This window comes from Nodosilinea sp. LEGE 06152 (genome assembly GCF_015207525.1).
Taxonomy (GTDB): Bacteria; Cyanobacteriota; Cyanobacteriia; order Phormidesmidales; family Phormidesmidaceae; genus Nodosilinea.
Genome location: NZ_JADEWR010000004.1, coordinates 114119 through 170333 on the forward strand (window position 1 = coordinate 114119; position 56215 = coordinate 170333).

General features: G+C 56.9%; 56 protein-coding genes (1 of these 56 only partly in view). 24 read left to right on the plus strand and 32 right to left on the minus strand.

Annotated features, from left to right (window positions below):
- The 7 genes from IQ265_RS07780 to glsA form a co-directional block, all read left to right on the plus strand.
- Positions 1-527: the 3' portion of an SMC family ATPase gene (locus tag IQ265_RS07780; protein WP_194052171.1), read on the plus strand. 2479 nt of this gene lie to the left of the window's left edge; only the last 527 of its 3006 coding nucleotides appear in the window; its start codon lies off the left edge, out of view; the stop codon is at positions 525-527.
- A gap of 253 nt (positions 528-780) precedes the next feature.
- Entirely contained in the window at positions 781-912 is a 132-nt protein-coding gene (locus IQ265_RS29295) for a hypothetical protein (RefSeq protein WP_255523515.1), read from the plus strand.
- Positions 913-1067: 155 nt separating this feature from the next.
- Complete coding sequence (locus IQ265_RS07785) at positions 1068-2024, plus strand: RNA polymerase sigma factor, RpoD/SigA family (RefSeq protein WP_194052173.1); 957 nt, start codon at positions 1068-1070, stop codon at positions 2022-2024.
- A 211-nt stretch (positions 2025-2235) separates the two neighbouring features.
- Positions 2236-3945 carry an urease subunit alpha gene (ureC, locus tag IQ265_RS07790; RefSeq protein ID WP_194052175.1) on the plus strand — a complete coding sequence of 570 codons (1710 nt, stop codon included), beginning with the start codon at positions 2236-2238 and terminating at the stop codon, positions 3943-3945.
- Positions 3946-4520: 575 nt separating this feature from the next.
- A complete protein-coding gene (gene trxA, locus IQ265_RS07795; RefSeq protein ID WP_194052177.1) occupies positions 4521-4841 on the plus strand; it encodes a thioredoxin in 321 nt (106 codons plus the stop codon).
- A 200-nt stretch (positions 4842-5041) separates the two neighbouring features.
- Positions 5042-6106: an LOG family protein gene (locus tag IQ265_RS07800; protein ID WP_194052178.1), complete on the plus strand. Its 1065-nt coding sequence runs from the start codon at positions 5042-5044 to the stop codon at positions 6104-6106.
- 9 nt (positions 6107-6115) lie between these two features.
- Positions 6116-7075, plus strand: a complete 960-nt coding sequence (gene glsA / locus IQ265_RS07805; protein WP_194052180.1) for a glutaminase A — start codon at positions 6116-6118, stop codon at positions 7073-7075.
- On the opposite strand, the gene IQ265_RS07810 is transcribed toward glsA, so the two are convergent.
- The 3 genes from IQ265_RS07810 to IQ265_RS07820 all read right to left on the minus strand — a co-directional run bounded on the left by IQ265_RS07810 (position 7076) and on the right by IQ265_RS07820 (position 9514).
- Positions 7076-7759: a ferritin-like domain-containing protein gene (locus IQ265_RS07810; RefSeq protein WP_194052182.1), complete on the minus strand. Its 684-nt coding sequence runs from the start codon at positions 7757-7759 to the stop codon at positions 7076-7078.
- Between the two features lie 201 nt (positions 7760-7960).
- Positions 7961-8497, minus strand: coding sequence for a hypothetical protein (locus IQ265_RS07815; RefSeq protein WP_194052184.1), 537 nt, complete (start codon positions 8495-8497; stop codon positions 7961-7963).
- A 105-nt stretch (positions 8498-8602) separates the two neighbouring features.
- Positions 8603-9514 (minus strand): glycosyltransferase family 9 protein, encoded by a 912-nt coding sequence (locus IQ265_RS07820; protein ID WP_194052186.1) that lies wholly within the window; start codon positions 9512-9514, stop codon positions 8603-8605.
- 167 nt (positions 9515-9681) lie between these two features.
- Here IQ265_RS07820 and ispD point away from each other — a divergent pair, with 167 nt between their 5' ends.
- On the plus strand, positions 9682-10374 hold the full coding sequence (gene ispD, locus IQ265_RS07825) for a 2-C-methyl-D-erythritol 4-phosphate cytidylyltransferase (protein ID WP_194052188.1): 693 nt from the start codon (positions 9682-9684) through the stop codon (positions 10372-10374).
- Between the two features lie 79 nt (positions 10375-10453).
- On the opposite strand, the gene IQ265_RS07830 is transcribed toward ispD, so the two are convergent.
- Positions 10454-10585, minus strand: a complete 132-nt coding sequence (locus IQ265_RS07830) for a photosystem II reaction center protein Ycf12 (RefSeq protein WP_194052190.1) — start codon at positions 10583-10585, stop codon at positions 10454-10456.
- A gap of 160 nt (positions 10586-10745) precedes the next feature.
- Between IQ265_RS07830 and IQ265_RS07835 the strand changes: the two genes are divergently transcribed.
- The 3 genes from IQ265_RS07835 (at position 10746) to IQ265_RS07845 (ending at position 12031) form a co-directional block, all read left to right on the plus strand.
- Positions 10746-11102 (plus strand): YkgJ family cysteine cluster protein, encoded by a 357-nt coding sequence (locus IQ265_RS07835; RefSeq protein ID WP_194052192.1) that lies wholly within the window; start codon positions 10746-10748, stop codon positions 11100-11102.
- Between the two features lie 180 nt (positions 11103-11282).
- On the plus strand, positions 11283-11684 hold the full coding sequence (locus IQ265_RS29300; RefSeq protein WP_255523516.1) for a TMEM165/GDT1 family protein: 402 nt from the start codon (positions 11283-11285) through the stop codon (positions 11682-11684).
- A gap of 65 nt (positions 11685-11749) precedes the next feature.
- Complete coding sequence (locus IQ265_RS07845; protein ID WP_194052194.1) at positions 11750-12031, plus strand: TMEM165/GDT1 family protein; 282 nt, start codon at positions 11750-11752, stop codon at positions 12029-12031.
- A 158-nt stretch (positions 12032-12189) separates the two neighbouring features.
- Here IQ265_RS07845 and IQ265_RS07850 read toward each other — a convergent pair whose 3' ends face one another.
- The 4 genes from IQ265_RS07850 to IQ265_RS07865 form a co-directional block, all read right to left on the minus strand.
- Positions 12190-13176 carry an L-lactate dehydrogenase gene (locus tag IQ265_RS07850; RefSeq protein ID WP_194052196.1) on the minus strand — a complete coding sequence of 329 codons (987 nt, stop codon included), beginning with the start codon at positions 13174-13176 and terminating at the stop codon, positions 12190-12192.
- Positions 13177-13366: 190 nt separating this feature from the next.
- The gene (locus IQ265_RS07855) at positions 13367-14158 is read right to left on the minus strand and encodes a 1-acyl-sn-glycerol-3-phosphate acyltransferase (RefSeq protein ID WP_228037699.1); all 792 of its coding nucleotides are present in this window, start codon (positions 14156-14158) and stop codon (positions 13367-13369) included.
- A gap of 197 nt (positions 14159-14355) precedes the next feature.
- Positions 14356-14880, minus strand: coding sequence for a tRNA adenosine(34) deaminase TadA (tadA, locus tag IQ265_RS07860; RefSeq protein ID WP_194052198.1), 525 nt, complete (start codon positions 14878-14880; stop codon positions 14356-14358).
- A 201-nt stretch (positions 14881-15081) separates the two neighbouring features.
- Positions 15082-15393, minus strand: a complete 312-nt coding sequence (locus IQ265_RS07865; protein ID WP_194052200.1) for a Mo-dependent nitrogenase C-terminal domain-containing protein — start codon at positions 15391-15393, stop codon at positions 15082-15084.
- Positions 15394-15894: 501 nt separating this feature from the next.
- Between IQ265_RS07865 and IQ265_RS07870 the strand changes: the two genes are divergently transcribed.
- The 3 genes from IQ265_RS07870 (at position 15895) to tatC (ending at position 18101) form a co-directional block, all read left to right on the plus strand.
- Entirely contained in the window at positions 15895-16164 is a 270-nt protein-coding gene (locus IQ265_RS07870) for a YciI family protein (protein WP_194052202.1), read from the plus strand.
- Positions 16165-16282: 118 nt separating this feature from the next.
- Positions 16283-17227 carry a helix-turn-helix domain-containing protein gene (locus tag IQ265_RS07875; protein WP_194052204.1) on the plus strand — a complete coding sequence of 315 codons (945 nt, stop codon included), beginning with the start codon at positions 16283-16285 and terminating at the stop codon, positions 17225-17227.
- 85 nt (positions 17228-17312) lie between these two features.
- On the plus strand, positions 17313-18101 hold the full coding sequence (gene tatC, locus IQ265_RS07880) for a twin-arginine translocase subunit TatC (protein ID WP_194052206.1): 789 nt from the start codon (positions 17313-17315) through the stop codon (positions 18099-18101).
- Positions 18102-18198: 97 nt separating this feature from the next.
- On the opposite strand, the gene IQ265_RS07885 is transcribed toward tatC, so the two are convergent.
- Positions 18199-21063 carry a DUF4114 domain-containing protein gene (locus tag IQ265_RS07885; protein WP_194052207.1) on the minus strand — a complete coding sequence of 955 codons (2865 nt, stop codon included), beginning with the start codon at positions 21061-21063 and terminating at the stop codon, positions 18199-18201.
- Positions 21064-21885: 822 nt separating this feature from the next.
- On the opposite strand from IQ265_RS07885, the gene IQ265_RS07890 reads away from it, so the two are divergent.
- Positions 21886-22104, plus strand: coding sequence for a hypothetical protein (locus IQ265_RS07890; protein WP_194052208.1), 219 nt, complete (start codon positions 21886-21888; stop codon positions 22102-22104).
- Between the two features lie 56 nt (positions 22105-22160).
- On the opposite strand, the gene IQ265_RS07895 is transcribed toward IQ265_RS07890, so the two are convergent.
- The 3 genes from IQ265_RS07895 to IQ265_RS07905 form a co-directional block, all read right to left on the minus strand.
- Positions 22161-22862: a tetratricopeptide repeat protein gene (locus IQ265_RS07895; protein WP_194052209.1), complete on the minus strand. Its 702-nt coding sequence runs from the start codon at positions 22860-22862 to the stop codon at positions 22161-22163.
- Between the two features lie 428 nt (positions 22863-23290).
- Entirely contained in the window at positions 23291-25642 is a 2352-nt protein-coding gene (pcrA, locus tag IQ265_RS07900; protein ID WP_194052210.1) for a DNA helicase PcrA, read from the minus strand.
- A gap of 68 nt (positions 25643-25710) precedes the next feature.
- Positions 25711-26379 carry an AIM24 family protein gene (locus IQ265_RS07905; protein ID WP_194052211.1) on the minus strand — a complete coding sequence of 223 codons (669 nt, stop codon included), beginning with the start codon at positions 26377-26379 and terminating at the stop codon, positions 25711-25713.
- Between the two features lie 280 nt (positions 26380-26659).
- Between IQ265_RS07905 and IQ265_RS07910 the strand changes: the two genes are divergently transcribed.
- The 3 genes from IQ265_RS07910 to IQ265_RS07920 are packed head-to-tail and all read left to right on the plus strand — an operon-like array spanning position 26660 to position 29213.
- A complete protein-coding gene (locus tag IQ265_RS07910) occupies positions 26660-27574 on the plus strand; it encodes a glycine betaine ABC transporter substrate-binding protein (protein WP_194052212.1) in 915 nt (304 codons plus the stop codon).
- A gap of 44 nt (positions 27575-27618) precedes the next feature.
- Positions 27619-28584, plus strand: a complete 966-nt coding sequence (locus IQ265_RS07915; RefSeq protein ID WP_194052213.1) for an ABC transporter ATP-binding protein — start codon at positions 27619-27621, stop codon at positions 28582-28584.
- Complete coding sequence (locus IQ265_RS07920; RefSeq protein ID WP_194052216.1) at positions 28581-29213, plus strand: ABC transporter permease; 633 nt, start codon at positions 28581-28583, stop codon at positions 29211-29213. The genes IQ265_RS07915 and IQ265_RS07920 overlap by 4 nt, the downstream gene beginning before the upstream one ends.
- Positions 29214-29586: 373 nt before the next feature.
- On the opposite strand, the gene IQ265_RS07925 is transcribed toward IQ265_RS07920, so the two are convergent.
- From IQ265_RS07925 to IQ265_RS07935, 3 genes are all read right to left on the minus strand, one after another.
- Positions 29587-31092: a sterol desaturase family protein gene (locus tag IQ265_RS07925; protein WP_194052218.1), complete on the minus strand. Its 1506-nt coding sequence runs from the start codon at positions 31090-31092 to the stop codon at positions 29587-29589.
- A 9-nt stretch (positions 31093-31101) separates the two neighbouring features.
- Positions 31102-31551 (minus strand): MarR family transcriptional regulator, encoded by a 450-nt coding sequence (locus IQ265_RS07930; protein WP_194052220.1) that lies wholly within the window; start codon positions 31549-31551, stop codon positions 31102-31104.
- A gap of 233 nt (positions 31552-31784) precedes the next feature.
- Positions 31785-32354 carry a TetR/AcrR family transcriptional regulator gene (locus tag IQ265_RS07935; RefSeq protein ID WP_194052222.1) on the minus strand — a complete coding sequence of 190 codons (570 nt, stop codon included), beginning with the start codon at positions 32352-32354 and terminating at the stop codon, positions 31785-31787.
- Positions 32355-32564: 210 nt separating this feature from the next.
- Here IQ265_RS07935 and IQ265_RS07940 point away from each other — a divergent pair, with 210 nt between their 5' ends.
- Positions 32565-33554 carry a Rieske 2Fe-2S domain-containing protein gene (locus IQ265_RS07940; protein ID WP_194052224.1) on the plus strand — a complete coding sequence of 330 codons (990 nt, stop codon included), beginning with the start codon at positions 32565-32567 and terminating at the stop codon, positions 33552-33554.
- Positions 33555-33781: 227 nt separating this feature from the next.
- Here IQ265_RS07940 and IQ265_RS07945 read toward each other — a convergent pair whose 3' ends face one another.
- The 13 genes from IQ265_RS07945 to purC form a co-directional block, all read right to left on the minus strand.
- The gene (locus IQ265_RS07945) at positions 33782-34435 is read right to left on the minus strand and encodes an ABC transporter permease (RefSeq protein ID WP_194052226.1); all 654 of its coding nucleotides are present in this window, start codon (positions 34433-34435) and stop codon (positions 33782-33784) included.
- A gap of 68 nt (positions 34436-34503) precedes the next feature.
- Positions 34504-35571: an ABC transporter ATP-binding protein gene (locus IQ265_RS07950; RefSeq protein WP_194052228.1), complete on the minus strand. Its 1068-nt coding sequence runs from the start codon at positions 35569-35571 to the stop codon at positions 34504-34506.
- A 165-nt stretch (positions 35572-35736) separates the two neighbouring features.
- Positions 35737-36624 (minus strand): carbohydrate ABC transporter permease, encoded by an 888-nt coding sequence (locus tag IQ265_RS07955; RefSeq protein WP_194052230.1) that lies wholly within the window; start codon positions 36622-36624, stop codon positions 35737-35739.
- A gap of 111 nt (positions 36625-36735) precedes the next feature.
- Positions 36736-37635 (minus strand): sugar ABC transporter permease, encoded by a 900-nt coding sequence (locus IQ265_RS07960; protein ID WP_194052232.1) that lies wholly within the window; start codon positions 37633-37635, stop codon positions 36736-36738.
- Positions 37636-37670: 35 nt separating this feature from the next.
- Positions 37671-38912, minus strand: a complete 1242-nt coding sequence (locus IQ265_RS07965; RefSeq protein WP_194052234.1) for an ABC transporter substrate-binding protein — start codon at positions 38910-38912, stop codon at positions 37671-37673.
- 245 nt (positions 38913-39157) lie between these two features.
- Positions 39158-39811 carry a biopolymer transporter ExbD gene (locus IQ265_RS07970; protein WP_194052236.1) on the minus strand — a complete coding sequence of 218 codons (654 nt, stop codon included), beginning with the start codon at positions 39809-39811 and terminating at the stop codon, positions 39158-39160.
- Positions 39808-40548: a MotA/TolQ/ExbB proton channel family protein gene (locus IQ265_RS07975; RefSeq protein ID WP_194052238.1), complete on the minus strand. Its 741-nt coding sequence runs from the start codon at positions 40546-40548 to the stop codon at positions 39808-39810. Before IQ265_RS07975 ends, IQ265_RS07970 begins: the two co-directional genes overlap by 4 nt.
- Before the next feature lie 104 nt (positions 40549-40652).
- Entirely contained in the window at positions 40653-41852 is a 1200-nt protein-coding gene (gene lpxB / locus IQ265_RS07980; RefSeq protein ID WP_194052240.1) for a lipid-A-disaccharide synthase, read from the minus strand.
- A 19-nt stretch (positions 41853-41871) separates the two neighbouring features.
- A complete protein-coding gene (gene lpxA / locus IQ265_RS07985; protein ID WP_194052242.1) occupies positions 41872-42696 on the minus strand; it encodes an acyl-ACP--UDP-N-acetylglucosamine O-acyltransferase in 825 nt (274 codons plus the stop codon).
- A 48-nt stretch (positions 42697-42744) separates the two neighbouring features.
- Positions 42745-43242, minus strand: a complete 498-nt coding sequence (fabZ, locus tag IQ265_RS07990; protein WP_347404936.1) for a 3-hydroxyacyl-ACP dehydratase FabZ — start codon at positions 43240-43242, stop codon at positions 42745-42747.
- Positions 43243-43347: 105 nt separating this feature from the next.
- On the minus strand, positions 43348-44280 hold the full coding sequence (gene lpxC / locus IQ265_RS07995; protein WP_194052245.1) for a UDP-3-O-acyl-N-acetylglucosamine deacetylase: 933 nt from the start codon (positions 44278-44280) through the stop codon (positions 43348-43350).
- Complete coding sequence (locus tag IQ265_RS08000) at positions 44280-46658, minus strand: BamA/TamA family outer membrane protein (protein WP_194052247.1); 2379 nt, start codon at positions 46656-46658, stop codon at positions 44280-44282. The genes lpxC and IQ265_RS08000 overlap by 1 nt, the downstream gene beginning before the upstream one ends.
- Before the next feature lie 130 nt (positions 46659-46788).
- A complete protein-coding gene (purC, locus tag IQ265_RS08005) occupies positions 46789-47544 on the minus strand; it encodes a phosphoribosylaminoimidazolesuccinocarboxamide synthase (RefSeq protein WP_194052249.1) in 756 nt (251 codons plus the stop codon).
- A gap of 188 nt (positions 47545-47732) precedes the next feature.
- Between purC and IQ265_RS08010 the strand changes: the two genes are divergently transcribed.
- A complete protein-coding gene (locus IQ265_RS08010) occupies positions 47733-48968 on the plus strand; it encodes an LL-diaminopimelate aminotransferase (RefSeq protein ID WP_194052251.1) in 1236 nt (411 codons plus the stop codon).
- A 178-nt stretch (positions 48969-49146) separates the two neighbouring features.
- Positions 49147-49797, plus strand: a complete 651-nt coding sequence (gene hisG / locus IQ265_RS08015; protein WP_194052253.1) for an ATP phosphoribosyltransferase — start codon at positions 49147-49149, stop codon at positions 49795-49797.
- A 179-nt stretch (positions 49798-49976) separates the two neighbouring features.
- Here the strand turns inward: hisG and IQ265_RS08020 are convergent, their stop codons facing one another.
- The gene (locus tag IQ265_RS08020) at positions 49977-51476 is read right to left on the minus strand and encodes a sodium:solute symporter family protein (RefSeq protein ID WP_194052255.1); all 1500 of its coding nucleotides are present in this window, start codon (positions 51474-51476) and stop codon (positions 49977-49979) included.
- A 503-nt stretch (positions 51477-51979) separates the two neighbouring features.
- Here IQ265_RS08020 and IQ265_RS08025 point away from each other — a divergent pair.
- From IQ265_RS08025 to IQ265_RS08035, 3 genes are all read left to right on the plus strand, one after another.
- Positions 51980-52564: a DUF981 domain-containing protein gene (locus tag IQ265_RS08025; protein ID WP_194052257.1), complete on the plus strand. Its 585-nt coding sequence runs from the start codon at positions 51980-51982 to the stop codon at positions 52562-52564.
- A gap of 214 nt (positions 52565-52778) precedes the next feature.
- Positions 52779-53441, plus strand: a complete 663-nt coding sequence (locus tag IQ265_RS08030; RefSeq protein WP_194052259.1) for a class I SAM-dependent methyltransferase — start codon at positions 52779-52781, stop codon at positions 53439-53441.
- Entirely contained in the window at positions 53438-53704 is a 267-nt protein-coding gene (locus tag IQ265_RS08035; RefSeq protein WP_194052261.1) for a helix-hairpin-helix domain-containing protein, read from the plus strand. Before IQ265_RS08030 ends, IQ265_RS08035 begins: the two co-directional genes overlap by 4 nt.
- 188 nt (positions 53705-53892) lie before the next feature.
- On the opposite strand, the gene IQ265_RS08040 is transcribed toward IQ265_RS08035, so the two are convergent.
- Genes IQ265_RS08040 through IQ265_RS08050 form a run of 3 tightly spaced genes read right to left on the minus strand, consistent with a single transcriptional unit; the run spans position 53893 to position 55987 of the window.
- Positions 53893-54516, minus strand: coding sequence for an SRPBCC family protein (locus tag IQ265_RS08040; RefSeq protein WP_194052263.1), 624 nt, complete (start codon positions 54514-54516; stop codon positions 53893-53895).
- 3 nt (positions 54517-54519) lie between these two features.
- Positions 54520-54660 carry a hypothetical protein gene (locus IQ265_RS08045; protein ID WP_194052265.1) on the minus strand — a complete coding sequence of 47 codons (141 nt, stop codon included), beginning with the start codon at positions 54658-54660 and terminating at the stop codon, positions 54520-54522.
- Positions 54661-54664: 4 nt separating this feature from the next.
- A complete protein-coding gene (locus IQ265_RS08050) occupies positions 54665-55987 on the minus strand; it encodes a HAMP domain-containing sensor histidine kinase (protein WP_194052267.1) in 1323 nt (440 codons plus the stop codon).
- Positions 55988-56215: the final 228 nt, after the last annotated feature.

Consider the following 56215-nt stretch of genomic DNA (forward strand, 5'->3'; position numbering starts at 1 on the left):
GGCAGCGAGTTTACCAGGAGCTGGCCCACGCCTTTGGCCGCAACGGCATTCAGGCCCTGATGATTGAAAATCTGCTGCCCCAGCTGGAGGCCGAAACCAACCACCTGCTGGGTCGCCTTAGTGCCCATCAGCTGCACGTGCAGTTTGTCACCCAGCGGGCTACTAAACGCGGTCAGGGCGTCATCGACACTTTAGATATTTTGATTGCCGATGCCCACGGCACCCGTCCCTACGAAACCTACTCCGGCGGCGAGGCGTTTCGGGTCAACTTCGCCCTGCGGCTGGCCCTGGCTCGGCTGCTGGCCCAGCGCTCTGGCTTGGCCTTACAACTACTCATCATCGACGAAGGCTTTGGTACCCAGGACCAGCAGGGCTGCGATCGCCTGATTGCCGCCATCAACGCGATCGCCTCTGACTTCGCCTGTATTCTCACCGTCACCCACATTCCCCACTTTCGGGCGGCCTTTCAAAACCGCATCGATGTTGCCAAAACTGCCCAAGGCTCCCAGCTGTCTCTCTCCGCTTAATGAGCGACGCAGCAATTCTTAAGCAAATGAGTCGATACTCAGTTTTTTATTAACATTCCTCTTAAATTTTAAGAATCCTGTTCCTGACAATCTCAAAAATATGTCTTCTGGAATGCAACACACCCACTTCAAGGGCTTTAGTCTAGGGAGTATAGCCCCAGTCACCGAGGCTAGCTTGAGTATTAATAACCATTCACGCTCTCTTTAATAAATGTTACACTTGTTTACATAAGCAGTTCACAAGCTTTTACCCATGAGTCCTGTTGAAATTCTTTTAGAAGCTGGTGCCGCCCTAGTTGTGGCCGGTGTCATTCTCAAGCGTCGCTCTGACGAGGCTGCCCTCGAAGCCGAGCCAGTTCCAGTTCCGGTGCGGTCTCGCCCTTAGATCAGGAGAAAAGGTTGCTGGCCGTAGAGGTGCCTTTAGGCTCCCAAGGCAATCCAACACGACTGGCCTCTGGCGCTGTTGTGCCTGAGCCTATTTGCAGTCTGGGTCGCCTGTTTAATTGTTTTTGCGACGCTGTTCCCTAAGGTTGTCGATTTATGAGAGCTGTGCAAAACTCCACGGATCTGGTGCGCACCTACCTGAAGGAGATTGGTAAGGTGCCTCTGCTCACCCACGAAGAAGAGATCGTGTTGGGCAAGCAGGTGCAGAAACTGACAGCCTTGGAAGCGAAACGGCTGGCCGCAGAAGAAATTGCTGGGTATGGGCTCACGCTAGAACAGTGGGCCGAGGCGGTCGAGCTTCCTGTGGCTGAGCTATCTGCGATCGTTCGCCAAGGCAATTTGGCCAAGCGCAAAATGGTGGAAGCCAACCTGCGACTGGTGGTATCGGTGGCTAAGAAGTACATCAAGCGCAACGTCGACCTGCTCGACCTGATTCAGGAGGGCACCATCGGTATGCAGCGCGGAGTTGAGAAGTTTGACCCTACCAAGGGCTATCGCTTCTCCACCTACGCCTACTGGTGGATCCGCCAGGCTATTACCCGCGCGATCGCTGAAAAAAGCCGCACTATTCGCCTGCCCATTCACATCACCGAAAAGCTCAATAAACTCAAAAAAGCCCAGCGCACCCTCTCACAGCGGCACGGGCGAGCGGCTACGGTAGCTGAGTTAGCTATCGAGTGCGACCTCACCACCAAGCAGGTGCGTGACTACCTCGAAAAGTCGCGTCAGCCCCTTTCCCTTGACCTCAAGGTGGGCGACAACCAGGATACGGAACTGGGTGAGCTGCTTGAAGATGACGGCCCTTCGCCCGAGGACTTTGCCACTCAGGTGTCTCTGCGCCAGGACCTGGAGCGCCTTATGGGCGACCTGACCCCTCAGCAGCGCGAGGTGCTCTCCCTGCGCTTTGGCCTGGCTGACGGCAAAACCATGACCCTGGCCAAAATTGGCGACCTGCTCTCAATTAGCCGTGAGCGCGTTCGCCAGATTGAGCGCGAGGCGCTGACGAAGCTCCGCAAGCGTCAGTCTGACATTCGTGAATATCTGGCTAGCTAGAGCAGCAGCGCTGCCTGCCGAAGCGCAGCGCGAATCGTACTTATGTGTGGCCCGAGGGAATTGTCCTTCGGGCTATCTTTTTAGCGAACGCAACATAAAGGCACAGAATCCCTCGCTTCAGCACCGGCAACCGTATCCCAATTGACCAAAGCCGGGAAATCCCGCATTCTAGAGTGGTTCTAGCTAAATTTGCCCCAACTGAGGAGTTCCCATGAGCTACCGCATGGACCGGCGTGCCTATGCCGAGACCTTTGGCCCGACGGTGGGCGATCGCCTTCGCTTGGCCGACACCGAACTCATCATTGAAGTCGAACAAGACTTCACCACCTATGGGGACGAGGTGAAATTTGGCGGCGGCAAGGTCATCCGCGACGGTATGGGGCAGTCGCCCATCGGGCGCGACGCGGGCGCGGTGGACATGGTGATTACCAACGCCCTGATTCTCGACTGGTGGGGCATTGTTAAAGCCGATATCGGCATCAAAGACGGCAAGATCGACACCATCGGCAAGGCGGGCAACCCCTACATTCAAGACAATGTGAATATCATTATTGGCCCCGGCACCGAGGTTGTCGCCGGGGAGGGCATGATCGTCACCGCCGGGGGCATCGACAGCCACATTCACTTCATTTGCCCCCAGCAGATCGACACTGCGATCGCCTCCGGCATTACCACCATGATCGGCGGCGGCACCGGGCCAGCGACAGGAACAAACGCCACCACCTGCACCCCAGGCGCGTGGAACATTTGGCGCATGCTGCAATCGGCAGACGCCTTCCCTATGAATCTCGGGTTTCTAGGCAAAGGCAACAGCGCCCAGCCGGAAGCCCTGGCGGAGCAGATCAAAGCGGGCGCAATGGGTCTCAAACTGCACGAAGACTGGGGCACTACCCCCGCCACCATCGACACCTGCCTGGGCGTCGCCGACGAGTACGACGTGCAGGTGGCGATCCACACCGACACCCTCAACGAGGCGGGCTTTGTAGAAGACACGATCGCCGCCTTCAAGCACCGGGTGATTCACACCTACCACACCGAGGGAGCCGGCGGCGGCCACGCGCCCGACATCATCAAAGTCTGCGGCGAGGCCAATGTGCTGCCCTCCTCGACTAACCCCACCCGCCCCTACACCCGCAACACCCTCGACGAGCACCTCGACATGCTGATGGTGTGCCACCATCTCAGCCCCAGCATTCCCGAAGACATTGCCTTTGCCGAGTCCCGCATTCGCCGCGAAACCATCGCTGCCGAAGACATTCTCCACGACCTGGGAGCCTTCAGTATGATCGCCAGCGACTCCCAGGCCATGGGTCGGGTGGGCGAAGTGGTGATTCGCACCTGGCAGACCGCCCACAAGATGAAGGTGCAGCGCGGGCCGCTGACAGAGGACAGCGATCGCAACGACAACCATCGGGCCAAGCGCTACGTGGCCAAATACACCATTAACCCCGCCATCACCCACGGCATTGCCAACCATGTGGGCTCGATCGAAGCGGGCAAGCTGGCCGATCTGTGCCTGTGGAAGCCCGCCTTCTTTGGGGTCAAGCCCGAGCTTGTGATCAAGGGCGGCGCGATCGCCTGGGCTCAGATGGGCGACCCCAACGCCAGCATTCCTACCCCGCAGCCGGTGCATATGCGACCCATGTTTGGCAGCTTTGGGGGGGCGATCGCCGCCACCTCTTTTAGCTTTGTCTCCCAGGCCGCGATCGATTGGGGCATTCCTGAGCAGATTGGTTTAGCCAAAGCTACCGCTGCGGTGGCCAACTGTCGCAGCCTCAGCAAAGCTGATATGAAGCTCAACACCTACCAGCCCCACATGGAGGTCAACGTCGAAACCTACGAGGTGCGGGCCGACGGTCAGCTGCTCACTTGCGAACCGGCAGACGTGCTGCCCATGGCCCAGCGGTACTTTTTGTTCTAGCAGCGTCCTGGGTACGTAAGCGCTCCACAACGGCACCGCTGACTGTAGCTATAATGAATCAGAGACTACCAAACGCCTGTTCAGGCGCGTTTTGGATTGGGCTCAGCACCAATTAGAGAACGTCAGGCGGTTTGACTAAGGCGTAAAGCCTAGGGATAAGCCAGGTAAAGTTCTCGGCTGGGTAGCTAGTCTGGTCGCATAGTCAAACCTAAACAGTCGCCCCTAGCAATGCGTAGGTTCCCGGAGGCGACAATAATTTGCAGCTACCATAAATTTGTTGCGAATGTCATCAAGCGGTGGCAGATTTTCAAGTGTCCACAGTACAATAGAGTAAAGCGGAGACGTAAAGTTTCCGTTCACTCCTCACACCACACCCCGCCCAGGCCATTGGTCTGGGCGGTTTCTTATTCAGGTTTTTACTTAAAGATCCAACCGGGGCTGAAAACCGCTGTCACAATGCCATTGCTCAAGCGGTAAGGTGTTTTGCTAACCAGATGTTGCCGAAGGACTGAGGTTTGCCGAGGGTTGGCTATGGTAAGATTGCGTGTGGTTAACAACGGCAAGGAACACTAGGCATGGTAGCCGCTCAGGTAACAGATTCTACTTTTAAGCAAGAAGTTCTCGAAAGCACCGTCCCCGTACTAGTCGACTTTTGGGCTCCTTGGTGTGGCCCCTGTCGTATGGTGGCTCCTGTCGTAGAAGAAATTGCTGAGCAATACGACGGCCAAATCAAGGTTGTTAAGGTCAACACCGACGAAAACCCTAGCGTGGCTAGCCAGTACGGCATCCGCAGCATTCCCACCCTAATGATTTTCAAAGAGGGGCAGCGGGTTGACATGGTCGTGGGCGCTGTACCCAAAACGACCCTAGCTAACACCCTCGAAAAGTATCTTTAAGCTCATCTGGCTAGTCCGTCTCAACTAAAGAACCCCAAAAAATGTTTTGCCGGGGCTCAAGACGCTCTAGATTGGCTGACCCACAATTAATCAACCGGAGCCCTCTAGGAAAGCATTAGTCTCTTCCTAGAGGGTTCTTGCAAGGTAAGAGGCGAAATTGTCGCTAAAATAGAGTGCTGCCTCTATGGATACAACAGCGTATGGTTGCGCTCCCCTCAGATTTGCCCTCTAGCGTTCAGGCTGACCTAGCTACGGTGCTGGAGAAATTGCCTAACCTAGAGCATGGCAGGCTTATTCGTCAGGTGATAGAGACCATCCTGCGAATGATGGGACGAGAGGCAGACCGCCTAGACTGGAAGATTTTGAACTACGCCCTGCTCGATATGGAGCAGGGATTTCAGATTTTTTACCCCTACCGCCACATCCGCAAAATTACCATTTTTGGCTCGGCCCGTACCGGCGCTATTAGCCCCGACTACAAGCTGGCTGAACAGTTTGCCAAACAGATTACCGAGCTGGGCTTCATGGTGATGACTGGAGCCGGGGGAGGCATTATGGAGGCGGGTAATGCTGGAGCAGGCTCTGAGCACTCCTTTGGGCTCAACATTCAGCTGCCCTTTGAGCAGGGGGCAAACCCGATTATGTCGGGCGACCCTAAGCTGATTAACTTTAAGTACTTCTTTACCCGCAAGCTCTTCTTTTTGCGTGAAAGCGATGCTCTGGTGCTGTTTCCAGGTGGCTTTGGCACTCAGGATGAGGCCTTTGAGTCGCTTACGCTGATTCAAACGGGTAAGGCTGACCCCATGCCCGTCGTGCTGGTTGATCACCCCGGTGGCGACTACTGGCAGGGTTGGGATAGCTATATTCGCACCCACTTGTTAAACCGTGGGTTAATTAGCCCCGACGACCCCAGCCTTTACACCATTACGGATAACGTAGATGACGCCTGCCACGCGATTAGCAGCTTTTACCGGGTATACCACTCCTGCCGTTATGCGGGCGATCGCTTGATTATCCGGCTCAAATGCGACCTGAGCGATGGCGCTGTTGCCCTGCTCAACGACGAATTTGGCGATATCTTAGCCAAGGGCAGCATTGAGAAATCTGCGGCTCTACCCGAAGAGCACAGTGACGAAACCACCCCTCTGCCCCGGCTGGTGATGCATTTTAACCATCGCGACTTTGGCAAACTGCACCAGTTTATCTGGCGGCTCAACGACCTAGGCGATCATCAACCCGAGGCCCAGCACCCGGAGCAGAAGTAATTAACCCCTATGCCTCAGGTTCAAGCTTTTCTAGAGCAGCTCTACCACGAGTTCAAAGGACTCTCCGACGGTAAGGTGGCGTCCTACATTCCTGAGCTGGCGCGGGCCAACCCCGACTGGTTTGGCATTAGCTTAGTTACCCTCGACGGGCGCAGCTTTGAGGTGGGCGACGCGGCCCAAAAGTTTACCATTCAGTCAATTTCTAAGGTGTTTGTCTACGGCATGGCCCTAGAAGACTACGGCCGCGAAAAGCTGCTCAAGAAGGTGGGGGTAGAGCCGACGGGCGACCCGTTTAACTCACTTATTCGCCTCGATGAAGACTCTAAACGCCCCGATAACCCAATGGTGAATGCAGGGGCGATCGCAACCACCGGCCTGATCACCGGCAGCGACCCCGCCGAGCGGCTCAACCGCATGCTGACCATGTTTGAGCGCTACGTGGGCAGCGAAGTGTTTGTCGATGTGTCTACCTTCATTTCAGAAAAGACAACGGGTCACCGCAATCGAGCTATGGCCCACCTGATGCTCAACTTTGGCATGATTGAGCAGCCAATTGAGGAAGCGCTCGACCTGTACTTTCAGCAGTGTGCGGTACTGGTCACGGCCCACGACTTGGCCGTAATGGCGGCGACATTGGCCAATCAGGGCGTCAACCCCGTCACGGGGCAGCGGGCAGTTGGGGCAGAACAGGTGCGCGACATTCTCAGCGTGATGTACACCTGCGGCATGTACAACTTTGCCGGAGAGTGGGCCTTCCGAGTCGGCATTCCAGCCAAGAGCGGTGTATCGGGAGGAATTATGGCGGTGGTGCCCAATCAGGCTGGCATCGCCGTGTTTTCCCCCCTGCTCGATGATCGCGGCAACAGCGTGCGCGGGCTAAAGGTATTTGAGTCGCTCTCTCAGCAGTATGGGTTTCACCTGTTTGACCTTTCCCTAGGCCGCTGTCGCTTTACCAATAGCGATTGTTAATTACACCAGCGACAGATCGGGCTTTTGCCCCGGTTGTACCAAACTAGGTCGCTCAGCAGCCGGTTTGGTCACAAATTCCACCACTTTGCCCAGATCCTTAAACATTTTGCTTTCGATGTCGCGGCGGTAGGCGTCTACTACAGCTGTAGACCGAAAGTAGTGCAGCGCGTCGGTGAGATACCGCACGTGGCGTTCCTCATCTTTGAGCACCGATTCGATCGCAGCGCGAGTTGCGGTCAGGTGGTCAGGCAGCGCCTTAAGAATGCAGCGAAACCCACGCACCCCCAATTCTTCGGCTAGCAATACGCTGGCCAGCAGGTGGGGCAGAGGGGCCGCCGCCAGGTCATCGACCTGGTGGTAACGCCGCATGGAGGCTTCACCCACGCTTGCGAGCGACTGCTGAGCGGCTTCACCGTCTAGATCGATAAAGTAGCCCTCCCGCTCGACGGCTTTGGTAAAAATCTGGGCGTGGCGCACCTCATCGCTGATGTGGCGCTGCATTTGCTCGTCAAGCCACAGCGGAATCTCCGTCGCCTTAGCCGAGCGAATGTGGGCAACGGTGCGACTGCCCTCAGCCTCTTGCAGGGCCAGTGAGGCAAACAGGTGGGGCCGCCGTTTGGGGTTAGCGGTGCTTTGGCTGTAGTAAATAGCGCTAAAACCAATGAACAGAAGGTGCTGCAGCATGGCTAGGGTAGTTGAGAGTTATGGATCCTGCTAGCTATTGTAAAACTTCTGACGGTTGGTGCCGCCTGAGCTACCCTGCAAAACTTTCAGCCGCAGCATTTAGAATGCTGCGGCTGGGCGGATACTTAGAAGAATAGGACCGCAACCAGCCCTATTTAGGCCTGAGCCTACGGGTCAAGCTGCTGGCTCAACACCTAACCCTTAAGCCAAGTCATCGTCCTCATCCTCAATATCGGCGCTCACGGTTGCCACAGGCGATGGCGGCGGTTCAGAGGCAATTAGAGGCTCAGCTGGGGCTGGCGGACCACTTGGGGTAGGAGGCTCGACTGGGGTAGGGGCGGAAGGTGCTGGTGCTGGCGCTGGCGCAGCGACAGGTGCCAGGGGTTCTGGCGCTGGAATACCCAGCTGTTGTCGGGCCTGGGCCAGCAGGTAGGAGGTACCCGACTGCACCGTATCCAGCAGAGCCTGGCCCGTGGAGGTAATTGGCTGAGCATCGGCGGTGGAGTCTTTTTCGCTGAGGCCGACGTACCAGGCGCGGGTACTGCGGCCCAGGCCAACGGCGGTGCGGTAAAACCACTCACCGCCCACAAAGGTGAGGCAGATGACTAGCCACAGCAAAATGCCGACTTCGCGCAGAATGTCCCAGGTGCGGGCGAGAGCTTTTTTATAGATTTCGCTGGTATCAGCTGAAAACAATAGCTGGCTAACGACGTTAGCCTGTTCTTTAATTTTGTCCATAGGTGTCAGTTCTCCAATAGCTGGGCGGGTAATGACGGCCTTGCACTTAGATAGTAGTCAGGGTCTATAGAACAGTCATGGGGCTATAGGTAGGAGAATGCTGAGCTAGGCGTCTTCACTCCAGATTTTTTTGAGCACCTGGTCGGGGGTGATGTCGGCCAGAGTGCCCTCAGCAGATGTTAGGGTGACCAGACGATCGCCCTCTGGACGGCTGGGCAAGGCGGTATCGCTCTCTGAAAGCAGCCCAACTGCATAGACATTGAGGGCGATCGCCAGCCCCAGCGGATAGCCCGCCACCCCGACCAGCAGATTGGCAGCGGCCACCATCGCCGCTGCCTGCCCCGGCGTTTCGGGTCGCAGAATCTTGAGATTGGGCACAGCGCTGGCGAGCTCAGCGGCCTGGGAGCCAGCCTCGTTGGTTTGCAGCAGGGCCAGGGGTAGGCCCGGCTGGCGCTGCTGAAAGTCTTTGAGAATGGCAATCCAGCTCTCGGTGGGGTAGGTATTACCGCTGGAGGTGGGGCCAGGAGAGACCAGGACATAGCCGTTCTCAAGCCCAGCCCCCTGACGCATCGACTCAACGGTGGTCAGGTCGCTACGGGGTACGTTCACCGAGAGGGCTGGGGGGTCGCCCGTGACATTAATCAGACTGAGCAGGTCACTACAGGAAGTCATTCCGGTGCGGCGCGGCACTGTAGCCGTGAGCAGCATATCGTTAGCAGCACCGCCATAGCCCAGGCGAGTGGGCACTCCACTGAGCCACAGCAGCAGAGCAATCGACCAGGATTGGGTGAGGGTGAGGGCCACATCAAACTCGCGATCGCGCACAATACCGAGCAGATTGGCCCAGTCAGCCGGGCTGTTGGGGGCCGCAAAGTTATAGGGCACAACCTCGGTAACCCCCTTAGAAAGCTGATAAATCGCCGCAGCAGCAGGAGTTGCCACCACAGAAACCTCGGCGTTTTCAAAGCTATTCTTAATCTGATTGATCACTGGAAAGAAGCTCAGCTGAGTCTCCATTTCCCCTGGAACAAGAGCCAGTACCCGCATACATTACGTCCATGCCTGTTCGCAAGCTATTGTAGTGGAACCTGGTCAAGGTTTAAGGGATATCTGGCCGACAAAATGCATTAAATTTCACCAAAGGGGATAATTTATCCTCAATTTCCCTTAGCGCCACTACCCCTATGACACCTGTTCATCTGCTCATCCCCGCCGCTGGCAGCGGTCGCCGCATGGGGGCCGATCGCAACAAGGTTTTGCTAGAGCTGCTGGGGCAACCCATTATCGCCTGGACGCTCCAGGCCGCTGACCAGGCCGAAGCCGTCGTTTGGATTGGGCTAATCTGTCAGGCGAGCGATCGCCCCGTCCTAGCCGCCATTGCTGAGGCGCTGCACCTGGCCAAACCCGTTCACCTGATTACCGGCGGCGACACCCGGCAGCAGTCGGTCTACAACGGCCTGCAAAGCCTGCCAACCGAGGCCACTCGGGTCCTCATCCACGATGGTGCGCGCTGCCTGGCTACCTCAGACCTGTTCAACCGCTGTGCTGCGGCCCTAGACACTTGCCCTGGCCTGGTAGCGGCAGTGCCGGTCAAAGACACCATCAAAGTGGTCGACGCCGACCAGCGCATTGAGGCCACCCCCGATCGCCAGCGCCTCTGGGCTGCCCAAACCCCCCAGGGCTTTGATGTCGCCCTCCTTAAGCAGTGTCACCGCCAGGGCCTTGACCTGGGCTGGAGCGTCACCGACGATGCCGCTCTGTTTGAAAAGAGTGATCTGCCGGTGCAGGTGGTACCGGGCGAGGAAACCAACTTGAAAGTAACGACGCCTGTAGATCTGGCGATCGCAGAATTTATACTAAAGCAGCGCCTGGGCTAGCCCAGGCGCTGCGGAAATAATGCTTTGAAAGCTGTAGCCGCTGATTCTTGGGTCATCAGCGGCGAGTTGACGGCAGCCCCTAGAGGTCGCCGCCGCGCAAAAATAGCAGAAACACAATCATCGGCCCGGCAATGACAATCATGCCGAGCATAGTCAACTGGGCAATTAGCTCAAAGTTAATATTGCTCAAAAAACTGCTCAGAAAGCTCATGAAACCCTCCCAACACAAGGCGACTGGACTAGAATAAAGCTTGCTTTCGGAGCTTATTTTACCCGCTAATGCGGCACCCATTTTAGATAACTTAACAAAATTCTAAGGCAGCGCTGGCTGACCTGGGCAAATTGGGCCAGAGAGGGCCAGAGGAGAACGAATGGCCACCTGGCAATGTGTCAAATCCTGCGGAGCATGCTGCTTTCTAGCTCCCGATGAGCGTCCCGACCTAGAGTCGTACCTCGACCCCGACCAGCTAGCCTTATACATCAGCATGGTGGGCGCAGACGGCTGGTGCGTCCACTACGACAAGGGCGATCGCCTGTGCACCATCTATCCCGATCGCCCTGACTTTTGCCGAGTCACCTTTAGCACCTTCGAAACCATGTTTGGCGTCGCCAGCGATGAGCTAGACGACTTCGCCATCGACTGCTGCCAAGAGCACATTGCCGATATCTACGGTGACGAGAGCCCTGAGATGGAGCGGTTTAACCAGGCGGTTGGGGTAGGTGAGTAGGTAAGTGGACGGGTGAATGGGTGGGCGAGTGGGTGGGTGGATGCGTGTATGGGTGGGTAAAGTGAAGGAAGGCCGCTTTGGTGGCTGCGGGTTGCAGTTTTGCGATCGCTTGCAGATAATGAAAGCATTATGAAATCATCCGGCGGCACTCATCGGGTCTGACCCTAGGGCTTACCTGGCTTGATCGAACCCGGCTCCATCGACGCTCTAACTGACCTGCTGCTTATTTTTATTGTGTCTATCTCTAGCCCTGCTTCCCAGCCCACCACCGAGGCTAAGCCCGCTGCAGCTCTCAGTCGAGCCGCCTTCTGGCGAATTTTTAGCTCCACGTTTATCACGATTTTTTTGGCTGAGCTGGGCGACAAAACCCAGGTCACTACCCTGCTTATGAGCGCCCAATCTCAGGCTCCCCTGGTGGTCTTTTTGGGCGCTGGCACCGCCCTGGTCACCACCAGCTTGATCGGCGTGCTGCTGGGGCAGTGGTTAGCCCGCCGCGTGTCCCCCGCCACCCTCGACACCGCCGCCGGAGCCATGCTGCTGGGCATCACCGTCTGGCTCCTCTGGGACATCGCCCACCTCTAGCCCCTCATCCACCCATCCACTCACCTGCCCGCCTACCCATCCACCCGCCCACCCACCTACTCCCTATGGACTGGAACCTCCTCGCTCTCAGCTTCACCGCCGTCTTCATCTCAGAGCTGGGGGATAAAAGTCAGCTGGCCGCGATCGCCCTCGGGGGCAGCTCCAGTTCTCCCCGCGCCGTGTTTTTGGGCACCGCTGCCGCCCTGCTGCTGGCCAGCCTGCTTGGGGTAATCATTGGGGAAGGCAGCGCCCAGATATTGCCCGAGCGCCTGGTCAAGGCTGTCGCGGCAATCGGGTTTGCCCTGCTGGCCGTCAGACTGCTGTGGCCAGAAAAAAACGCCGACTAGACTAGCTGAGTGCCCTAGGGGCTGTCATCAATTAACTGCTGGTGGCCCACAGCTTAGTAGTTGCAGCCCCTCGCCTGTTTTTTAGGTCGGGCGTGGCAATGCTGATGGGACAAGGATTGTAGCGAAATTAATGACACGCTCTAAAACTTGAGCTGACTCTAAAACTTAATTTGATCGATTACGGCTCGCAGCGTCTGAGCCGAGTTCTGCACAAGCTCCTGTTCCTGCTGATTGAGCGACAGGTTAAGTCGACGGGTCACGCCCAAACGCCCTACCACGGCAGGCACACTCAGGCACACATCGCTAACGCCAAAAATTTCGTCGGCAATACAGCTTACCGTCAGCACTCGGTTCTGGTCGCGAATAATCGACTGCACAATTTGGGTTACCGCCAGGCCCACGGCGTAGTTGGTGTAGCCCTTGCGCCGAATAATTTCGTAAGCCGCATTTTTCGTTTGCTGAAAGATCGCATCCATAGCCTCGCGCTCGTCGGCGGGCATGCCGTCATAGTAAAGCGGAGTACCGCAGACGTTGGCGTGGCTCCAAAACGGCACCTCACTGTCACCGTGCTCGCCAATAATGTAGGCGTGCAGGCTGCGCGGATCGATCCCCAACCGCCGGGATAGCAAGTAGCGAAACCGTCCCGTATCCAGCACGGTACCGGAGCCAAAAACTCGCGCCTTGGGCAATCCCGAGAGCTTCCAGGCCGCATAGGTGAGCACGTCTACGGGGTTAGACACCAGCAGCAAAATAGCGTCTGGGCAGTGGGCCACAATATCAGGGATTAGTTTTTTGAGAAGTTCGACGTTTTTTTGCACCAGATCTAGCCGAGTTTCTCCATCCTTTTGAGGTGCCCCGGCGGTAATGATCACCACATCGGCCCCGGCTCCGTCAGCCATCGTACCCGCCGTAATAACCGTCGGTTCTATAAACGACATGCCCTGCTCTAGATCCATCACCTCGCCAATCAGTTTTTCCTGATTGATGTCCACCAGCACCAGTTCGTCCAGCACGTTTTGAATCATCATGGCGTAGGCGCAGGCCAACCCCACCTGCCCCGCCCCCACAATTACCCCCTTTAGGGGCCGCAGCGGGTCAAGGCGCACATTGGGCAACGGATTGGTGGTAAAAAGGCTATCAAACATAGGACATCCTGGTCTACGGGGCCAATGCCTTTAATAAACCACGACGCTTGCAGATTGTCCTGTAGTTGACACGTCAACCGGTGGCGCAAACCAAACTGGGGCTGAGAACGAGCTGGGCAAAAGGGGTTCGCGCACTTGGGTCAACAAGGTGGGGCCAACCAAAACAGTACAGCCCAACTCCTGGTTAATTTTAGGCCGGTAGGGACGGGGCAGCGGCGGCGATCGCCTGTCGGTTGGTCACCATAGCCTCTAGCCGGGCCTGGAGATCTTTGGTCAACTGCTGCGCCCCAGCCTTGAGCGCCTCAGGAGAATCTTGCCCCTGGAGATAGCCCTGCACCAGCAGCGGTTCGCCAATGTGCACCTGGGCTGGGCAGCGCCAGCTTGGGTAGGCCTCGCCGTAGAAAATATCTACAGGCAGTACCTGCAACCCCAGGCCCGATTTAGCGGCCTCGGCCTGCACCGCCAGCCGGGCTAGACCGGGCTTGAGGCCGTGAATGCGATCGTCGCGGCGAATGCCACCCTCGGGGTAGATCACCAGCAGTTCACCTTCCAGCAGCAGTTCAATGCCGTAGCGCAAGCTGGCGATCGTAGGCCGCCGCACATTGACCGCAAAGCCGCCCAACCGACGTATAAACCAGCCCTGCAATCCCTTGACCTCATCAGCGGTGACCATGAAGCGCAAATCCCGCCCGGTGACATGCCGCCCTGTGGCAAAGGGCAGCAGAATGGAGTCCCAACGGGCGCGGTGGGTGGGGGCCAAAATCACCGGGCCGCTGGTGGGCACCCGCTGCTCACCAGTAATAGTGATAGGGCCAAAGTAAGCAGGAACCACCAGATGCTGACCCAGAAAATAGGCCAGCGGGGTTAGCACGGGCGAACAGCGCGAGCGCACAGGTGCAACGGTCAAGGATTTGCCATCCGGGGCCGTTGCGCCCCCCTTCGACTCAGCAGCAGACGATTCAGAGAACTCAGACGATTTCATAGGAAGGTGAATTGCAGGAGCCATGATCAGCTAAATCCTATAGTGCCGATACCAGGCCTTCCCAGTATGCCCGTCTTGGTGGCCTCACAGCCTACAGGCGGCAACAAAAGGGGGCTGGCCCTGGTCTATAGCTCTACCCTATAGCCCTCGTCATCAAGCGCAACCCCGGCCATGACAGTTCAGCCGGTGTCATGGCGCTATGGCGAGAGGGTTTTGCGGCGGTGCGCCTGACGACGCTGCTGAAACCACCGCTGCAGTTGCTCCCGGCAGGGGTCGGCTAGAATGCCGGTTACCACCGCCAGCCGATGGTTTGAAGAGGGGGCATCGGGCAGGTTGAGCACCGAGCGCACCGCTCCAGATTTGGGGTCGGCAGTACCGTACACCAGTAGCCCTAGGCGGCTCAAAATGATCGCCCCAGCGCACATGGGGCATGGCTCTAGGGTGACGTAGAGCGTGCAGTCGTTGAGATGCCAGTTGCCCAACTGGCGGGCTGCCTCTCGCAGGGCCAGCACCTCGGCGTGGGCGGTGGGGTCTTGATCCTGCTCCCGGCGATTACCGGCCTCAGCCAGCACTACATCACCAGGACCAACCACGACGGCACCCACCGGCACGTCGCCTGCGATCCCCGCCAAGTCCGCCAGTTCTAGCGCCCGCAGCATCCAGCGGCGGTGGCGCAGATCTGACTCATTCTGCTGGTCAACGGGCGGAATGTCGTAGGGCATAGCGGGTCATAGTTTTGTGGGGTAGCCGTCCCGGCTGTCCAGTCAAGACAGGCAGGATGTCTACCCCACAAAGCCTACAGAGATTTTGGCGACTCCGCTGTTGAAAATTCACGCAAAATTTTGCTCAGGCTCGGAAATATAGGCGACTGAAGAAGTCATCGTCAGCCCAAGAGGCTCGTTGTCTGCCCTGCCAGCGTCGGACTAGATGTAGGCCGAGATGTCTTCACCGCACTCGTCGGCCAGGTAGCACAGGGCCCGAAACCGCAGCTCGACCAGTTCGTTGTAGAGGGGGTTGAGCTTGCACAGGGGCGGAATGTGGGCAACGGAGCGACCGCACAGAACAATATCGCGTTCAAAGGGGCACTGGGCTGGGATGAGTTCGGCTACCTTGCGGGCCCGGCGGGGCGTCTCAACTCGCAGGTGGCTGACCCACTGACGTACCGGCCGAAACAGGTCTAGGGCGCGGCCTGCAGCGTGTAGCCCGTGATTGAAAGTAGATATGAAGCGTTTCATGGTTAAACCTCTCGCAAGTCCAACAGTTGAGACTGTCTGAGAAAGCATCGAGTATTGAGCTGGACTTGACATAAAAACTCAATACTTGACTAGAGGAACATAGATACAACAGACCTTGGTTAAGCCTTTTGCTTAAGCTAAAGAATTCCCTCAAACATCGGGTAAAGCATCAGCAAAGCTCGGTTGTTTTCAACTGAAGCTCCGGTAAAGAGAAGCTTCAACAGACCAAGATTAAATTCCGGAAAGATTGGTAATACATAGGTTGTAGAGCATTCGAAGCTTTGCTTGGTGCGTTCCTCTTGGCGCTATTTTCAAGTAGTTTTACTGATCTGATCTGTAGTTAATTATTTCAAACAGGTCTGTTTTTTTGAGTGAAAGCCATGACACTTTTGCAACCGGGTAAAAGCACCTGATAGTATTGCGTCAGAAGTCGGTCTTTTTGTATAGAACGCTACTCAGTCTGATACCATCAGCGGTGACTGAGTTGATGGCACTAAAACAATGGCAAAGTATGTGATGTGGGGCACCTACTGCGAGAACGTGCTCGAACAGCGCGCCCCCTACCGAGCAGAGCATTTGCAGGGGTTACAGCAGCAAAAAGACAGCGGGGTGCTGGTCGCCCTTGGCCCCACCTTTGACAACACCAAAGTCTTTGGCATCTACGAGGCCGAGAGCGAAGCGGCGGTACGGCAGCTCGTAGAGAGCGACCCCTACTGGAAAAACGGCATTTGGACAGGCTACGAAGTCTACGCCTGGAACCAGGTGTTTTGAGGGAAACAGAGGTTTTCAAGCCGCCCAGCTACGCTGGCGACCATTTCCCATTAGAATAGCTTCGTTCGGGTCCGTTGCCCAGGGCATAGTTCCCGATGGCCTAGTTCAGTGAGGTGCCGTGGCTAAATTAGCTCCTACCCAAATCGAGCAACTCCAGAGCATCGGGGCGTACCTGCGCCAGGTGCGACAAGAGCAGGGGTTGTCTATTGACATGCTGGCCAACCAGATTTTCATTCGCCCAGCCCTACTGCAGGCGTTGGAGTCGGGGCAAGACGCTGCACTACCTGAACCAGTCTTTATTCAGGGGTTTATTCGTCGCTACGCCGAAGCCCTGGGGTTAGATGGCCAAACCATTTCTAAAGAGTTTCGGGTAACACCTGTTAATGTGGTGCCCACCCCAGAGCTACTCGAACCGGCCCATAGCAACGGTGCCGTCAAACAACCCGAGCTTCAGCCACCACCTCAGCCCGAGCTGCGCCCTAGCACAGGGTTTAGGGAGAATGCTTCTCTCGCTTCTGAGGAGCGTTCGTCACAGCGATCGCCGCTGCCGCTGCTGCTAGGCCTAGGGGCGCTGGCGGTAGTTCTGGGCCTGGGGGCCTGGGGCCTGTTTGGTCGCAGTAGCGTGACCTCCCAAGCCAACAACAGCAATTTGGGGGCTGAACCTGCGACCGATGCACCTGCTCCCACCGCTGATGCCCCCGCCCTCAGTGCTGGTGCTGGCGGTACAGATACTGATGCGGCTGGTTCGTCTGACCCCTCAGAGACCTCAGACGATAGCCCCAGCGCTGCTCTGGAGGCCCCCGTGGTGGTGAGCGCTAACCTGAGCGATCGCGCCTGGCTGAGCGTGGTGGCCGACGGCAGAAACGTCTACGAGGGTATTGCCGAGAGCGGTTTTGAGGAAACCTGGACCGCCCAAACTAGCCTGGTCTTTAGAACCGGCAACGCGGGTGGGGTAGAGCTGTCGGTCAATGGCGATCGGGCGGTGGTATTGGGCAATTCTGGAGTGGTTAGAACCCTAACCCTAACCCCCGATTCTGACCTGGAGACGGTTCAGTCACCCTAAGTATTGCTTTAGCCCTCAGCCCGAATACCTCTAAATTATGGGCCTACAATAGAAGCGACCCTCCTACTGTTCACCCGCCCGACCTATGACACCGCCTACCGAGCTTGACACCACCGCGACCCAACCGGCTCCCGGTGCCGCTGCCAACCCGGCGGTTGACCTCGACGAGGTACCCTACGATGTCGAGATGTCGCTGTTTGACCATTTGGAAGAACTGCGGCTGCGCATTTTTTACAGCCTGATTGCGGTGGTGCTGGCCATTGTGGCCTGCTTTTGGCAGGTGAAGCCCATTGTGGCCCTGCTGGAGGTACCAGCTCAAGGAGTCAAATTTTTGCAGCTCTCACCGGGGGAGTACTTTTTTGTCTCGTTTAAGGTGGCAGGCTATAGCGGACTAGTGGCAGCCAGTCCGTTTATTCTCTACCAGATAGTCATGTTTGTGCTGCCGGGGCTAACTCGGCGCGAGCGGCGGCTGATCGGGCCGTTGGTGCTGGGTTCTAGCGTGCTATTTTTTGCGGGGCTGCTGTTTGCCTACGTGGCCCTGATTCCGGCAGCGCTCAATTTTTTCATCAGCTACGGGGCCGATGTGGTCGAGCAGCTGTGGTCAATCGATCGCTACTTTGAGTTTGTGCTGCTGCTGCTGTTTAGTACTGGGCTAGCCTTTCAAATTCCGATTTTGCAGATGCTGCTGGGGCTGCTGGGCATTGTCAACTCTGAGCAGATGGTGAAGGGCTGGCGCTACGTGCTGCTGGGGGCGGCGGTGCTGGGGGCGGTGCTGACCCCTTCTACCGATCCGGTTACTCAAAGCCTGCTGGCGGGGGCGGTACTGTTTCTCTACTTTGGCGGCATTGGTCTGGTCAAGGCGATCGGCCGATAGGGTTAAAGCGAGAGCAAAAACAAGCGTCAGAGTGGGGTTTGGGCTGCAACCAGGTGCTTGCAGCCCAAACCTGTGGATCTCGACCATTACAGTAGCTTTAGAGGTCAAACTTTAGACCGCCGATCACAGAAGGACTGGTTTGACCGCTAAACGCATCTTCGATGCGGAGGTAGATGCCGGGGCCAATGGCGCGTCCGGTACCGACGGTCAAAGGAATGCGATCGCCCGCTTCATCGGTAATAAACTGGTGGGTGACAATCGGCAGGCTGCCGCCGCTGGCATCGGCCACCAGAGCGATGACCGGCTCGCCAAACTCATCCACTAAGGGCTCGGTTTTGTACAGGGCGGTCAGGTTGCCGCTCGGGTCGTAGCCGTAGGCGGGGCGCTGCTCTTCGCCAAAGGGGTTAATTACTGCCTCAAGCCGCCAGCCCGTTTCCCCACCGCTGCCGCGTCCCAGCGCCAGTCCCTGGGTAAACAGTTCGGCCCGCAGGGTGTTGGCAGCTGGAGTCCAGGGGGTGTTGCCAAAGTTGAGCACGCCGCCTACTGCCAGTTCGCCCAGCAGTGGCGAAACGTTGGGATAGGTCTCGGTGCGGGTGGTCGCCTGGCGATCGACCTGGGGTGCGCGATCGCCCCCTGCCCCAGAAACAAATTCAGTTTCGGTCACTTCACCCACCAAAGACTCGACCCCGTGGCGTAGGGTAATGGCGGTGGTCGTAGCACCCTCAAAGGTAACGACCTGGCGATCGACCTGGTCAGGGGCGACGTTAATCTGCACATTGTTTAGCAAACCATTGGAGTCAATGTTAAAAGCAGCAGACCCGGAACGATTGGTGGTTTCGGTCACCCGAGTAATCGCTTCGGTGGTGCGGGTTTCAACCTCGGTCCTGGGAGTGGCAAAGAACCGAGTCGTCGTTTGCCGCTGCACATCGTCGGCCTGAATGCGCTGGGTAGCGGTCGCCGTTGTAATGACATCCTGCTGGTTGCCCAGGCCCAGAGAGAGTGACCCCCGGGCATAGAGCCCCGCCGCCACGGTGGTCGTGTAGTAGCCCGGCTGACCCGGTTCTCCCGGCACCGTGGTGTCGGCGGTGACCAAACGGTTGCCGATACGAGCATCTACTCCGGCTGGGTCGCTCAAGCTCAAGGTAGCTATCAGTTCACCGTTAGGCTCCTGGCGATAGAGACCTCGAACACCGTTAAACTGCACGGTAGCCGCGTTTTGCTGGGCCAGGGTATCTTCTACGGCATAGATTTCGGTCGCTTCCTGCAAAAAGTTGTCGCGGTGGTGGTCGGCGGCAATGACCTGCCAGCCCCCGACCTCAACACGATAGCCAGCGGTCGGATCAACCAGGAGAGGATAGGCCTGCCCAAGCTGTAGGTCTTGGTTCGCCTGCTGTGGCACCAGGGCGTAGATCACCCGGCGGGCCTCGCCCGCAGCCAGGGTAATTGACTCAGTGGCGTGGCCCTGGCGGGTCCACTGGGGCACAAACTCGGCGCTACCGTCGGTACGCTCAATTACCAGCCCGCCGACGTTGTGGGTATAGGCGGCGTTGCCGGGGCCTACCAGGTCGGGGTTGGGGGGCGCGATGATCACCGCCTCGTTCTCTGGTAGCTCAAAGATGCCGTTGATTGATATCAGGGCACGGCCTGTAACCACCTGGTCGGGGGTGCCGGGCACATAGCCCACCAGCCGAGTGTTGGCTAGCAGCCCGGCTGGCTGCACCAGGCGAGGGCCGTTGGGGTCAGGGTTCGTGACGACCTGACCGTACATGTCAACTGCTTCGCGGTGGGTAGGGTGCAAGAACTGAGTCAGGCTGACGGTACCGCTGAGCCCCGCTTGGTTAACCGCCGCACCAGGATTAAACCGCAGGGTGCCGGTCACCAGAGTAGGGGGTACCGCTGGATTGTCTACCAGGGGGGGAAGTTGACCCACTAAGCTGCCGCCGTCGCTGCCCAGGCGCACCTGGGCGGCTCCAGCGTAGCGGTTGTAGATTAGCTGCTCGTCGTTGCTGGCTCTAGCTCCTAGACCGTGGGCCAGGGCGGCGGCACTGAGGCCGGTGAGTTTGACCTGCCCGTAATCGCGCTGTTCCTCAGTGTGAGTAACAACCAGGTCTTGTCCTACCGGCGTTTCGACCACCTCCTGCTCCTGGCGCACCAGCGGATCGATGGGGGTTTCTATTACCTCGGTGCGATAGCTGATGGTTTCAGAAATAGTTTGAGTTTCATCAGTGATAACGGCGCTGCCCTCGCCACCCGAGAGCTTGAAATAGTCGCCGTCGTTGAAGTCGCGATCGCCACCGTTGGGCAAATCTTCTACCGCAAACTGACCCTCACGGGTGAAGTAAATGGCAGATTCGGAGGGTTGGCTATTGTTGGTTCGCAGGTGCAGCACACGCAGCTCTACGGTGTCTGCAACGCCATAGTTGACCTCGAGGGTGGCCTGAGTGGGAAGCGTACCCTGGGGGCCAGTCACGACGCGATCGCCGCGCACAAACGCTGTACTCCTGCTTTTTTCTGTCCCATCGGGGCCGTAAACCGTCACCTCAATCCCTTCGCCGTAGGCATGGGCATTGGGTACGTAGCGCAGATTAAACTCTGTAGAGAGTGAAACTGAACTGGGGTCAAGCTCAAAACCGGGAGCCAGGGGCTGGAGCTGCGTATTTATATTGTCAAGGTTAGTTCTAATATTGACTGTATTGGGGGCAAGTTGATTAGTAATTACGGGCTGTGCTCGACCCTCTCGGGGGTTATGAATTAACCCGTTGGGCAGCGGAATATTAGATGTATTTTCTAGTTCTCCGGTAGTTAAAGAAAATGCATTTCTCTCAACTCGAACAGCGCCACCCGTCACCTCAGGCAGAGCCTGCACTGCCGCAGGGGAGAGAAAACTGGCACCAGTAGCCAGCAGGGTTAGCGAAGCAAGGGAGTAAATTTGCTTAGAACAATTGGGGGCAAACGTAGTCATGGAGGCATCTCCTGGGGGCAATCTTTGTCTCTGAATAAAGAAACAGTGAATCCACCTAGATTTACTCCGTCAGTCCTGTGTTTACTCCCACGCCGTTGCGTGATCTCTGTCACAGGTGCCCTTTGGTTTGGCGTTTATTTGTGCGGCGCTCTTTCGGTCGGCAACATCTATTGCTCAACCGACTGGCTGCGGCAAAACCAAACAATCAAACCTATTTAGATTTAAAGAATCTAAAACTTTAAGCGCTCAAGAACTTCTACCAAGCCCGAACCACACAACCCTAATTCTCCACAGGCCAAACCGCAGGAACGAATAGCATTCGCCCTGTTGAACCGGTGGTAACCCAGAGAGCTTTGCCCTATAGATAGCCGTCCCTAGCCCCTTTGTGGCGGCTGAGTGCCCAGCACTCGCTTCGCGAACACCAACGACTCCGCTCAGGGAACGGCTACGGTTTTTCTATTGTTAGGGGTGCCGCGCTAATGACATGGACAATTGCCCTGAAAACAGCCGTCCCTTCGACTTCGCTCAGGGAACGGCTGTAGCTATTGTGATTGTTGAGGGTGCGGCGCTAGCAGCATAGCCGCTGCTCTGAAAATAGCTGTTCCCTAGCCCCTTTGGGGCGGCTGAGTGCTCAGCACTCGCTTTGCGAACACCAACGACTTCGCGCGGGGAACGACTATGGCTGTCGTTGTCGTTGAGGTGCCGTGCTAACGAATGGACAGTTACCAGCCAGTAGAGACAGATTTATCGTCACGGGCGAGGGCAGGTACCTTTTCATAAAGCTTTCAGGTTAGGATCAAACCGTTGCTACCGCCTAACCCCATGTTTCTGGACGAGCTAACCCCATTTGTACAAGAACTGACGGCCCACCCTGTGGCGTTTTTGGGCGGGCTGACATCTGGGCTACTGCGCCTCAGCCTGGCTGATGACCCCGTGAAAAGCTGGCTTCAAAACCAGGGAGTCGCCCCCACGGCTGCCGCCGATGGTTTCGATCGCGCCAGTTCCCGCAATGGTGGCCCCCAAAGTATTTCTATCGACTAGTTGCCTGAGCTGTGGCGACTCGCTGTATCGTGTCGTCACCATCTCGTCGCCGCAGCTTAGGCGCGGCTTGGCTGCGGCAGCAGTTCAGCCATCCAGCGATTGACGCGTTCGACCAGTGGCGAAGAGCAGTGAGCTGAGCCTTGGGCCGCAGCCAGCGCGCGGCGGTAGTCAGCGATCGCGCAGTTCCAGTCGCCACGCAGGTGGTAGGTGCGCCCCCGCTCAGCGTAGATAAACTCAGGCAGCTGATGAAACATCAGCGCTTCGTCGAAGCAGTCTAGGGCCAGCTCTAGGGCACCCATTTGGCGCAGCGTTGCCCCCAGATTGATGCGGGCGCGGCTGTTGAAGGGGTTGAGGTCAACGGCCTGTTCGTAATCGTCTAGGGCGGCGGCCAGGTCACCCAGGGCGGCATGGCACATGGCCCGGTTGTTGTAGGCCTGATCGAGATTGGGGCCGAGGGCAACGGCGCGATCGCAGTCGAGCAGAGCTACATAGGGCCGTCCCAGCCACAGGTAGACCAGGCCGCGATTGCTGTAGTACATCGCCCGGTCGGGATGGCGCTCAATTAGCTGGTTCAGCAGCTGCAGCGCCTGGGAATACTGCTGTCGCTTAACCGCCGCCGCCGCCAGCCGACTCAGTGTGTCGTCAGCGGTGGTGTACGCGGAGGATAGATCTGAGGCCGCCAGAGTGGCCAAGTCGGTTGGCTGTTCCCCCTGTGGAAGCGTGCAAACCAGGGGCTGCTGTGATCGGTAGATGTGCATGACTGTATTCCTGTAGTGTGCTCATAAACCGTGAAACTAACCCAGTAAGGTAAAGGAGTTAGAACCCCTGAGCCCTTACCATCTACGCAGGAACCTTGCTATACAGAGTCCCACGTCAACCGGTGCGACCTCATCCTACCTGTGGCAGTTATCGAGCCGGCTAACCTAAACTCGTTGGGCTCAAGGGAACAACCCTGGCCCTGACAGGTTGGTTAGACCACTTACCCTGCTCCAATGTCGCTATGGTCGCATCTACCCTAGGAAGGCTAAACCGCAAAACAACGGAGGTTAAACCACCTTTTCATGGGTTAACCGGGGCTAAACGCCATAACCTAAGGAAATACACGGAAGATCCCTATGTAGTTTCTTATCCTTGGGTGAGGATTCCGTAACTACCTGAGTATTTATCGGGCGTTGGTGCGGTGAGTCTACTCTGCTCGCTGCAAAGCGGAGATCTTAGGGTCGATAATTTTGCGGCCCTGGCCCTGAAAATAGATGGCTAGGCAAATTTTGTTTCCCGCACCAAAGATGTGGGTGACTTCGCCAGCCCCGTAAGATTTATGCACCACCACATCGCCCACGCTCCAGTCTGACTCGTGGGCACCGCTGCCAGGTTGGGCGGCGGCTTCGCTCTTTTTGCGGGCTTCGCGAATGGGGGTGCTCCACTTTTGGGGCAGACTCAGAGCGCTGTTGCCGCTGATCAGATCGGTGGGCAGCTCGGCTAAAAACAGCGACGGGCTAGCGGGTTCGCGGTTGCCGTAGAGGCGGCGCTCACGGGCGTGGGAGATAAACAACCGCTCTTTGGCGCGGGTGATGCCCACGTAGCAGAGACGGCGCTCTTCTTCGGTGGCGGCGGGGTCTTCCAGCGATCGGTGGTTGGGGAAGAGGCCCTGCTCTAAGCCAACCAGGAACACCACCGGGAACTCCAGCCCCTTGGAGGAGTGCAGAGTCATCAGCGACACGGCCTTGTTGCCCTCTTTGGTGTCGTCAAGGTCAGAGGCGAGGGAGGCATTGGCTAGAAAGGCCAGCAGGGAGGGGTCTTCGTTCTCTTCCTCAAACTGGAGGACGGCGTTGTAAAGCTCCTGCACGTTGCCAAAGCGATCGTCGGCCTCGTCGGTGCCCTCAGCCTTTAGGGCCGCCAGGTAGCCGCTGTCTTCCAGCACGCCCTGAATAATTTCGGAGCCTTTTTGCTCATCGAGGTTTTGGCGGTACTTTTTAATGATGTCGGCAAATTCCAGCACGCCTTTGGCAGAGCGGCCCGCCAGCGTTTTGACTGAGGTTTCGTCGGCCAGAATTTCCCAGAGGGGAATGCCGCCCAGGGTTTGGGTGGCCTGCTCCAGCTTGTCGAGGGTGCCCTTACCCACGCCGCGCCGGGGCACGTTGATGATTCGCTTCAGGCTAACGGTATCGAAGGGGTTGGCGATCGCTCGCAGGTAGGCCAGCACGTCTTTAATCTCGCGGCGATCGTAGAAGCGCAGGCCCCCTACCACCTGGTAGGGAATGCCGTAGCGGGTCAGTACGTCCTCAAAGGCGCGCGACTGGGCGTTGGTGCGGTAGAGAATGGCGAAGTGGCCCCAGTGCAGTTCCGGGTGCTGAGTTTCTAAGTTGCGAATCTGGCTGACCACAAAGTCGGCCTCGGCGGTCTCGTCGTCGGCCCGGTAGCAGTAGATGCTCTCGCCCTCGCCTCGGGTGGCCCGCAGCACCTTGTCGATGCGCTCGGTATTGTTTTCGATCAGGTGGTTGGCGACTTCGAGAATGTTTGAGGTCGAGCGATAGTTCTCCTCCAGCTTCACCATCGAGCGGGTGTCGTCGTCGGGCAGGCCGTCGCCAAAGTCATCCTGAAAGTTCATCAGAATGGTAAAATCGGCAGCTCTAAAGGAATAAATTGATTGATCTGCATCACCAACAACGAAAACAGAGCGGTGGTTCCAGTCTTTGTAGGTAGCGATTGATTCCCCATTGGTGGCCAGCAGGCGAATCAGCTCGTACTGGGTGCGGTTGGTGTCCTGGTACTCGTCGACTAGAATGTGGCGAAAGCGCTTGTGCCAGTAGGCGAGTACCTGCTCATTCTGCTGAAACAGGAACACGGGCATCAAAATCAGATCGTCAAAGTCGAGGGCGTTGTTTTCTGCCAGGGCCTTTTGATAGTGACGGTAGACATCGGCAATCACCCGACCCCGGTAGTTGGGCTGCTCTTTTTCGAGGTCGTCGGGGGTGAGCTTCTGGTTTTTGGCGTTGCTGATTGCAAAGCGCACGGAGCGGGGGTTGAACTTTTTGTCGTCCAGGTTCAGGGTCTGGGTGACGATGGTTTTGACCACGCTCTGGGCATCAGACTCGTCAAAAATTGAGAAGCTCTTGGTCCAGCGGTAACCCGCCGGGTGCTGGTACTTCTCAATGTCAAACCGCAGAATGCGGGCGCAGAGGGCGTGAAAGGTGCCAATCCACAGGTGCTTGGTGATGGTTTTGTAAACCTGAGATTTCAGCTTGGTTTGCTCGTACTGGGGCAGCGCCGAGAGCGATTTGCCGTGGCGGGCCTGGGCATCCTGCTCGGCAAACAGCACCTCAATGCGCTCCTTCATTTCCTTGGCAGCTTTGTTGGTGAAGGTCACCGCCAAAATGTTGTCAGGGTCGGTTTTGTGGGTGAGGACTAGGTTGGCAATGCGGTAGGTGAGGGCGCGCGTTTTGCCCGACCCCGCCCCCGCCACCACCAGCAGCGGCCCACAGTAGTGCTCGACGGCCTGGCGTTGGGCGGGGTTGAGGGGGGCGAGAAAGTCAGTCATTACAGCCGGGTGCGGTTTTTGCCTATCTAGTATGACACTGGCCAAGCGGAAACGATGCCGTGCCGGTTTTAGCTGGCAGTTCTCGCGGCGGCTGCCGCCACCTGACGCAGCAGCAGCACTTGCCAGTAGGGAACTGGGGCAATCAGCACGGTGCCGTTGCCCTCAAAAACATTGACCAAAAACTCGCCGGAGGTCATGGAGCCAACTACTGATTTTGTGGCTTTTTCGACTTTGTAGTTGAGCGCTCCGGTACGGGCGATCGCAAAGTTGCCGTCCACCACCAGCCGCTCCCCGCGCAGTTCCACGGCCTCTACTGGCCCCTGGGCAACCATTACCACCTGGCCTCGGCCCTTTACCTTGGTTTGAAACAGGCCCTCACCACCCGCTAAACCCGTCAACAGCTTGTTGCGCTCAATCGAAACCTCAACACTGCCATCGCTGGCCCAATAGGCCCCTCGATCTAAGATCCACTCTTCGCCCGCCAATTCTAAAATGTGATAGCCCGAGAGCGAGGGCTCTAGATACAGCTCGCCTGTACCGGTGTAGGTGGGGCGAAAAATATTTTCTCCCGTCGCCAGAGACTTCAAAAAGCCGCCCGCTGACGGGGTTTGAGTCTGCATAGTAATCGTGCCGCGCATGTAGTGAAGGGCACCCGATTCAGTACGCACAGTCTCGTTGTTTAAGACAACTTTGACCAGCCGTGAGCCTTCTCGCTCGATAATTTTGAAGTCGGCCATAGGGGTTTACCAGAGCTGGCTCAATCATAGCGCTGCGATCGCCCGTCCCCCCTATCCCCGATAATAGTCACGCTGATGGACAAAGGCGTGGGTACAGATCAAGGTAAGGATAAAACCAAGCTGTTTGGTATCACCACGTTTTTAGTGGGCGTTAGCGCACCCTGGTTCACTAACCCAGCAAAAACCTGACTGGAGGAACCGCGGCCAAAAATCCTGTGATATTCTCAGGGGAACAGCCCGGCGGCTGAGAATTGTGCCCAACGTCAGTTTTTATAACCCTATGAAGTTGTCTCGACGGTGGTTTAACCAGGCCTGCCTGGGGGTAGCGACGGCGCTGGTGGCGGCTGCCTGTGGCGGTGGTGGCAGCGGCGACGGCGGCGACGTGGTCAGCGTTGGCTCCAAAGATTTTACTGAGCAGCTGATCATCGGCGAAATGTACGCCCTGGTGCTAGAAGAAAACGGCTTTACCGTCGAGCGCAAGCTGAATTTGGGCGGCACTCCGGTGGCCCAGGCCGCGATCGAGAGCGGCGAAATTGATCTCTACCCCGAGTACACCGGCACAGCCCTGCTGACAGTGCTCAAGCTGCCCGTAAGCAGCGACCAGCAGGCTGTTTACGACACCGTAAAGCAAGCCTACCAGGAGCAATTCAACCTGGTGTGGCTCGACCCAGCACCGATGAACAATACCCAGGCGCTGGCAATGACCGAGGAGCGTGCCGAGGCGTTGAACATTCGCACCATTTCTGACTTTGCCGCCCAGGCCAGCAACCTGACGCTGATCGGCCCGCCGGAGTTTGAGGTGCGCGAAGACGGGCTGGTGGGGCTACAAGAGGCCTACGGTGGCTTTAGCCTGAAGAGCTACAAGCCCGTCGATGCGGGTTTGCGCTACAAAGGCCTAGTCGACGGCGAAGCCGACGTGGCCGTGGCTTTTGGCACTGACGGTGAAATCAGCGCCTTTAACCTGGTGGTGCTTGAAGACGACGAAGCGCTGTTTCCGCCCTACCAGGTGGCGCCGATTGTGAGTCAGGCGGCGCTAGATGCCAACCCGGGCATTGCCGAGGCTCTCAACCAGGTGTCGCCCCTGCTCAACGATGACGTAATGCGCCAGCTCAACTATGAAGTGAGCGGCAACCAGCGCGAGCCGGCGGATGTCGCCCGCGAGTTTTTGGTCGATGCAGGCCTAGTGACGGAGTAGCTTGCTTAGCCGTCCCTAATAATTCCCCCAGCCGAAAAACACCCATGGGCACCATTCAGTTTGACGATGTTTCGCTGCGGTTTGCCGGGGGTGCGCGCCCGGCGGTAAACCGAGTCACCTGCCAGGTCAACTCGGGGGAAATCGTGGTGATTTTGGGGCCATCGGGCTGCGGCAAAACCACGCTGCTCAAGATGGTCAACCGCCTCTACGAGCCGACCGGGGGCAACATCTTTCTCGATGGGGTGAATATTCGCAAGATCAAGGCCACCAAGCTGCGACAGCAGATTGGCTACGTGATTCAGCAGTCGGGCCTGTTTCCGCACATGACGGTGGCGGACAATGTGGCGGTGGTGCCCAAGCTGCTGGGCTGGGGTAAACCCCAAATTCAGGCCCGCATCGATGAGCTGCTGGAGCTGGTGAAGCTGCCGCCGGGAGAGTTTCGCGATCGCTACCCCGCCCAGCTCTCCGGCGGGCAGCAGCAGCGGGTGGGCATTGCTCGGGCACTGGCGGGCAACCCCGGCATTATGCTGATGGATGAACCGTTTGGGGCCATTGATGCAATCACCCGCACCGCCCTACAAAACGAAATTTTGCGCCTTCAAAGCCAGCTCAAGAAAACGATTCTGTTTGTCTCCCACGACGTGGAAGAGGCCCTGCGCCTGGCCGATCGCATTTTGGTGATGCGGTTGGGCGAAGTGGTGCAGTTTGACACCCCCTTTAACCTGCTGACCCAACCCGCCGATGAGTTTGTCTACAACCTGCTGGGGGCCGACGATATGGTACGCCAGCTCGGTCTGCTGCGGGTTGGCGCGGCGATGATGGCCCTGCCGCCCAACTACAGCAACGGCCACAACCCTACACTTTCGCATCTGGACAGCCTGCGGGATGCGCTGTCGCTGATTCTGAAAACCGGGGCTCCGGCGCTTACCGTACTGGAGGAAGGCAACCCGGTGGGGTTGCTCACCCTCGACCACATTCGCGAGTCGGCGGTGGCGGGGAACGGGCGATGAGCTACCTGCTGAGTAACCCTGGCGAGGTGCTGACCCTGCTGCTGCAACACCTGCGAATGACGGGAATTTCGCTGGGCATTGCGATCGCCCTCGCTGTTCCCTTGGCGCTCGTGGTCATGCGGCTGCGCTGGCTGGCGGTGCCCGTTTTGGGCGGGTTGGGCGTGCTCTACACCATTCCCAGCCTGGCGCTGATTATTTTTTTGGTGCCCCTGTTTGGCCTCAATGCCACCTCGGTGATTGTGGCAATGGTGCTCTACACCCAGGTGATTTTGGTGCGCAACCTGACGGTGGGCTTGGCGGGCATTAACCCCGCCGTGCTGGAGGCGGCGCGAGGCATGGGTATGAGCGTAAACCAGCGATGGTGGCGGGTGCAGGTGCCCCTGGTGCTGCCGGTGTTTTTGGCCGGGGTGAGAATTTCGGCAATTGTCGCCATTGCGATCGCCACGATTGGGGCCAAGTTCAACGCTGGCGGCTTGGGCAAGCTGCTGTTCGACGGCATCCAGACTAACCGCTATGACAAGATTGTGGCGGGKGCGATCGCGGTGGCCATTCTAGCCCTAGTCATCAACGGGCTGCTGCTGGCCCTAGAGCACTACGCCCAACCTCAGCGACGACTGAAGCATGAGTAGTAAGACAGCAGTTACGGCTTGCGAAGTCACTATCTCTATAATCCGCCATGGCAGGGCAGTTATAGCCATCGCCAGGACAGTTAGGACATGCCAGAGCTTCTGGAGCGATGGCTATACGCCAGTTCGCCGCCCCAGTTTTCGCCAATGGCGGTTACTGATGTCCTAAGCGAACTGGCCACCGCTATATATGGAAACTGTCGGCATAATAAATCGTTAGACCGTCTTTTGTAAGCCGTTACAGAATTGGTAAATCGCGAATATTTGAGAGCCAATTATGCAAATAGTATTCAATTTTGGTTTTCGAGAGCAGCCACATTAGAACCACATCCAGAATCAGTAAGCAGTAGAAATCAAATAGGACTTACTGAAAGGATTAGTTAAAAAATCTAACATGTCCATCAGCGAAATCTTCCTCATGGAGGCATTTTGCATCAACTCCCAAGTCTTTCAAATAGACTTTAATTGTTCTTTTGAACCCAGCAGGACCGCAGATATATACTTCTGGGCTAATCTGATTTTGAAGGGACTGAGCAAGAATATCTTGATCCAATCGTCTTTGACCACTGATAAAATATAAAGCTGAAAAATTATCATACCTATCGCTAAGATCCTTGATTTCCTGGGAGAAGATCGTTCCTTCTCTGCTTTTATTAGCATATAGTAGGACCACCCTACTGTTTTTTTCCTTTGCCAGAATCGACCTGACCATCGAATGAATAGGTGTAATGCCACTGCCCCCAGCAATCATTAAATAATTTTTACTTTCGCTAGGGTTGAGCCATACATTAAATTGTCCCCAGGGATACAAAGCCTGAATTTCATCCCCAACTTTGGCCTCATTCCTTAGGTAAGTAGTCACCACACTGTGCTGCTTCACCGTAATTCGTAAAAAATTATCTATTACAGGAGAACTGCTAAGAGAGAAAATACGCTCATATACTTTACCTCTAACTTTGATGCAGAGATTGATATGTTGCCCTGGTAGATAATTATAGAAGTTTTCGTCTTCAGGCTCAAAATAAATTGAGGTGGCTTCGTGAGTCTCAGGTATAATCTTGGAAATCTTGATTGTTCTGTATATTGAATTATCAACGATTCTTGCTGAATTTTTACGGTTTTTTACCTGACTTACAGTCCGGTCATAGTCATCAAACTCTGTGCCGAAAAAAAGATCCCAGAATCTTAGAGATAGCCCATAGTTGCCGTTGTATCTCGTATGGTGCTGATTGTGATGGGTACTGTTAACCAGGTATTTTAGGGGTGTTCTTTCAAAGAACTTTGGATAAAATTCATAGCCAAGATGAGATTTGAGATTATTTAACAAACCTACGGCCAGATTAATTCCAATGGCTAAAGTACTGACCGGAAACAAGAAAATCGAAATATAAACCCACCCCGAAAGAATTAAAGGCTCTAGGAAGTGAAACGACAGCGTGGTGTAAGGAGTGACATCCAAGCTTTGATGATGAACCGCGTGAATATACCTGTAAAGTGCTGGATGGTGAAGCCCTCTATGGGCAAAGTAAAACCAAGCATCGCCTATAATCCACAGTATTACCACGTTGAAAATTAGATATCCAAGCCCGTACTGACTGGGATCAGTATAGATTTTGGTGTAACCCATTTGCTGCAAGATAAGCACAATGGGAGTTGTGAACAGACCTGCCAGCACTACAATTGCGCTGTTTTTGATTTCTTGCCGAATCTGCACCGAGCCAGCGCGTTTAACAGGTTGAATGCGGAAACGCTTAAACTTAGAAGCAAAGACTTTCCAGACAAGGAAGTAAACAATCGTTATCACCAGCATTTGAGATACAAACGACTGAAGAAAACTCTGAACAACAGATTCAAGAAACTGATAAATTTGCTGCGGATCCATCTTAGTTATTTACAAGTGGTTTTGGTTGATTTCCTGAAGCGTAGCAATCAGTTCTCTGGTGTGATTTACACCAAAAAAGACCTCATTGGCCTTCCCGAGTACCATAGCCGTATCTTTTGCTGTGACTATGCCTGCCTCGGTTATTTCAACTTTCTTAGCTCGTGGGTCAGAAGCCGTTTGGCGCGTTATCCACTGCTTCTTTTCTAGGCTTTTCAAGATCTTGGAGGTGTTCATCATTGAACCTCCTGTCACCCGAGCTACATCAACTTGAGTAACTTCACTGAGCCTTGCGGACAATTGCAAGATTGAGATGAGGTGAAAACACTCTCCCTGGCTGGCATTAAACTCCTTGAGCTGTTGGTTGACGTACTTTTCCCATTTATTCGACAACTGCCAAATTAGAAACCCAGCAAAATCCTCCGGGTTAGGCGCGTTTACGAATAGTTGATCGATGCTCACGATTGTCTCCTCGTTTAATATAAACTAGTTTACTATAAACAGTCAAGACTTGCTTTCAAACGTAGTTGTTTGCGCTGAGATGGGGTCTAACTCTGCGCTGAAGCGGCAAATAGAACTTTTGTACTGTGTCTCTAGCGTTCCTGTCGCCGCTTATCTTTGTCGTTATGTGGCTTCCTTTCTGGAGTAGGGTAGCAACCTAAATCTTATCCGTCGGGGTTCGGTTGAGTCATTAATTAGGAGTGCCTTATACCCGCCAGAATAAATGAGGTCGCCTCTTCTATGTGTTCTTCAATCATTTCTGAACTTAGACGGTCAACATTTGGCACTAGATGTTTCCAATTTTCATGCACAGTAAAGTAGAACAGGCAAACGCTCAAGATATAAGTTAGAGCCAAAAACGGTTTAAGAGGGCGAAAACATCCTTCCGCCATGCCTTGCTCTAGAATCTTGAGTAAATACTCATGCAGGCACAAAACGTTACACTCTTTAAAGTAAATTCCTTGATTTTGGCTTGCCTCTTGAAACCACAGCATTTGCCGTTGCGGGTTTTTAGCCTCATTTGTGATCGCGATCCGAATGATTTGCTTCAAGGCTTCATCAGGAGATAAACCATCAAAATTTAACTCTCCAAGCGTGGATTGGACTTCATCGATTGGGCGTTGTAGAACGGCCTTGTACAAATTTTCCTTATTTTCAAAGTAGTAGTGAAGTGATGCAGTTGTGACTTGAGCGAGATCCGCGATCGCACTCAGCCGTGCGCCACTTAAGCCATGCCGCGAAAATTCTTGCTCTGCGGCATCCAAAATTCGCTGCTGTGTGAGTTGGGCATCACGAACAGCGTGGGTGGATTTTGCGTCTCGTTTACTGGGTCGAGTCACGACATTCTAATAAAATTTTTGCCTTTCCATCGTAGCAAGGAGTCTGCCAAGCCGAAGACATCCAATCCTCGGCTTGACGGAAGGACAAGGATTCGATAAACTTACTAATTAATTAGTAAGTAGTTACAAGCAGTCATGAATCAATTGCAAGGCGCACCGTGGCTTTTGGCGCATCGTTCCATGCTGAAGCCCAATCAACCGATGAAAATTTCACTATTGGGTAATGATTACGTTCTTTGGCAAGACAGCCATGGCAACATCAATGCCTTGCCAAATGCTTGTCCTCATATGGGTGCAATGCTATCTGAGGGTTGGTGTGTGACTCAAGCTGATGGCAGTAGTGAGATCGCTTGTCCCTTTCATGCCTTGAAATTTGACAGTTTAGGCTGCACTGTTCTACCAGGATCGAATAAACAGACCAAATCGCTTTTGCAGCCGCTGGAATTAATTATCCAGGGGGATTTTATTTGGTCATACGGCAGCTATGAGCCGAAAATCCCAATTCCTGCAATTATGAATGAGATTGCCACAGAATACGAGTTTATTGGTGTGACAGGAGAACGCAGCATTCCAACCGACCTTTTGAGCTTGCTACTCAACATGCACGACTATAATCACCAAAACGGCACTCATCGAGAATTATTTGAGATTGAAGAAGTGCAAATGAAACAGTTCATTGATGAGGGGTTGCATTCTCATGCATATTTGTCACAACCCCGCAAACAACCTACATTGCGTGACATCTTAAGAAACCCTGCTCAGCTTGCGATGCCAAAGGTGCTAGAGGCACATCTAGAAAACTTTTTTCCGTTCATGGGATTGTTGCATGGTGAAGATAAGCTATTGAGCCTTAAGGAATGTCACTTTTATCTTCCAGAAGCCGAGCGGCAATCTCGTGTATTTGTGTTGATGTATATAAAGGCACATTCCCCGATTGCACATTTGCTTAAAAGTAATCTGCTTAAGTTGATCGATGTAGTTGTGGATCAAGATGCAAGGATTTTAGAAAGGATCTATGCGAATGCACCACAGCGTATAAAGCTAAATAATGAAATAGGAATGGATTGGGTACGACGAAATTTTGAGAGCTTTCCAGCAGTCGTCGAACCCAATCTATCCCGGTAATTGCTAGCCACGTAACAACGTCTATGCACGCCGACCGTTGAGAGTTGATTGGTATGATGCAAAGGTTATCTGCGGCGGGTGATGGGCGACGTCATGCAGAAGCTTCATCAATACTGATAGCTAGACTTAATTGTGCGTTTGCTGCGTGCCTGTTTGTGTGACTGAAACAGAACGTTGTCAAAGCAGGACTGACCCATGACTACTGAATCCGTAACGCTGAGTTAACCCTACGCCGATCGCACCCCCGGAGCCTGCGCGGCTCGCTGCACTGCACTCAGACCCAGCTCCGCCAGCAGCGCCAGCAGCGCCACGGGTACCGCCCCCACCAGCAAAATCGCCGGGTCGTAGGCGGCAAAACCCAGCACAATAAAGGCCCCTAGCCCACCAGCGCCCACAAAGGCCGCCAGGGTAGCGCTGGCGATCACCTCCACCGTGGCGGTTTTGATGCCCGCAACAATCACCGGCAGCGCCAGGGGAATTTCGACGGTTTTGAGAATGTCGGCGGGGGGCATACCCATGCCCGTGGCGGCCTCGCGAATGGCGGGGCTAATGTTGCGAAACGCCACGTCAGTGCTGATTAGAATCGGCGGCATTACCAGCAGCGTGAGGGCCAGCACGGCTGACGAAAAGCTCAGGCCCAGCACCGGCACCGCCAAAAACAGCACCGCCAGGCTGGGTATCACCCGCAGTGCATTGAAGCTGTTGAGCATGACGGTAGAAACGACCCGCGATCGCGCACTCCACAGCCCCAGCGGTAGCCCCACCAGCAGCCCAATCGCCAGGGGCACCGCCACCAGCAGCAGGTGTTGTTGCAGGGCGGTGAGAATGCGATCGCTGTTGTCCAGCGCGTACTGGTAAGCATTTTGCAGAGTCGGTAGCATCGGCTAGACCTGGGGCACCATAGTCCTTACCTTATCTCGAGTTTGGTACAAGCACAGTGTCAAAGAATTCATGCGCTAAGCCGCTGTTCGGTTTCACCGTCGAACCAGTGGATAGTTTCTGGCGGCAGAGCCAGGGTTAAATTCTCTCTGCTCCAGGTGGCATCGGCGGGGAGAATGGCGCGGAGGCTGAGGCTCGGGTCGCCCTGCACCTTAAGGCTGACCAGGTCATGCATACCCAGGTTCTCGACCAGAAACACGTTGCCCGTAACAGTCAAGGCATCGCCTGGGCGGGGCAGCCGCAGGTGCTCAGGGCGAATGCCAAGAATGACTGAGGAAGAATGGACCCCAGCGGGCAGCGGTACCCGAAAATTGCCCAGCACCACATCATTGCCGGTGCGGCTTAGGGGAAACAGGTTCATTTGAGGGCTGCCGATGAAGCTGGCCACAAATCGGTTGGCGGGGGTTTTGTAGATCTCGTGGGGGTGGCCCAGCTGCTGCAAATAGCCGTTGCTCAGCACCGCCACCTTGGTCGAGAGGGTCATGGCCTCGGTCTGGTCGTGGGTGACATAGACAATGGGCGATTTTTGGTCGGCAAAAATTTGTTTCAGGTCGGCCCGCACCTGCTCACGCAGCAGGGCATCCAGGTTGCTGAGGGGTTCATCGAGCAAAAACACGTCGGGGTTGCGCACCAGGGCGCGGGCCAGGGCCACCCGCTGTCGCTGACCACCTGAGAGCTTGGCCGGCTTGCGATCAAGTAGTGGGTCGAGGCCCAGCACCCCAGACGCCTCCTGCACTCGCTTTTGAATGTCGCCCGCTGGCAGATGGCGCAGCTTCAGCCCTGAGGCGATGTTCTCGCCCACCGTCATGTGGGGGTAGAGGGCGTAGCTCTGAAATACCATGGCGATATTGCGATCGCCCGGTGCTAGGCGGCTAACATCGCGATCGCCAATCAGCACCCGGCCCTCGGTGGGCTGATCTAGCCCCGCAATCATCCGCAAAATCGTCGATTTGCCGCAGCCCGATGGCCCCACCAGCGTCAAAAACTCGTTGTCTTCTACTGTCAGATTGAGCCTCTTAACCGGCACAATGTCGCGGCTGTAGGCTTTGGTGAGGTCTTGCAGTTCGAGTTTAGCCATGATGTTAGGAGTGGATGGGTGGGCGGGTAGATGAGTGAGGGGGTGGATGGGTGGACGCGTGGGCGGGTGGGTGGGAGCGCGGGCGGGTGGGCGGGTGGTAGGGACGGCAGAGAAACTAGCAGTATTTAGTTCACCTACTCATCCACCCGCCCACCCACTACCCGCCTACCCCTTCACTGAGCCTGAGGTGAGACCCTGCACAATGCGGCGCTGGAAGAACAGCACCAGCAGCACCAGGGGCAGGGTGCCAACCACCGTGGCCGCCGCCAAAGGGCCGTAGGGCACATCAAACAGGGTGGTGCCGCCGAGCTGGGCGGCGGCGACGGGGATGGTTTTCATCTCTTCGCGGGTCATGAAGGTGAGGGCAAACAGGTACTCATTCCAGGCGAAGATAAAGGCCAGAATGCCGGTGGTGACCAGGGCGGGCAGCGTCATGGGCAGCACAATGCGCCCTAGCATTTGCAGGGTGTTGTAGCCATCTACGCGGGCCGAATCTTCTAAATCTCTGGGCAGCTGCTGAAAGAAACTGCGCATGACCAGAATGGTCAGAGGCAGGTTGATGGCGGTGTAGGGAATAATCAGCGCCAGGTAGTTGTTGGCCAGCCCAAAGGCCCGCACCACTTCGAGCAGGCCCAAAAACAGCAAAATGTAGGGAAACAGCGTGACCACCAGCACCAGGGCCAAAATCACCTGCTCTCCCGGAATCCGCAGGCGAGCCAGGGCGTAGGCCGCAGGCGACCCCAGCGCCAGACACAGCAGCGTCGAAACAATCGCCACCAGAGCGCTGTTGAACATGTAAACGTAAAACTGGTTGCGCCGAAATAGATCTAGGTAGTGATCAAAGGTGAGCTGGTTGAGGCCAGGAAGGTACACCACCGAGTCGGCGGTGATGGCGGCGTTGGTTTTAATCGAGGTCAGCACCTGCCACAGCACCGGGGCCAGGCTGAAGAGGACCGTAAAAGCGATCGCCACCCACAGCAGCACCCGCATCCAGGGAATGCCGCGATCGCGGGATTGAGAAGGAGCAGGGGTGGTTTGAGGAACGGTGGTCATGGGGATTTTAGATTGCGGATTTTTGGACTTGTAGTGAGCTTGTCGAACTATTGGGGATTTTGGACTGGGCTTGGAGGTTAAGCGGTTTCTACTCCAAAATCCAAAATAAATTCACTCAGTTCTAGCCCGCAGACGCGAGATGTAGAGCGCAGTCAGGGCCACGACCGCCACCAGTACCACAAATGTCACCGTTACCAGGGCAGCCCCATAGCCAAAGTCGAGGTAGCGCATCACGGCGGCGTAAATATAAATCGACACCATCTCCGTAGCGCCGCCGGGGCCACCGCCGGTCATCACCTGAATCAGGTCGAAAATGCCAAAGGACTGGGCAAAGCGAAACAGCAGAGCAATCACAATCTGCGGCGCAATCAGCGGCAGCGTAATCTGCCGAAAGCTTTGCCAGGGGCTAGCCCCATCCAGGGCGTGGGCCTCGTAAAGGTCTTGAGAAATTGACTGCAGCCCTGCCAGCAGCAAAATGGCCACAAACGAAGTCGTCTTCCACACGTCGGCCCCAATCACCGCCACCATGGCCCAGACAGGTTCACCCAGCCAGTTGACCGGGTTGGCAATCAGCTGTAGCCGCAGCAGCAGGTCGTTCCAAACACCAAACTCGGTGTTAAAAATCCAGCGCCAGGCCAGGGCAATCAGGGCGGTGGGCAGGGCCCAGGGCAGAATGGCGATCGTCCGTACCCAGCCCCGGCCCCGGAAGGCCTGATCGAGGCAAAGGGCAATGACCAGCCCCAAAATTAGCTCAAAAAACAGGGTAAATACGGTAAAAATAGCCGTATTTCGCATGCTTTGCCAGAACCGCCCGTCCTGCACCATCAGCGCGTAGTTGTCTAGGCCGCTAAACACGGGTTCTAGGTTGGTACTGAGGTTTTCGGTAAAAAAGCTCAGCCAAAAGGCACGCAAAATGGGGAAAGCGTAGACCAGCAGCAGCAGCAGCGCCGCCGGCAGCAGCAGCAGTAAGCCCGTTCGCTGTTCCCGCTGGCGAATATAGTCTTTAGTCATCATCCTCTCCGATTACCCATCCACTCATCCATTCCCTATCCCTCTACTCCCAACACCCGTCGACTCTCGCCTGCGGCAGCCTGCATAGCGGCTTCCGGGGTCATTTGATCGGTAATGGCGGCGCTCAGGTAGCGCTGTAGAATGTCTGAAACCTGGGCGTACTGCCCCACCGGAGGACGCGGCACGGCGGTTTCGGCCACTTCGAGCAGCTGTTCATAGTGCGGAAACACCGCCAGCACCTCGGGGTCGGTGAACAGGGCGCGGCGGCTGGGCACATAGGCGAATTCGGTGATGAAATCCCTCATTGGGCCGGGGCTGGTAAAAAACTCCACCACGCGCCAGGCTTCCTCAGGGTGCGGGGTGTTGGCAGAAATACCAAAGCCCCAGCCGCCCAGGCAGGCGGCGGGCTGCTCGCCCTCGGCATGCACCATGGGTTTAATGGCAATGTTGCCCGCCACCGGAGTACCCTCACGGTTGGCCTCGGCCCAGGCGTAGGGCCAGTTGCGCAAAAAGGCCACGTTGCCGTTCTGGAACGGGCGCAGCGAGTCCTCTTCGATGTAGTTGGTCACCCCTGGCGGAGAAATGCGTTGGTCAATTAGATTCTTCATAAATTCAACGGCCTGGATGCCAGCGGGCTGATCGAGGCCCACCTCCAGGGTGTTGGGATCGATCCAAAAGCCGCCGTAGCCCGCGATGATTTCGACAAAGTTGGTGACCAGGCCCTCGTACTGCAAGCCCTGCCATGTAAAGCCCCAGTCCACGTCGGTTTGGTCTTGAATAGTTTCTGAGGCCGCAATCAGTTCGGCAAAGGTTTCGGGGGGCTGTAGCCCCACCTGATCGAGCAGGTCGGTGCGGTAGTAGAGCATGCCCATATCAGAGCGAAAGGGCATGCGGTAAAAACCATCCTGATACACGCCAGCGGCGACATCGGCCTCTAAAAAATCGGCCAGGTCGGCTTCACTGACGCGATCGGATAAATCCCTTAGCCACCCGGCGGCGGCAAACTTAGGAATCCACACCACATCTGAGAAAAGAATGTCGTAGGGCGAGTCACCCAGTAAAAAAGAGGTGGTGTAGAGGTTTTCAACCGCATCGGCGGCATTGGGGCCGCGCACCATCTCAATACGAATGTCGGGATTTTCCGCCATAAACCGATCGGCCAATCCCCGCATCTGGTCAGCCTCTACGGCCCGCAGCAAAAAGGAAATAGTGACGGGCTGCTGCGCCCGAACATAAACCCCAAACAGGAGGGACCCGACGGCAACCACCAGTGCCAACACGAGCAGACTCAGCCGGCGTCGGCCGAGGTTTAGGAATCTCAAAAAAGATTTGTTGCGCAAAACAAAGCCTGGAAATCTAACGCTCCCAGGCTCGCCGCACAACTAATGCAATCTGCTGCAGTTTATGTACAATCTGAGCCCTGCGACTCAGTATTGGCCAACCCAGGCCCTCCCATCAAACTGGAAAGCCCAGGCGCTGGTATCTATCTTGGGATTGAGTTTTGGCCCTGTTTCAAATGGGTTTAGTTGTCTGGCTGTGGGTTTGGACTGGGGGCAGGCTGCAGCGGCGAAGTCGGTTCGCTAGGGAAAAGGGGTGACTGGGGGGCAAAGGGATCACCGCCGGGCTGCTCAAACCCTGGAGGTAACCCCTGGCCACCGGGTACATCCTGGGGAAGGCCGTTGGGAAACCCGTCCGGCAATATGGTAGGGTCCTCCAGGCCGGGTTCGGTTTCCCCAGGCCCCAGGGTGGTATCGCTGGGCAGGGTGGCCAAAGCGACGCGATCGCCCCCCACCGCCCGCAGCTGATCGAGCACCGTGACCACGTCTTCGTAGCGAGCATCGCGGGAGGCGTAGAGCACAATTAGCCCGCCGGGGTTGACCTGGTTAAACTGCAGCAGCACATCGGTGAGTAAGTCGAGGGTGACGGGCTGCTGGTCGAGATAGATCTGCCCCAGGCCATCGACGCTGACATAGAGGCGATCGGCTCCCTCCCCTACCTGGCCGGGCAGCGCCTGCCCTGTCTGAGCGGTCGGCAGATCGAGGTCAATGGCTTGCTGACGAGTCAGGCCCACGGCGGCCAGAATAAAAAAGGTCAGAATGCAGAAAATAACGTCGATCAGCGGAATGATTTCCAGGCGCACATCCTGGGACGGCGTGTCGAGCAGGTCTACTTTCATGGTGAGGGGATCTCCGTCGAAGGCGCAGCATCGACCGTGGAAGAGTTGGGTTCGACCGAGGCAATCGGGGCGACCGCAGGCAGAGGCTCAGTTACCGGAGTCAGGCCGTGGCGCTGGGCCCAGCTCTGGCGGTAGAGCAGCTCTAGCTCGCTGCCCGCCTGGCGAAACATCTTGGCCTGGCCAAAGATAAACCCCTGAAACAGCCGGTAGAAGGCGAGAGCCGTAATGGCGATGATCAGGCCTGCGGCGGTGCTAATCAGCGCCTCGCTAATGCCCAGGGAGGTGCCAGCGGTGGCATCACCGCTGCCCAGGTCGCTGAGTTGAATTGACCCCAGAGAGTTGATTAGACCCAGCACCGTACCCAGCAGACCCAGCAGAGGGGCCAGGGCGATGACGGCTTCTAAAATCTTGTCGCCTCGTCCCATAGTGGAAAGCTCTTCGTTGGCGGCGGTCTCTAGGGCCAGGCGAAAGACTTCGGGGTCGGGCGACTGTAGCCTGAGGGGGGCCGATAGGAAGCGTCCCATGGGCAGTAGGCTAGAGCGTTGGGCAATTTCGCCAGCAGCGAGCCAGTCGCGGCGGGCGGCCTCTAGCACTCGACCCGAGACTTCGCGCTCGCGGGTCAAAATGCGTGACCAAAACCAAATTCGCTCCAGAATGGTGCCCACAGCCAAAATTGACAGTATGAGCAGCGGCCACATGGCAATGCCACCACGGGCAAATAGCTCGGTTATATTCACTAGATCCTCCTATCACCACGAGCCGATCTGTCTGAATGTGACAGCCTGCCCTCTCTCCGGCAAAGCATAACAATTGTAGTGACTTTAGGAACGCTTCAACAGTTTCAGGCCAATTCTACCGGCTGACGCTCCGCCAGGGCATCTAAAATTAAATCTGCCGTGCGCTGGCAGGTACCGGGTGGCCCCAGTTCTGCGCGCATTTTGGCGTAGCCCGATCGCATGGTCTGGCGAGCCGTTTCGTCGTGTAGCAGGGTGAGGGCGGCGGCGGCGATCGCCTCTGGAGTGGCCTGCCACTGCAAAAACTCGGGCACCACCGGCTGGTTGACCACCAGGTTGACCGGCGACACGTAGGGCACGTCAAACTTGAGCAGGTAGTGGGCAATGCGGGCGCTGAGCGGATGAATTCGGTAGGCCACCACCTGGGGCACATCCATCAGGGCAATTTCGAGGTTGGCGGTGCCCGACTTGGTAATGGCGACATCGGCAGCGGCGATCGCAACCTTGCTGTCTTCAGCGATCACCTGCCCGTTCAGCCCGTAAGCGGCTACCCCCTGCTCAAAGCTGGCCTGCAGCGCCGGTATGGACACCGGCAGCAGAAAGGTGACATCGGGGCACTGGGCTTGAATGATCTGGGCCGCCTTGAGCAGGGTGGGCATCAGGTACTTGACCTCCTGGCGGCGAGAGGCGGGCAGCAGGGTAATGACCTGCGCCTTTGGGGATAGACCCAGCTGTTGGCGAGCAGCGACCTGGTCAGCGGGGGCGGGGTAGCGATCGACCAGGGGATGACCCACCCAGGTAGTCTTGGCCCCAAAGCCCTGGTAGTAGTCGGCCTCGGCTTTAAAGATGGCCAGAATGCGATCGCTGCAGTTCACCAGGCGCTGGGTGTCTTTGGCAGAAAAGGCCCACACCCACTGCTGCGGGGCAATGTAGTAGACCACCGGCACCTGGGAATGCTGGGCTTTCAGGTAGTCGCCCATCGCCAGGTTAGGGTTCATGTAATCAATCAACACAGCAATATCAGGGGGATTGTCATCCAGGGCCTGTTTGGCCTGGCGCTGAATCCGCAGGGTGGGCAGCAGGTAGGGCAGTGCCTCAAAAATACCCACCGAGCCAATGCCGGTGGTTTCGCCCACCAGCGTCGCTCCGGCCTTGGCCATGCGCGGTCCGCCCAGGGCGGTAATCTCGAGAGAGATGTGGCGATCGCGGGCGCGATCGCGCAGCGCCTCGATCAGCAGCGCCCCCTGCAAATCGCCAGACACCTCGCCAGTGCTGATAAAAACTCGCTTCCGGCTGGGCTGATCCATGGCTCGTGCTGCTCCCAGACTAGTCGTCATCGCTGTGCTTACTCAGCCGTCGGCCTGGGGTCAACCCCCGGCGATCGGGCTGGATGGCTGCCTGCAAAAACTGGCTAAAGTGGCTGACCAGCTCATTGCCACCGCCCTGGCTCAGCTTTGCAACCGCATTGCTCAACGATTCGCCCGAACGGTAGACCAGACGGTAGGCCTGTTTCAGCTCGCGGTAGGCCTGGGCATCGGCGGTCAGGCCGGCTCGCTGCAGACCGATCTGGTTGAGCCCCCGTACGTAGGCCGGATTGCCGTTGATGAGCGTAAAGGGGGGCACATCGCGATCGATGCGGCTGAGGCCGCCAATCATCGCCAGGCGACCAACGTGCACAAACTGGTGCACGCCCACCAAACCGCTAATGCGCGCGCCCGACTCGACGTACACATGCCCGGCCAGGGCTACCGAGTTGGCGATAATCACGTTGTCTTCTACTACGCAGTTGTGCGCCACGTGGGAATATGCCATTAACAAGTTGTTGCTGCCCAGCAGGGTAGCGGCCCCCGCATCGGTGGCACGGTTAATGGTGACGTACTCACGAATCAGGTTGTTGTCGCCAATCACCACCCGGCTCATCGAGCCGTCATACTTCAGGTCTTGAGATTCTAAACCAATGGCCGCCCCAGGAAAGATTCGATTTTGGGCTCCAATTGTGGTGTCACCGTCGATCACCACGTGGGCCCCAACTTCGGTACCGGGGCCAATCGTTACCTGCTCACCAATAACCGCGTAGGGGCCAACCTTAACCGTAGGGTGCAGCTGAGCGCCCCCATGAACCACTGCCGTGGGATGAATCAGGGTAGTCAACGGCCCGCCTCCAGAACCCAGGGTTTGCAACATAGACACATTATTTACCTATTTCCCCTGAGGAGCCGCTGTCGACTCCACCACCGAAAACATCAGATCGCCCTCGCAGACCAGTTGTCCATCGACTTCGGCGCGGCCGTGCATTTTACCAAACCGCAGCCGCTTCATCGCCAGGAGTTCGACAGTCATCACCAGTTGGTCACCGGGCACCACCGGACGGCGAAAGCGCACCTTGTCGATACCGGCAAAGACGCATAACCCCTCCACCCCCGGCACCTGCATCAGCACAATGCCCCCGACCTGGGCCATAGCTTCAACAATCAGCACCCCCGGCATAATCGGCCGACCGGGAAAGTGCCCCTGAAAGTGAGGCTCGTTGAAGGTGACGTTTTTAATGCCAACCGCATATTCACCCGGCACGTAGTCAGTAATGCGATCGACTAGCGCAAAGGGGTAGCGGTGGGGCAGCAGCGCGTAAATTTCTTCGGCACTGTAGCAGATCTTGGGGGGATTCGCCGCAGTGTTCTCCGCTGGGGCTGCTTCGATCGGGTCTAGGGTGGTAGTCACAGGGCTGGATGCAGTTACGTCAATCACAATAGGTGGGTCAGAACAGTAGGTAGAATCGGCAAGTTGTCTAGCTTGATTTTGCCACTAGAGGGTACCCTCGCCATAGACCAGGGCCGGTGCCAAAGCCGCCGCCAGCTCACCGTGCAGGCGATGGCTGGCTTTGTAGGCCACGATGTGGGCGATCGGCAGACTGCCCAGCAGGCTTAAATCGCCAATTAAATCCAGCATCTTGTGGCGAGCTGGCTCGTTGTCAAACCGCAGGGGCGGGTTGAGCCAGCCCTCATCACCACACACCAGCGCGTTGTCTAAACTACCGCCCTGAATTAGACCGCTGGCCCGCAGCTGATCAACCTGGTGAGCCAGGCCAAAGGTGCGAGCCGGGGCGACAACGGTGGCAAACCCCTCCGGGCCAAAGGGATCGGCCTCGTAGGCCCAGCTAAACCACTGGTTGCCAATGGCGGCCACCTCAAAATCTATGCCGTAGGTAAACCGCAGGCTCGGGGCCGGGAAAGCCGCCACAAAGGCATCGCCGTGGGTAACCGTCACAGGCCGACTCAGGCGGGCTAGGGGCCGAGGCTTAGATTGGATCTGCCGCCCAGCCTGACGCAGCGCCTCAACCCAACCCAGAGCCGACCCATCGAGCAGAGGCACCTCAGGGCCAGTAATCTCAACGCGAACATTGTCGATGCCAAGACCGACCAGGGCCGCCAGCAGGTGCTCAACAGTACGCACCGCCGCTTCCCCCTGGCGCAGTTCGGTGGACAGCATAGTTGGGTTCACCGCCTCCAGGCTGGCGGGCACAGTGGGCTGCCCTGGCAGATCGGTTCGCACAAAAGAACGCCCATAACCGGGTGCGGCTGGGTGCAGGGTAACGGTAGTGGTAGCCCCAGAGTGGAGCCCAACACCCTCGCGCTTGACAGTTTGAGCCAGGGTGGTTTGGGCCGGGGTATAGCTCCAGTTACCCTGGGGCGACACCGTAGCTCCAGGGCTGGTTTGGGCGGTGCTGGTTTGAGCCATTAGAAACGCTCCCCAAAGCCAAAGTGAATCCGTCCTTGCCCCTGATTGTTAAAGCCGTAGTCAATGCGTAGGGGACCTAGCGGGGTAGACAGGCGCACCCCAGCCCCGTAGCCAATACCACTGCCGGGTTTGCCCCGCGATGGCCCAGGGGCACCGGGCACGGCATTGCCGCTACCCAAGTCGCTACCCACATCTAAAAACAGCGCCCCGCCCAGGAAGGAAAATAGCGGAAAGCGATACTCGGCGGTGAACTGGGCGTAGCTGCGGCCGCTGCCCACCTCGCCTTCGTCGTAACCGCGGATGGAGTTGGTGCCGCCCAAAGCAAAGGCCTCGTAGGGGGGCACATCGCCCACAATGGTGCCCGCCTGAACGTTGAGAGCCAGAGCCTGAGGGCCTTCAGCAAAGTTCAGCAGGCTGAGGGGAATGTAGTAGCTATAGCTGCCCCGCAGCCGGTTCATAAAGATGCTGCCTCGCCCTAGGGGAATCGACTGCTCGGTATTGAGGCGCAGTATGCTGCCGCTGGTGGGGTTAAATGCATCATTGCGGCGATCGAGGGTAGCGCTGAGCGGAAAAGTCCACAGATCATCTACTCCGCCGCTGCTGGCAGTCAGGGGGTTGCCGGCAGCATCTACCGCATTAACCCGCCCCCCCTGATCGCGAGCCGACACGTTCTGGAACAGAGTACCCACGGCCACTGTCCAGCCATTATTGAGGGGACGGCTGAAGGTAATGCCGGTACCGAGACGGCGAATGCGCACTTGATCGCCGTTAGGTAAATCGATGGGGTTGGGGCCATCTTCAAAGTTGAGGTTGTTGGCTGAGCGGGCAAAGGCGGTGGCGGTGTAGGAGGTGCGAAAGGGATCGCCAGCAATCCAGGGATCGGTGAAGGACAGATCAAAGAGAAGCTCGCGTGTGCTGAGCTGAGCCTCGGCGCTGAATTTCTGGTTGTTACCGCCAAAGTTATCCTGACGGAAGCTAACGGTGCCAAACAGATCGCCGGTGAAGTTAAAGCCTAAACCCGCCGCTACCGAGCCGGTGTTGCGTTCAGAAACGTTGACAATGACTTTGACCTGGCGGGGGTCATCTTCAGCCGGTTCTAGCCCTGGCACCACATCCTCAAAGATGCCTAGCCCAAACACCCGCTGGAAGTCTTGCTCAATACGGGCCTGGTTGAATACCTCGCCGGGCTCGGTCTCAAATTCTCGGGTGATGATAAACGGACGAGTTCGGCCCCGGACAGGGTTGCCTTCATCGTCAACGGACTGGCCTAAATCATTGATGTAGCGTACCTCAATGCTTTCAATGACCCCTTCAGCCACCTCTAGCGTAACGACCCCCTGGGGCGAGACCTGCGGCGCTGCTACTACCTGGGCCAGCACATAACCCTGGTCTTGATACCACTGGTTTAGCTCCAGGATGCCCTCCTGAAAATCAATCAGGTTAATGATCTCACCCTTTTGCTCGTCGAAAATTTCATCGACGACGGTCTGGGGCAGCACGTCATTGCCCTGCACCCGCACGTCGGTCAGCACCGGGTTGGGCTGCACTACAAACGTCACCCGTACCCCAAGGTCGGTGTCTTCGGGGCGAGCATCGACATCGGCAAAAAAGCCGGTAGCAAAAATGCTGTTGATATCTTGCTGGAGCTGGGTGCGCGTGGTTGTGCGCCCAGCCTGGGTGTCAATGACGCTGTAGATCAGGTTTTCAAGGGATGGGTCAAGCTCCCCCTGGGTAGGCTGCACCTGCACTTCGGCCACCAGCACTCGGGGTTCTTCAGCCTCCTCAGCTGCTTCGACCGGGGCTTCGGGTTCTTCTTCTGCCGACTCGTCAGGGGCTTCGTTGTTTGGGTCTGGGTCTACAGGGGTTTCGGTTTGCCCCTGCTGATTGGGCGCAGGCTGCGGCTGACTGCGGCGCTGCACGGCCCCGTCTAAAATGCGCTGGGCTTCTTCGGGGCTAATCTCACGCGGGGTGCTGGGGGTCTGGGCCAGCTCAGTGCTCTGCGGCTGCACCGCTGCGGGGCTGTCGGTAGGCAAGGGAACGGCAACGGAATCTGCCGCAGCTTCGCCATCGATCGCGCGGTAGTCGTCAATGGCTCCTTGCAGCACCTCCGCGACAGGGCTAGAGCCCGCATCGGGCTGGGTCAGGCCAAAGTCGAGGGTATCGGTGGCTCCGGCCGGGCCGGGCTCGAGGGCGGCTTCTGGGGCAGCCAGGGATGAGGCGCTTTGGCTGAAGGCTGAATCGACGGCTTGACCAGACTCAGAGGAAGATTCTTGGCGCAGTTCTGGAACAGCTGGATTGGCCTGAGCCGGAGCTGTAATCAGCCCCACTAGCCCTGAAGTCGCCAAAACAGCCAGTAAATAATTAGGAGATACCCGCATCTAAAACACACCTGCTAAACACGTCCACACACCAATCAAAGGCCCATCTCCCGGGCTTAGAGCCAGGGAAAATAGCCCTGGGGCGGGCCGCTGCCCCCGCAATCGGACAAATTCTACCTCATTGATGGTGCTAATTCTTGGTTGATTGTGCCAGCACCCGCTCTAGCACACGCTGGTAGGCAGCTTCGACCTGGCCCAGATCTTGCCGAAATCGATCTTTGTCGAGCACCCGCTGGGTTTCATCGTCGGTGGCCTGATCCCATAGACGGCAGGTGTCGGGGCTGATTTCATCGCCCAGCAGAATTTGCCCCTGGGCGTCGAGGCCAAACTCCAGCTTGAAGTCGACTAGGGTAATGGCGCAGCCCATAAAAAAGTCGGTCAAGACTTGGTTGATGCTGAGGGCAAGACGGCGCAGGGTGGCAACCTGTTCCTCGCTGGCCAAGGCCATGGCGCGAATGCGATCGCCCGTCAGCAGCGGGTCGCCCAGCTCGTCGTTTTTGTAGTAGAACTCCACTAGGGGCGGCTCTAGGCGCTGGCCCAGGGGCAGGCCGGTCTGCTTGCAAAGGCTGCCCGCCGCCAGATTGCGCACCACCACTTCGAGCGGAATGATCTGGAGGGCTTTGACCCGCATGGTGCGATCGCCAGTTGTCTCCAACCAGTGAGTTGCAATGCCAGCCGCCTCCAGCTGCCGAAATAAATAGGTAGAAATGGCGCAGTTGATCGGCCCCTTATCGACAATCTGGCCCCGCTTTTGGGCGTTAAAGGCGGTGGCATCGTCTTTGAAGTAGGTGATCAATACCGCTGGGTCGTCGGTGGCGTAGATAATTTTGGCTTTGCCTTCGTAGAGTTTTTCACCGAAGGGGGCGCTGGGGGAAGAGCCAGACATGGTCGGAGGCGGGAGTAGGGACACCCCATAGTAGCGTTCGAGGCCGCTCCCGTAACGCACCCACCGTGACACCCCGCGACAGTGGCCCAGCCCAGGCGCGAACCCAAGGGTTTGCGCCCTAGGGCACTCAATGGTTCGCCGTGGCGCTGTAACCTTATTAAGTAACCGTAACCATTGCGCAACGCCCCATGGCCACCATCAACGACAATTATCTCAAGCTCAAAGCGGGCTACCTGTTTCCTGAAATTGCGCGTCGGGTGGCGGCCTTTGCCGAGGCCAACCCCGATGCACCAATTATCAAGCTGGGCATTGGCGATGTTACTGAGCCGCTGCCCGAGGCCTGCCGCACCGCCATGGTCAAAGCGGTAGAGGATATGGGCGATCGCGCCAATTTCAAAGGCTACGGCCCCGAGCAGGGCTACCTGTGGCTGCGCGAAAAAGTTGCGCAGCACGACTTTCAAAGCCGGGGCTGCGATATCGACGCCAGCGAAATCTTCATCTCCGACGGTTCCAAGTGCGACTGCGGCAACATCTTAGACATCTTCGGCAGCAACAACTCGATCGCTGTCACCGATCCCGTTTACCCGGTCTATGTAGACACTAACGTGATGGCAGGCCACACCGGCCCCGCTAACGACAATGGCGAATACGGCGGCCTCACCTACCTGCCAATCAGCGCTGAAAACGCGTTTACCGCCAGCATCCCCCACGAAAAAGTAGACCTGATCTACCTCTGCTTCCCCAACAACCCCACCGGGGCCGTGGCCAGCAAAGAGCACCTGCAGGCCTGGGTCAACTACGCCCGCGCCCACGGCTCGATCATCCTCTTTGATGCCGCCTACGAGGCCTTTATCACCGACCCGGCTGTCCCCCACTCTATATATGAGATTGAGGGCGCGCGGGACTGTGCCATTGAGTTTCGCTCGTTCTCTAAGAATGCAGGCTTTACCGGCACCCGCTGTGCCCTCACCGTCGTACCCAAAACGCTAATGGGCAAAGCCGCCGACGGTAGCGATGTCGCCCTCCACGGCTTGTGGAACCGTCGCCAGTCCACTAAGTTCAACGGCGTGTCGTATATCGTGCAGCGCGGGGCCGAAGCGGTCTATTCGCCCGAGGGGCAGGCCCAAACCAAGGCGCTGATTGACTTCTATATGGAGAACGCCCGCATCATTCGCGAGCAACTCACCGCCGCAGGGATTGCCGTCTACGGCGGCGTCAACGCTCCCTACGTGTGGGTTAAAACTCCCAACGACCTGACCAGCTGGGACTTTTTCGACAAACTGCTGCATAGCTGCCATGTGGTTGGCACCCCCGGCTCAGGCTTTGGGGCCGCAGGCGAAGGCTACTTCCGCATTTCGGCCTTCAACAGCCGCGACAATGTGAATGAGGCCATGCGCCGCGTCACCGAAAAGTTTCGGGTTTAGCAACATCCCCTCCCAGTCCGGCTACTTTAGTACCGGGCTGGGAGCCAAAGTCCTTTGACCAGGCTTGGCGCTGACTCAAACCGCCGTAGATTGCGAAAATATTGAACTGCCGTAGGGTGGGCGATGCCCACCAGCTAGCGATTCCTTACCCATTCAAATATTGCTCAGGGAGAATCCCATGCTCACCATTGCGCTGCCCAAGGGCGGCATGCTCAACGACAGCATTCGCCTACTTCAGGCTGTGGGCCTCGACTTTAGCCTGTTTCAAGACAGCGCCAACCGCCAGCTGCAAATTACCGACCCCACCGGTCGGGCCAAAGGGTTGCTGGTGCGAGCTCAGGATGTGCCGGTGTATGTGGAATACGGCCAGGCCCAGTTGGGCATGGTCGGCTACGACGTGCTACGCGAAAAAAAGCCTTCCGTAGCTCACCTGGCCGACCTGGGCTTTGGCGGCTGCCGTCTGTCGGTGGCGGTGAAGACCAGCAGCCCCTACCGCTCGGCGCTCGATCTGCCCGCCCACAGTCGGGTAGCTTCTAAATATGTCAACTGCGCCCGCGACTATTTTGAGAGCTTAGACTTGCCCGTAGAAATTGTGCCCCTCTACGGCTCGGTGGAGCTAGGGCCAATTACCGGCATGTCGGAGGCGATCGTCGACCTAGTCTCCACCGGCAAAACCTTAAAGGAAAACAATCTGATGGAGCTAGAGGTGCTCTACCACAGCACCGCCCGGCTAATTGCCCACCCCCTCAGCTACCGAGTCAACCCCTACGGACTGAAAGACTTGATTGATCAGATCCGAGCTGAGGCTGAGGCCGTAGCGGCTCTGTAACAGAATATTCCACAGAGTCAGCAGCCAGAAGGAATCCTTACGGTTAAAGCCCCCTCCATAACAGCAGGGGGCTTTTAAGATTGAGTGAAATTGTACCTATTGGTGCCCCCCCCCAGGTCAGCTTATGAAACCGAAGAGGGGCATGGCTACAGGCCGGTCACTTAGACCAGCAGCTTACCCTACAGCGATCGCACTTCCTCCAGCACCTCAGTCCGCTGTCGATCAGCGCTGAGCGGTTTGTAGGTCAGCAGCGACACCACCACAAAGGCCACCAGGCCCAGCAGCGGGCTAATCAGCGTGGGGAAGCCGTCAAAATCGGCGGTAAACAGACCGTTGGGAAAGTACAGCAGCGTATTGTCGACCCCAAACATTGTCGGCATCAGCGTAAACATCAGCAGGCGCGACAGCGACCCCACCCCAATACAGGCCAGCGCCCCCTGCCGCGTCGCTTTAGGCCAAAACAGGCCACCAATCAGTGGCACCACCAGACCTGCAAAGCTCATGTCAAAGGCCAGCAGCAGCAGCACCCCCGTCTGGGGCACCTTCAGGCCCAGCACCACCCCCAGCACCGTAATCACGATCGCCATCAGGCGAGTAATCAATAGCAGGCGATCGCCCCCCGCCCCGTGAGCCGTAGCGTGGCGAATGCCCATCACATTATGGGCTAGCACCGACGAGGTTCCTAAAATTGCGCCGTCAGCGGTAGATAACGAGGCTGACAAAATCGCCGCCAGCACCAGCAGACCCAGCAGCGGCGGCACCACTCCTTGGAGCATGGCAAACAGCACCGGGCCATCGGGCACTATACCCGCCTGGCTGAGAACGCTGTTGGCCCCCAACGCAACAATCGAGAACGGAATGCCGATAATCAACGTGCCAGCAGAGGCAATAAAGCAGGCTCTCTGAGCCGTTTCGGGGCTTTCAGCGGCAAAAATACGGGCCATGAAGTCGATCGCTACCATGTTGCCAAAGCCCAGGGCAATTATGCTAGCCCAGTTAACTGCCGCCCCAGAACTCACGGCAGAGAGTTGGTCTAACGCCCCTGGCCCCATGCCGGGGTCAATAGTAATACCAAAGTTGACCACCACAAATAGCAGTAGTGCCCAGGCCCCTACCAGGGCAATCAACACCTGAATAAAATCGGTATAGGCCACCGCAAACAGCCCGCCCGACACCGTGTAGGCAAACACCAGCGCCGCCAGCAGCGTAATGCCGCCCCCATAGCTGGTGCCCAAAAAATTCTCAAACATATAGCCGCCAGCCACCAAATTGCCCGCCAGCAAGAACGAAAAGCTCACCGACATAATGCAGGCGGCAATTACCTCCACCGCGCGGCCGTACTTAACCCGATAAAAATCAGGAATCGTGATCAGCCCCATGCGGTTCATGGGCTTGGCCAAAAATAGCCCTGTAAGCAGTAGACAAACCGAAAGCCCAATGGGCAGCGCTGCCCCCGCCCAAAATCCAAAGGCTGAGGAAAGATCGGTATTGCCCAGGGTGGCATTGGAGTCAACCGACTGCGCCATCAGCGTAGCAGCAGCTAGGGGCAAGGCCAGCCCGCGACCTGCCACCAAAAAATTCACGCTATCGCCCTTAATCTGTTGAGAGGCCCATACGCCAATGCCCAGCGTACCGAGCAAAAAGGCAATGATGCCGTAGGAAAACACACTATGTTCCATATCGTTGAGGCTCCTGGCCTAGAGTCATAGTTATCGAGCGGCAGATACTAAAAAGCCCAGGAATAGAACGTCAATTCCTATAGAATTGCGCCGTTCCTCCCGGGCTTTTGTCCCTCCGTGAACTAGGCTGAAGAGGTTACTGTTACCGCCTAGCTGCACCTCTGGAACCAATTACTCGGCTGGCCAAGATTGCCCTCCTGGCCAACTGAATCGGAACCCTAAATGCCTACTCTCAGGTTTTTTAGAAGCAGTTTATATCCCTATTTCTGAGGCACCCACTCTTCAGCGCCGCAGACTGTGAGGAATCGTGTACGAGAACGAGTTATTAGTTTCTAGCAACTGGGCGTGGACAAATTAGTATTCGCCATCACGTTTGTGTCAGCAATGTGTCAATGTTTGATTACCTTTAGCCTGGTTGCGAGGATCTGGGCAAGCGATCGCGCCCTCTGTACCCTTGCCCCCTCGACCGATAGGATATAAAACGTTGCGTTTAACCTGCCCCCATGTTTGTTGACTACATCTCTCTCATGCTGATCAATATGGTGGCCGGGCTGGTGTTGCTAGCCGATTTTGTCTACCGGGGGCTAGATGGGGCCAACCTGAAGCGGTGGATACCAGGCTTTGGGCTAGTGGGGGCGATCGCCCTGGTCACCGGCCTGCACATGGTACTGACCTGGCCCATCCCCGGCAGCTTCAATATTTCCTTCGGCGAAACCACGCTGCTGTTTGGCGGGCTGTACGTGGCGGCAGCGATCGCCATTGCCCAGGGGTGGGATCTACTCTCGCTGACGGTTTACGCCTTCTTTGCGGGCCTCACGGCCATTGTCGTCGGAGCCCGCATTATCAATCTGGGTCAAACTCAACAGCCGCTGGTGGCCGGGTTGGGGTTTATTTTGACTGGGCTGGGCGGGGTATTAGCCGCCCCCACCCTGGTCTACCTACGCACCAACAAAACCTGGCGCACCGTAGGGGCCGTGGTGCTGCTGGTGGCGGCGCTAATCTGGGCGTTCGTTGGCTTCCGCGCCTACTGGGGCCACCTGGAAGGCTTTAGCGATTGGCAACCCCCAGTGATGCGGGGCGAGCCTTAAGGGCTGTCCATCAATTAACTGCTGATGACTCAGAATCAGCGGTTATAGCCCCTAGCTTGTTTTTTGGGTCGGGCGTAGCACCGCTAATGGGATCAGGATTGGAGCGAAAATGGATGACACGCCCTAAAACGGGGGCGATCGCTCTAAGGAGCGTTGCCTAGCCTCTGACTTAATGTTTATTTACACTTAGAGAAGCCCCTTAGCCTGTCTCGCTATGCTGCTTCCGCCCGACCAACGCACCAAACTCGACGAATCTAGCGACACCGCCTTCTACGATGCGCCCCGCTTTGTCACCCACGTAGACGACGGCTTCATTCAGCAGCTTACTGAGCTGTACCGCGATCGCCTGACGCCCAACAGCCGCATTTTCGACATGATGAGCAGCTGGGTGTCCCACTTGCCCAAAGAACTAGCCTTTAAGTGGGTCGAGGGCCACGGCATGAACAGCGAAGAACTGGCCAAAAACCCTCGCCTCGACCACTACTTTGTACAAAACCTGAACGAAAACCCAAAGCTGCCGCTAGACGATCAATCCTTCGACGCGGTGCTGAACACGGTGTCGGTGCAGTACCTACAGCAGCCCGAGGCGGTGTTTGGCGAAATTTATCGCATTCTCAAACCAGGTGGCATTGCCATTGTCAGCTTCTCAAACCGGATGTTTTATCAGAAAGCGATCGCCGCCTGGCGCGACGGCAGCGAAACTCGACGGGTCAACCTGGTCAAGAGCTACTTTGGCTCGGTGCCAGGTTTTAGCACCCCCGAGGTCGTGACCCATACCCCCAGCGTTCCCGCCATTCTGCAAATGCTGGGTATGCCCGGCGGTGACCCCTTCTACGCTGTTATTGCCGAGCGGCTGGAGCCCCTGGCACAGCCATGACGTCTGACCTCACCGATATTCCCGGCATTGGCAAAACCTTTGCTCGCGACTTTGCCCGCTTGGGCATCTGGTCTCAGCGCGACCTAGTGGGTAAAGCTGCCGAAGATCTCTTTCAGCACTTGGTTGAGGCCAATGAGCGGGAGCGCCACAAAACCAGCAAAAATTACCTCTACGTCATTCGTATGGCGGTCTACTATGCCGAGGGCGGGCGCGACCCCGAGCGGTTAAAATGGCATGCCTGGAAAGAGCCGCCCTCGTCCTAGAGCGCCCAATCTTCGGGTTTGCTGAATACAGGTATAAACCAAAAAATAAACGCCTCTTGTAGGGGCAAACGGCCGTTTGCCCTCACCCAAGTTCATGCCTTAATTCAGCAACGTCCCTTCTTCTATCGCTATAGTTTGGCATCGCAGAAGTAGCCCAGACCATTCAGGCTCGGGCAGCAAGCCTGCAGTTAAGTACCAAAGACAACAGCGGTGCGATCGCTGATGGCTTTCAAATTACGAGTCAGGTCGTGGCGAATATGGCGCTCGATCAGCGCCACCGGCATAGCGCGGGGCGGTCGAATTGTCAGGTCATAGCCCAGGCGAACAACTTTCTTCTGGGCGTCCACCACAGGCTCCAGCGTCCAGCGCCCCTCAAACTGCCGAAAGTCGCCTTCTACCATCGAGAAGCGCAGCTCTTTGGGAAAGGCTTCGACCATATCAAGTACAACGCGGGCGCAAAACTTGATGTTGAGAAAACACTGAGAGCCAATTTGCTCTAGCCGAATCCCGCCCTCCGGGTGGTTGAGCCGCTGGCTCAAAGACAGGTTGGGAATAAAGCTCGACAGGTTGTCGTAGTCAGTCAGTACTTGCCACACCTGTTCAGCGGTAAAGGGAATATCGGTGACGGCGAGAATGCGTCGCTGCTGACCTTCCAGCTTCTCAGTCTGAATCGTCACCCCGGCAGCAGGGGTGCCAAAATCCGGCCCCAGGTCTAGCCCAGCTGCTCCAGACTCTATATCTGCTACAGCGGCATCGACAGCGCCCAGAGATAGCGCTTCAAGGTTAGTGGTGTCAGGAACGTTCGCAGTCATGGGTTAAAACCAGCCGATAACGGTGTAGTTTGGCCAGGCCACCACGCCTGTGCCCAGAATACCAGCAAATTTTGCTGATGCGGTGTTGCCCTCGTAAATTTTGGCTCGACTCAGGGCCCAACAAATTTGGCGTAAATTTGTCATGGCGCTAGAACTCGAGGGTAAAGCAGGTCTGCCAGAGCTGGGATGCGCTGGGCTGGCTCGACACCTTTATAGTGCCCTTAAGCTGCTCTACTAGCCCACGCACCAGTGCCAGTCCAGTGCCAGTGCCTGCAATGCCGTCTTTGGTGGCGCTGTGTCCCCGCCGAAACTTGTCAAATACGTGGGGCAAATCGTCCGCCTCAATGGCCACCCCCAGGTTGCTCATTTGCAGGGCTACCCGCCCATTTTGAGGCCGAGCATCTGAGAGTGAGAGGGTGACAGTCGTTTGCGGAGCCGAGTATTTGGAGGCGTTGTCCAACAGTTCGCCCAGCACTTTGCTCAGTTGTTGTGGGTCTGTAGACAGCACAACAGGCTCAGACGGCAGCTGCAAATCTAGAGCTAACTGGGCCTGCTGAAGTTTTGCTTGAGACTGCTCGGCCAGTTCGGTGAGGAGTTGCCCCAGATCAGTGGCTTGATGAGCGGCGGCCGACGCTTTAGACTCCAGCGTTTGCAGCATCAGCAGATCGTTCACCAGATTTATTTCGCGGCTGCACTGCTGCTCCAAAATATCCAGGTACATGGCGGCCCGCTCGGGCGTGAGGTCGGGGCGGCGCAGCATGCGAATGGCCAGCATCATGCTGGTGAGAGGCGTGCGCAGCTCGTGGTTGAGGGTGCTGAGAAAGTCTTCTTTGAGATAGTTGAGGTAGCGCAGCTGCTCGCTATGGCGCACCGCCTGCCCCTGCAAATAGTGCTGATGAAAGGCGATCGCCCCCAGGCTGGCCAGGTTTGCCTGCACCGTTGGCTCAATTGCTAATCCGTTAGGCCCCAGCAGCAGCATTGCCCCCTGTGACCCTGAGCCATCTACGGCGATTGCGGTGCAGGCGGCAACGGCTCGCAGCCAGGCGGGGGGGCCGTTCTCCTCGCGCAGTAGAGCCGCCAGGCCCTGCTGCCATCGCAGGCGATCGCCTCCGATCGCTGGCTCAACCGTCTGCTGAATTAACCCCAGGGCCACTCGACGCTGCCAGTCTAGCGGCGACCCGGCCTCAGCGGTGCCCAGGCAGCGACTGGTCGGAGCCGCGCCCTGGTGCCAGCAGGTATAGATCAAGTCGTTGGTACTGGGGTAGTGGCAGAGCAAGAGACAGGCTCCAGCCCCCAAATGGCTACCCAATACTTCAGCTAGGGCGGGCAGGGGGTTGGGATCGTTCAAAGTGGCCGCCAGAGCGTGAATCAGGGGCCATGTCTCCCGCCCGTCGGCAAGATTGGATGAGGTAGGCGCGCTCCCCTCGTAGGGGCGGACCTGGAACAATACGGGGGAATTTTCAGATGCCATGGGCAACCATCGAACAACGGGTTCCTGACCTCCTGAGCCGGGGGCGAGGCTAGGCTTCCCTGACCTCGCCTCCGACTATCCTTAGCCTATCTACTCCTCCACCAGGCAGTATCCGTGAATTCGCCAATTTTTCTGCCGTCATCACATTAAAGATCCGCAATCTCCGTGTCCGCGTCGACTCAGATTAAAGTTGCCTTATGTATTCTTTACAAACGAACAACGCAGCCC

Coding starts and splice junctions, on each gene's coding strand:
- IQ265_RS29295 (WP_255523515.1), top strand. CDS start 781: ATGAGTCCTGTTGAAATTCTTTTAGAAGCTGGTGCCGCCCTAGTTGTG.
- IQ265_RS07785 (WP_194052173.1), top strand. CDS start 1,068: ATGAGAGCTGTGCAAAACTCCACGGATCTGGTGCGCACCTACCTGAAG.
- ureC (WP_194052175.1), top strand. CDS start 2,236: ATGAGCTACCGCATGGACCGGCGTGCCTATGCCGAGACCTTTGGCCCG.
- trxA (WP_194052177.1), top strand. CDS start 4,521: ATGGTAGCCGCTCAGGTAACAGATTCTACTTTTAAGCAAGAAGTTCTC.
- IQ265_RS07800 (WP_194052178.1), top strand. CDS start 5,042: ATGGTTGCGCTCCCCTCAGATTTGCCCTCTAGCGTTCAGGCTGACCTA.
- glsA (WP_194052180.1), top strand. CDS start 6,116: ATGCCTCAGGTTCAAGCTTTTCTAGAGCAGCTCTACCACGAGTTCAAA.
- IQ265_RS07810 (WP_194052182.1), bottom strand. CDS start 7,759: ATGCTGCAGCACCTTCTGTTCATTGGTTTTAGCGCTATTTACTACAGC.
- IQ265_RS07815 (WP_194052184.1), bottom strand. CDS start 8,497: ATGGACAAAATTAAAGAACAGGCTAACGTCGTTAGCCAGCTATTGTTT.
- IQ265_RS07820 (WP_194052186.1), bottom strand. CDS start 9,514: ATGGAGACTCAGCTGAGCTTCTTTCCAGTGATCAATCAGATTAAGAAT.
- ispD (WP_194052188.1), top strand. CDS start 9,682: ATGACACCTGTTCATCTGCTCATCCCCGCCGCTGGCAGCGGTCGCCGC.
- IQ265_RS07830 (WP_194052190.1), bottom strand. CDS start 10,585: ATGAGCTTTCTGAGCAGTTTTTTGAGCAATATTAACTTTGAGCTAATT.
- IQ265_RS07835 (WP_194052192.1), top strand. CDS start 10,746: ATGGCCACCTGGCAATGTGTCAAATCCTGCGGAGCATGCTGCTTTCTA.
- IQ265_RS07845 (WP_194052194.1), top strand. CDS start 11,750: ATGGACTGGAACCTCCTCGCTCTCAGCTTCACCGCCGTCTTCATCTCA.
- IQ265_RS07850 (WP_194052196.1), bottom strand. CDS start 13,176: ATGTTTGATAGCCTTTTTACCACCAATCCGTTGCCCAATGTGCGCCTT.
- IQ265_RS07855 (WP_228037699.1), bottom strand. CDS start 14,158: ATGAAATCGTCTGAGTTCTCTGAATCGTCTGCTGCTGAGTCGAAGGGG.
- tadA (WP_194052198.1), bottom strand. CDS start 14,880: ATGCCCTACGACATTCCGCCCGTTGACCAGCAGAATGAGTCAGATCTG.
- IQ265_RS07865 (WP_194052200.1), bottom strand. CDS start 15,393: ATGAAACGCTTCATATCTACTTTCAATCACGGGCTACACGCTGCAGGC.
- IQ265_RS07870 (WP_194052202.1), top strand. CDS start 15,895: ATGGCAAAGTATGTGATGTGGGGCACCTACTGCGAGAACGTGCTCGAA.
- tatC (WP_194052206.1), top strand. CDS start 17,313: ATGACACCGCCTACCGAGCTTGACACCACCGCGACCCAACCGGCTCCC.
- IQ265_RS07885 (WP_194052207.1), bottom strand. CDS start 21,063: ATGACTACGTTTGCCCCCAATTGTTCTAAGCAAATTTACTCCCTTGCT.
- IQ265_RS07890 (WP_194052208.1), top strand. CDS start 21,886: ATGTTTCTGGACGAGCTAACCCCATTTGTACAAGAACTGACGGCCCAC.
- IQ265_RS07895 (WP_194052209.1), bottom strand. CDS start 22,862: ATGCACATCTACCGATCACAGCAGCCCCTGGTTTGCACGCTTCCACAG.
- pcrA (WP_194052210.1), bottom strand. CDS start 25,642: ATGACTGACTTTCTCGCCCCCCTCAACCCCGCCCAACGCCAGGCCGTC.
- IQ265_RS07905 (WP_194052211.1), bottom strand. CDS start 26,379: ATGGCCGACTTCAAAATTATCGAGCGAGAAGGCTCACGGCTGGTCAAA.
- IQ265_RS07910 (WP_194052212.1), top strand. CDS start 26,660: ATGAAGTTGTCTCGACGGTGGTTTAACCAGGCCTGCCTGGGGGTAGCG.
- IQ265_RS07915 (WP_194052213.1), top strand. CDS start 27,619: ATGGGCACCATTCAGTTTGACGATGTTTCGCTGCGGTTTGCCGGGGGT.
- IQ265_RS07925 (WP_194052218.1), bottom strand. CDS start 31,092: ATGGATCCGCAGCAAATTTATCAGTTTCTTGAATCTGTTGTTCAGAGT.
- IQ265_RS07940 (WP_194052224.1), top strand. CDS start 32,565: ATGAATCAATTGCAAGGCGCACCGTGGCTTTTGGCGCATCGTTCCATG.
- IQ265_RS07945 (WP_194052226.1), bottom strand. CDS start 34,435: ATGCTACCGACTCTGCAAAATGCTTACCAGTACGCGCTGGACAACAGC.
- IQ265_RS07950 (WP_194052228.1), bottom strand. CDS start 35,571: ATGGCTAAACTCGAACTGCAAGACCTCACCAAAGCCTACAGCCGCGAC.
- IQ265_RS07955 (WP_194052230.1), bottom strand. CDS start 36,624: ATGACCACCGTTCCTCAAACCACCCCTGCTCCTTCTCAATCCCGCGAT.
- IQ265_RS07960 (WP_194052232.1), bottom strand. CDS start 37,635: ATGACTAAAGACTATATTCGCCAGCGGGAACAGCGAACGGGCTTACTG.
- IQ265_RS07970 (WP_194052236.1), bottom strand. CDS start 39,811: ATGAAAGTAGACCTGCTCGACACGCCGTCCCAGGATGTGCGCCTGGAA.
- lpxB (WP_194052240.1), bottom strand. CDS start 41,852: ATGGATCAGCCCAGCCGGAAGCGAGTTTTTATCAGCACTGGCGAGGTG.
- lpxC (WP_194052245.1), bottom strand. CDS start 44,280: ATGGCTCAAACCAGCACCGCCCAAACCAGCCCTGGAGCTACGGTGTCG.
- IQ265_RS08000 (WP_194052247.1), bottom strand. CDS start 46,658: ATGCGGGTATCTCCTAATTATTTACTGGCTGTTTTGGCGACTTCAGGG.
- purC (WP_194052249.1), bottom strand. CDS start 47,544: ATGTCTGGCTCTTCCCCCAGCGCCCCCTTCGGTGAAAAACTCTACGAA.
- IQ265_RS08010 (WP_194052251.1), top strand. CDS start 47,733: ATGGCCACCATCAACGACAATTATCTCAAGCTCAAAGCGGGCTACCTG.
- hisG (WP_194052253.1), top strand. CDS start 49,147: ATGCTCACCATTGCGCTGCCCAAGGGCGGCATGCTCAACGACAGCATT.
- IQ265_RS08020 (WP_194052255.1), bottom strand. CDS start 51,476: ATGGAACATAGTGTGTTTTCCTACGGCATCATTGCCTTTTTGCTCGGT.
- IQ265_RS08025 (WP_194052257.1), top strand. CDS start 51,980: ATGTTTGTTGACTACATCTCTCTCATGCTGATCAATATGGTGGCCGGG.
- IQ265_RS08030 (WP_194052259.1), top strand. CDS start 52,779: ATGCTGCTTCCGCCCGACCAACGCACCAAACTCGACGAATCTAGCGAC.
- IQ265_RS08035 (WP_194052261.1), top strand. CDS start 53,438: ATGACGTCTGACCTCACCGATATTCCCGGCATTGGCAAAACCTTTGCT.
- IQ265_RS08040 (WP_194052263.1), bottom strand. CDS start 54,516: ATGACTGCGAACGTTCCTGACACCACTAACCTTGAAGCGCTATCTCTG.
- IQ265_RS08045 (WP_194052265.1), bottom strand. CDS start 54,660: ATGACAAATTTACGCCAAATTTGTTGGGCCCTGAGTCGAGCCAAAATT.
- IQ265_RS08050 (WP_194052267.1), bottom strand. CDS start 55,987: ATGGCATCTGAAAATTCCCCCGTATTGTTCCAGGTCCGCCCCTACGAG.